Annotated in this window: 56 protein-coding genes, 1 tRNA gene and 1 pseudogene (1 of these 58 running past the window's edge); 30 read left to right on the forward strand and 28 right to left on the reverse strand. The window is 55.3% G+C overall.

Annotated features, from left to right (window positions below; genetic code table 11):
• Positions 1–45 precede the first annotated feature (45 nt).
• From Q0816_RS08255 to Q0816_RS08270, 4 genes are all read right to left on the reverse strand, one after another.
• A complete protein-coding gene (locus Q0816_RS08255) occupies positions 46–2664 on the reverse strand; it encodes a hypothetical protein (RefSeq protein ID WP_298849346.1) in 2619 nt (872 codons plus the stop codon).
• 218 nt (positions 2665–2882) lie between these two features.
• Positions 2883–3602: a hypothetical protein gene (locus Q0816_RS08260; RefSeq protein WP_298849347.1), complete on the reverse strand. Its 720-nt coding sequence runs from the start codon at positions 3600–3602 to the stop codon at positions 2883–2885.
• A gap of 74 nt (positions 3603–3676) precedes the next feature.
• Entirely contained in the window at positions 3677–3922 is a 246-nt protein-coding gene (locus tag Q0816_RS08265) for a hypothetical protein (RefSeq protein ID WP_298849348.1), read from the reverse strand.
• Positions 3923–4384: 462 nt separating this feature from the next.
• Positions 4385–4975, reverse strand: a complete 591-nt coding sequence (locus tag Q0816_RS08270; RefSeq protein ID WP_298849351.1) for a TetR/AcrR family transcriptional regulator — start codon at positions 4973–4975, stop codon at positions 4385–4387.
• Between the two features lie 118 nt (positions 4976–5093).
• Between Q0816_RS08270 and Q0816_RS08275 the strand changes: the two genes are divergently transcribed.
• Together Q0816_RS08275 and Q0816_RS08280 are read left to right on the forward strand one after the other, a co-directional pair.
• The gene (locus tag Q0816_RS08275; RefSeq protein ID WP_298849353.1) at positions 5094–6038 is read left to right on the forward strand and encodes a hypothetical protein; all 945 of its coding nucleotides are present in this window, start codon (positions 5094–5096) and stop codon (positions 6036–6038) included.
• A 30-nt stretch (positions 6039–6068) separates the two neighbouring features.
• Positions 6069–6515: an MBL fold metallo-hydrolase gene (locus Q0816_RS08280; RefSeq protein ID WP_298849898.1), complete on the forward strand. Its 447-nt coding sequence runs from the start codon at positions 6069–6071 to the stop codon at positions 6513–6515.
• 218 nt (positions 6516–6733) lie between these two features.
• Here the strand turns inward: Q0816_RS08280 and Q0816_RS08285 are convergent, their stop codons facing one another.
• The 3 genes from Q0816_RS08285 to Q0816_RS08295 form a co-directional block, all read right to left on the reverse strand.
• Complete coding sequence (locus Q0816_RS08285) at positions 6734–8470, reverse strand: adenylate/guanylate cyclase domain-containing protein (RefSeq protein ID WP_298849355.1); 1737 nt, start codon at positions 8468–8470, stop codon at positions 6734–6736.
• A gap of 371 nt (positions 8471–8841) precedes the next feature.
• Positions 8842–10422, reverse strand: coding sequence for a GMC family oxidoreductase (locus Q0816_RS08290; RefSeq protein ID WP_298849357.1), 1581 nt, complete (start codon positions 10420–10422; stop codon positions 8842–8844).
• A gap of 391 nt (positions 10423–10813) precedes the next feature.
• Positions 10814–11119 (reverse strand): YciI family protein, encoded by a 306-nt coding sequence (locus Q0816_RS08295; RefSeq protein ID WP_298849358.1) that lies wholly within the window; start codon positions 11117–11119, stop codon positions 10814–10816.
• On the opposite strand from Q0816_RS08295, the gene Q0816_RS08300 reads away from it, so the two are divergent.
• Positions 11057–12082 (forward strand): LysR family transcriptional regulator, encoded by a 1026-nt coding sequence (locus Q0816_RS08300; RefSeq protein WP_298849359.1) that lies wholly within the window; start codon positions 11057–11059, stop codon positions 12080–12082. The two genes, Q0816_RS08295 and Q0816_RS08300, sit on opposite strands and share 63 nt — an antisense overlap.
• A 140-nt stretch (positions 12083–12222) precedes the next feature.
• Here Q0816_RS08300 and Q0816_RS08305 read toward each other — a convergent pair whose 3' ends face one another.
• A complete protein-coding gene (locus Q0816_RS08305; RefSeq protein WP_298849360.1) occupies positions 12223–12558 on the reverse strand; it encodes an NIPSNAP family protein in 336 nt (111 codons plus the stop codon).
• Between the two features lie 11 nt (positions 12559–12569).
• Positions 12570–13223 carry a TAXI family TRAP transporter solute-binding subunit gene (locus Q0816_RS08310; protein WP_298849361.1) on the reverse strand — a complete coding sequence of 218 codons (654 nt, stop codon included), beginning with the start codon at positions 13221–13223 and terminating at the stop codon, positions 12570–12572.
• Positions 13224–13326: 103 nt separating this feature from the next.
• On the opposite strand from Q0816_RS08310, the gene Q0816_RS08315 reads away from it, so the two are divergent.
• Together Q0816_RS08315 and Q0816_RS08320 are read left to right on the forward strand one after the other, a co-directional pair.
• The gene (locus tag Q0816_RS08315; RefSeq protein ID WP_298849364.1) at positions 13327–14010 is read left to right on the forward strand and encodes an IclR family transcriptional regulator; all 684 of its coding nucleotides are present in this window, start codon (positions 13327–13329) and stop codon (positions 14008–14010) included.
• Positions 14011–14020: 10 nt separating this feature from the next.
• Positions 14021–14950, forward strand: coding sequence for an SMP-30/gluconolactonase/LRE family protein (locus Q0816_RS08320; protein ID WP_298849366.1), 930 nt, complete (start codon positions 14021–14023; stop codon positions 14948–14950).
• Between the two features lie 311 nt (positions 14951–15261).
• On the opposite strand, the gene Q0816_RS08325 is transcribed toward Q0816_RS08320, so the two are convergent.
• Both Q0816_RS08325 and Q0816_RS08330 read right to left on the reverse strand, forming a co-directional pair.
• Positions 15262–15337: transfer RNA gene (locus Q0816_RS08325), tRNA-Ala, on the reverse strand.
• A 145-nt stretch (positions 15338–15482) separates the two neighbouring features.
• The gene (locus Q0816_RS08330; RefSeq protein WP_298849369.1) at positions 15483–15809 is read right to left on the reverse strand and encodes a TIGR02300 family protein; all 327 of its coding nucleotides are present in this window, start codon (positions 15807–15809) and stop codon (positions 15483–15485) included.
• Positions 15810–15909: 100 nt separating this feature from the next.
• Between Q0816_RS08330 and Q0816_RS08335 the strand changes: the two genes are divergently transcribed.
• The 3 genes from Q0816_RS08335 to Q0816_RS08345 all read left to right on the forward strand — a co-directional run bounded on the left by Q0816_RS08335 (position 15910) and on the right by Q0816_RS08345 (position 18527).
• On the forward strand, positions 15910–16605 hold the full coding sequence (locus tag Q0816_RS08335; protein WP_298849371.1) for a M48 family metallopeptidase: 696 nt from the start codon (positions 15910–15912) through the stop codon (positions 16603–16605).
• Positions 16606–16635: 30 nt separating this feature from the next.
• Entirely contained in the window at positions 16636–17283 is a 648-nt protein-coding gene (locus tag Q0816_RS08340; protein ID WP_298849373.1) for a GntR family transcriptional regulator, read from the forward strand.
• 113 nt (positions 17284–17396) lie between these two features.
• On the forward strand, positions 17397–18527 hold the full coding sequence (locus Q0816_RS08345) for a lytic murein transglycosylase (protein ID WP_298849375.1): 1131 nt from the start codon (positions 17397–17399) through the stop codon (positions 18525–18527).
• A 3-nt stretch (positions 18528–18530) separates the two neighbouring features.
• On the opposite strand, the gene Q0816_RS08350 is transcribed toward Q0816_RS08345, so the two are convergent.
• Positions 18531–19493, reverse strand: coding sequence for an acetyl-CoA carboxylase carboxyltransferase subunit alpha (locus Q0816_RS08350; protein ID WP_298849377.1), 963 nt, complete (start codon positions 19491–19493; stop codon positions 18531–18533).
• A gap of 121 nt (positions 19494–19614) precedes the next feature.
• Here Q0816_RS08350 and Q0816_RS08355 point away from each other — a divergent pair, with 121 nt between their 5' ends.
• Positions 19615–20448 (forward strand): GyrI-like domain-containing protein, encoded by an 834-nt coding sequence (locus tag Q0816_RS08355; RefSeq protein ID WP_298849379.1) that lies wholly within the window; start codon positions 19615–19617, stop codon positions 20446–20448.
• A gap of 1 nt (position 20449) precedes the next feature.
• Here the strand turns inward: Q0816_RS08355 and Q0816_RS08360 are convergent, their stop codons facing one another.
• On the reverse strand, positions 20450–21046 hold the full coding sequence (locus Q0816_RS08360; RefSeq protein ID WP_298849381.1) for a LysE family translocator: 597 nt from the start codon (positions 21044–21046) through the stop codon (positions 20450–20452).
• Positions 21047–21119: 73 nt separating this feature from the next.
• Here Q0816_RS08360 and Q0816_RS08365 point away from each other — a divergent pair, with 73 nt between their 5' ends.
• Entirely contained in the window at positions 21120–21572 is a 453-nt protein-coding gene (locus tag Q0816_RS08365; RefSeq protein WP_298849383.1) for an Lrp/AsnC family transcriptional regulator, read from the forward strand.
• Between the two features lie 119 nt (positions 21573–21691).
• Positions 21692–22270 (forward strand): PA14 domain-containing protein, encoded by a 579-nt coding sequence (locus Q0816_RS08370; RefSeq protein WP_298849386.1) that lies wholly within the window; start codon positions 21692–21694, stop codon positions 22268–22270.
• A 46-nt stretch (positions 22271–22316) separates the two neighbouring features.
• Here Q0816_RS08370 and Q0816_RS08375 read toward each other — a convergent pair whose 3' ends face one another.
• Positions 22317–23279 (reverse strand): L-malyl-CoA/beta-methylmalyl-CoA lyase, encoded by a 963-nt coding sequence (locus tag Q0816_RS08375; protein ID WP_298849388.1) that lies wholly within the window; start codon positions 23277–23279, stop codon positions 22317–22319.
• Between the two features lie 294 nt (positions 23280–23573).
• Between Q0816_RS08375 and dgcN the strand changes: the two genes are divergently transcribed.
• The 3 genes from dgcN (at position 23574) to Q0816_RS08390 (ending at position 26487) form a co-directional block, all read left to right on the forward strand.
• Entirely contained in the window at positions 23574–24575 is a 1002-nt protein-coding gene (gene dgcN / locus Q0816_RS08380; RefSeq protein ID WP_298849390.1) for an N-acetyltransferase DgcN, read from the forward strand.
• Positions 24576–24649: 74 nt separating this feature from the next.
• Positions 24650–25615, forward strand: a complete 966-nt coding sequence (gene dgcA / locus Q0816_RS08385) for an N-acetyl-D-Glu racemase DgcA (RefSeq protein WP_298849392.1) — start codon at positions 24650–24652, stop codon at positions 25613–25615.
• Positions 25616–25626: 11 nt separating this feature from the next.
• Positions 25627–26487, forward strand: a complete 861-nt coding sequence (locus Q0816_RS08390; RefSeq protein ID WP_298849394.1) for a D-amino-acid transaminase — start codon at positions 25627–25629, stop codon at positions 26485–26487.
• 42 nt (positions 26488–26529) lie between these two features.
• Here the strand turns inward: Q0816_RS08390 and Q0816_RS08395 are convergent, their stop codons facing one another.
• The 3 genes from Q0816_RS08395 to Q0816_RS08405 all read right to left on the reverse strand — a co-directional run bounded on the left by Q0816_RS08395 (position 26530) and on the right by Q0816_RS08405 (position 27997).
• Positions 26530–26844: a DUF1244 domain-containing protein gene (locus tag Q0816_RS08395; RefSeq protein ID WP_298849396.1), complete on the reverse strand. Its 315-nt coding sequence runs from the start codon at positions 26842–26844 to the stop codon at positions 26530–26532.
• A gap of 89 nt (positions 26845–26933) precedes the next feature.
• Positions 26934–27173, reverse strand: coding sequence for a DUF6868 family protein (locus tag Q0816_RS08400; protein ID WP_298849398.1), 240 nt, complete (start codon positions 27171–27173; stop codon positions 26934–26936).
• Positions 27174–27259: 86 nt separating this feature from the next.
• Positions 27260–27997 carry an N-formylglutamate amidohydrolase gene (locus Q0816_RS08405; RefSeq protein WP_298849400.1) on the reverse strand — a complete coding sequence of 246 codons (738 nt, stop codon included), beginning with the start codon at positions 27995–27997 and terminating at the stop codon, positions 27260–27262.
• 142 nt (positions 27998–28139) lie between these two features.
• Between Q0816_RS08405 and pyk the strand changes: the two genes are divergently transcribed.
• Positions 28140–29585 (forward strand): pyruvate kinase, encoded by a 1446-nt coding sequence (gene pyk / locus Q0816_RS08410; RefSeq protein WP_298849402.1) that lies wholly within the window; start codon positions 28140–28142, stop codon positions 29583–29585.
• 30 nt (positions 29586–29615) lie between these two features.
• Here pyk and Q0816_RS26020 read toward each other — a convergent pair whose 3' ends face one another.
• Positions 29616–29879 (reverse strand): Lrp/AsnC ligand binding domain-containing protein, encoded by a 264-nt coding sequence (locus tag Q0816_RS26020; RefSeq protein ID WP_367180479.1) that lies wholly within the window; start codon positions 29877–29879, stop codon positions 29616–29618.
• Between the two features lie 48 nt (positions 29880–29927).
• Positions 29928–30074, reverse strand: a pseudogene (locus Q0816_RS26025) (Lrp/AsnC family transcriptional regulator); the annotation flags it as partial.
• Positions 30075–30258: 184 nt separating this feature from the next.
• On the opposite strand from Q0816_RS26025, the gene Q0816_RS08420 reads away from it, so the two are divergent.
• From Q0816_RS08420 to Q0816_RS08470, 11 genes are all read left to right on the forward strand, one after another.
• Complete coding sequence (locus Q0816_RS08420) at positions 30259–30696, forward strand: universal stress protein (protein WP_298849404.1); 438 nt, start codon at positions 30259–30261, stop codon at positions 30694–30696.
• A gap of 14 nt (positions 30697–30710) precedes the next feature.
• On the forward strand, positions 30711–32261 hold the full coding sequence (locus Q0816_RS08425; RefSeq protein WP_298849901.1) for a sodium:alanine symporter family protein: 1551 nt from the start codon (positions 30711–30713) through the stop codon (positions 32259–32261).
• Positions 32262–32445: 184 nt separating this feature from the next.
• Positions 32446–32646 (forward strand): 50S ribosomal protein L35, encoded by a 201-nt coding sequence (rpmI, locus tag Q0816_RS08430; protein ID WP_010443552.1) that lies wholly within the window; start codon positions 32446–32448, stop codon positions 32644–32646.
• Positions 32647–32660: 14 nt separating this feature from the next.
• The gene (gene rplT, locus Q0816_RS08435; protein WP_298849411.1) at positions 32661–33026 is read left to right on the forward strand and encodes a 50S ribosomal protein L20; all 366 of its coding nucleotides are present in this window, start codon (positions 32661–32663) and stop codon (positions 33024–33026) included.
• A gap of 516 nt (positions 33027–33542) precedes the next feature.
• On the forward strand, positions 33543–34568 hold the full coding sequence (locus Q0816_RS08440) for a LacI family DNA-binding transcriptional regulator (RefSeq protein ID WP_298849413.1): 1026 nt from the start codon (positions 33543–33545) through the stop codon (positions 34566–34568).
• Positions 34569–34663: 95 nt separating this feature from the next.
• On the forward strand, positions 34664–35977 hold the full coding sequence (locus tag Q0816_RS08445) for a sugar ABC transporter substrate-binding protein (RefSeq protein ID WP_298849415.1): 1314 nt from the start codon (positions 34664–34666) through the stop codon (positions 35975–35977).
• A 107-nt stretch (positions 35978–36084) separates the two neighbouring features.
• A complete protein-coding gene (locus Q0816_RS08450; protein WP_298849418.1) occupies positions 36085–36963 on the forward strand; it encodes a carbohydrate ABC transporter permease in 879 nt (292 codons plus the stop codon).
• Positions 36964–36976: 13 nt separating this feature from the next.
• A complete protein-coding gene (locus tag Q0816_RS08455) occupies positions 36977–37807 on the forward strand; it encodes a carbohydrate ABC transporter permease (protein ID WP_298849420.1) in 831 nt (276 codons plus the stop codon).
• A 12-nt stretch (positions 37808–37819) separates the two neighbouring features.
• Positions 37820–38824, forward strand: coding sequence for an ABC transporter ATP-binding protein (locus tag Q0816_RS08460; RefSeq protein WP_298849422.1), 1005 nt, complete (start codon positions 37820–37822; stop codon positions 38822–38824).
• A complete protein-coding gene (locus Q0816_RS08465; protein WP_298849424.1) occupies positions 38824–39594 on the forward strand; it encodes an L-iditol 2-dehydrogenase in 771 nt (256 codons plus the stop codon). Before Q0816_RS08460 ends, Q0816_RS08465 begins: the two co-directional genes overlap by 1 nt.
• Positions 39594–41084: a mannitol dehydrogenase family protein gene (locus tag Q0816_RS08470; RefSeq protein WP_298849426.1), complete on the forward strand. Its 1491-nt coding sequence runs from the start codon at positions 39594–39596 to the stop codon at positions 41082–41084. Before Q0816_RS08465 ends, Q0816_RS08470 begins: the two co-directional genes overlap by 1 nt.
• A gap of 482 nt (positions 41085–41566) precedes the next feature.
• On the opposite strand, the gene Q0816_RS08475 is transcribed toward Q0816_RS08470, so the two are convergent.
• Positions 41567–42856, reverse strand: a complete 1290-nt coding sequence (locus tag Q0816_RS08475) for an MFS transporter (protein WP_298849428.1) — start codon at positions 42854–42856, stop codon at positions 41567–41569.
• Positions 42857–43036: 180 nt separating this feature from the next.
• Positions 43037–44428, reverse strand: a complete 1392-nt coding sequence (locus tag Q0816_RS08480; RefSeq protein WP_298849903.1) for an aminotransferase class III-fold pyridoxal phosphate-dependent enzyme — start codon at positions 44426–44428, stop codon at positions 43037–43039.
• 220 nt (positions 44429–44648) lie between these two features.
• On the opposite strand from Q0816_RS08480, the gene Q0816_RS08485 reads away from it, so the two are divergent.
• Positions 44649–46277: an acyl-CoA synthetase gene (locus Q0816_RS08485; protein ID WP_298849430.1), complete on the forward strand. Its 1629-nt coding sequence runs from the start codon at positions 44649–44651 to the stop codon at positions 46275–46277.
• Here Q0816_RS08485 and Q0816_RS08490 read toward each other — a convergent pair.
• The 7 genes from Q0816_RS08490 to hmgA form a co-directional block, all read right to left on the reverse strand.
• Positions 46274–46609 (reverse strand): DOPA 4,5-dioxygenase family protein, encoded by a 336-nt coding sequence (locus Q0816_RS08490; protein WP_298849433.1) that lies wholly within the window; start codon positions 46607–46609, stop codon positions 46274–46276. The genes Q0816_RS08485 and Q0816_RS08490 overlap by 4 nt on opposite strands.
• Before the next feature lie 85 nt (positions 46610–46694).
• A complete protein-coding gene (gene maiA / locus Q0816_RS08495) occupies positions 46695–47333 on the reverse strand; it encodes a maleylacetoacetate isomerase (protein ID WP_298849435.1) in 639 nt (212 codons plus the stop codon).
• An 11-nt stretch (positions 47334–47344) separates the two neighbouring features.
• A complete protein-coding gene (locus tag Q0816_RS08500) occupies positions 47345–47542 on the reverse strand; it encodes a DUF2783 domain-containing protein (RefSeq protein WP_298849437.1) in 198 nt (65 codons plus the stop codon).
• Between the two features lie 5 nt (positions 47543–47547).
• On the reverse strand, positions 47548–49158 hold the full coding sequence (locus tag Q0816_RS08505) for an FAD-dependent oxidoreductase (protein WP_298849439.1): 1611 nt from the start codon (positions 49156–49158) through the stop codon (positions 47548–47550).
• 133 nt (positions 49159–49291) lie between these two features.
• Complete coding sequence (locus tag Q0816_RS08510) at positions 49292–50242, reverse strand: MBL fold metallo-hydrolase (protein ID WP_298849441.1); 951 nt, start codon at positions 50240–50242, stop codon at positions 49292–49294.
• 86 nt (positions 50243–50328) lie between these two features.
• Entirely contained in the window at positions 50329–51585 is a 1257-nt protein-coding gene (fahA, locus tag Q0816_RS08515; protein WP_298849443.1) for a fumarylacetoacetase, read from the reverse strand.
• 220 nt (positions 51586–51805) lie between these two features.
• A complete protein-coding gene (gene hmgA, locus Q0816_RS08520) occupies positions 51806–53161 on the reverse strand; it encodes a homogentisate 1,2-dioxygenase (protein WP_298849445.1) in 1356 nt (451 codons plus the stop codon).
• A gap of 57 nt (positions 53162–53218) precedes the next feature.
• Between hmgA and Q0816_RS08525 the strand changes: the two genes are divergently transcribed.
• The 3 genes from Q0816_RS08525 to ugpB form a co-directional block, all read left to right on the forward strand.
• A complete protein-coding gene (locus Q0816_RS08525; protein WP_298849447.1) occupies positions 53219–53671 on the forward strand; it encodes a MarR family winged helix-turn-helix transcriptional regulator in 453 nt (150 codons plus the stop codon).
• A gap of 60 nt (positions 53672–53731) precedes the next feature.
• Positions 53732–54982, forward strand: coding sequence for an adenylate/guanylate cyclase domain-containing protein (locus tag Q0816_RS08530; RefSeq protein ID WP_298849449.1), 1251 nt, complete (start codon positions 53732–53734; stop codon positions 54980–54982).
• 708 nt (positions 54983–55690) lie between these two features.
• Positions 55691–56387: the 5' portion of a sn-glycerol-3-phosphate ABC transporter substrate-binding protein UgpB gene (gene ugpB, locus Q0816_RS08535; protein WP_298849451.1), read on the forward strand. The gene runs 614 nt beyond the window's last position; the window shows 697 of its 1311 coding nt (coding positions 1–697); the start codon lies at positions 55691–55693; its stop codon lies beyond the right edge, outside the window.

Below are 56387 nucleotides of genomic sequence, written 5' to 3' on the forward strand. Positions count from 1 at the left end.
CAAACCAACGACGACGAATATGAAGACCAGACCCGCAGACTCTCGTTATGAATGAGGGAGCCTCGGGGGGCAGGTCATAAATTTTCCAGTAAAATGCCAACCTTGTTTGAACACGCAGTTCGAAAAAACAACGCTGTGCGTAATCTTATTTGAAAAAATTCCGCAGAAGAAGTCGCAGTCTTCAAACAGCATATACGAAGAAAGTCGTATCGAGTATCTACTTTGTGACCGTATCACCTGCCTCCTTACTCTAAGGCGTTGAAGAGGGGGCAGGCCCCAACCAGAGCCGTTGCGATAGGAAGGGACGACATCAATTCTTTCTAAAAACTGGCTAAAGCTGTGTTTGTCTGGATACTCGGGACACAATGGGCCGTTTGTCCAAGAGTTCACTTCTTCTGAGTTGAAGTTCCTTGACGGATAGGCGGTAACAGCAAGTGCGTCGATCATAGTAAGGGCACTGTTTTCGGCATTCTCTTGGTATAATTCCAAATCGCGCCAATTTGGTGTGCCTCCATCAATCCAATCGACGCGATGGACGGGGAATCCCTGCTCCCAAATTACAGTCAAAACATCCATTAGTTCCGTACACTTATTCTGAAAGTCACTGACCGCTTCAGTTATATTGTGTGATTTCTCTGAGATTATGAAGCGAACTTCGTCATATATAAACCTGCGGAGATCCGGACCAATCCTTTGCCCGGACGTTAACCGACACCACCGAGCCAAAAAATCAATCGGATCACTCGCATACGAATTGAGCCATTTGATTGTTGCGCGAACCAACGCTCGAGCCGCCAAGTACTCCGCAAAGCTCTTGTGGATGAATTCATATCCTGGTGCTTCGTCACTTGTTTGTTGTGTATAGATTTGTAGCGCTACATTTTTGAGGTCAGCGCTTGCCAGTCCCGAAAAAACTTTTTTCGTTTCAGGAGAGTAAACCGTATCTCTTAGTTTCACAAAAACAGCATCATCTCCTGTTCTGCCTCCGCCTCTCCATGCGGCCAAACCTAAACACTCCATGAGTGTGAAGAACAACTTTTCCTCGTTGACGCCTTTTTTTAGGGTATCACCCTTCTCTTCCACATCTCGTTCGTGAATACTCGAGAATATCTCTTGATAAACTCTATTTCTATTCTCCGCTGCTTCACGCCAACGGTCTCCCGCAAACCCGGCAACAAATAGCAAATATAGTAACAAGGGCTCTTTTGTTAATTCACTTAGCTCTTCGCCCAAGAAGCCTTCGGGTGGGCTTGCGCTGGCTTCAGAATTGAACCACTGCGCGCACCGTAGCCAAAGCTCTTCTCTTTGTTCAATTTCGCGAATATTATTTGGGTCTTCTAAAACTACTCCCGTATCTCCAATTCGCATGAAATCTCGTTCTGTTAGTCTGGAAATCGGTGCGGTGTTTAAAACATGTGCAGGGTTGATTGAAAGCTCAGATGCCGCCTCATCAGCCGCTTGCGGTCGGCCCAATATTATGGCCTTTACAAACGTGTTCTTGGAAGCAGCGTTTATTTGGGTCAGCCAGCTGCGTAAGTTGCCGACGAACTTTCTTGTAACATCCGTGCCGCCTTGATCCTGCCGTTTAATCTCGTCAAGGCCATCAAAAACGATGAGTAAAGGCTTTTGATCTTCTCTAAGTGTATCCACAGGGTTAAACGGCAACCCGCCTCCACCTCGTGAAATCTCGACTTGTTTATCCAAAATGGAAGGAATTTCTCCCGACACGTCTCTTCCTTGCAATGGAACAAAGAAAACATTGTATCGGCCTGCATAACTCGTTCGGTGTGCAAATACTTTTGCGGTGCTGGACTTACCGCTGCCTGGGGCACCGGTCACGATCCTAAGTTGGTCTTTCTTATCGTAATCTAGCAGCCACTGTCGCAAAGCGTCGTCTAGCCATTCAACCTTGATAGGCACAGGCTTTTTCCGCTTTCTTGAAACCAAATCCTCTTCCTCACCCTTCAAGCGAGAAAAACAACGTAGCCGAACATAGATGTCCGATAACGATGCTCCGTCGAGCGGTTGAGCGAAAACAGGTTCATCTGATACCGCTCTACGTAGTGCTTCTTTGTATGCCGACCATTCGTCTTCATGTTGCAAAAGACTGGATGCGTTTAGTTCCAGAGCGTCCACTAATGAAGTGTATTGTTGAGACGAATGGATCAAAACATATTTTAGTGCGTAATCAATCGATTCCCGCAATCGGTGCCGTAGAAAGTCATCTGGTTGAATGTGTTCAGGATCTACCGCCCGCGCCACCGTTGGTATTTGTTCACTCAAAGCGGCAAAAACCGATAGCTTTTGTGGAGATGATGCTGTCTCCTTGGTTAAGCCGAGCTTGTCAGTTCTTGAAACTTGGGCACTTTCTTCAAGCAGTTTCTTAATCAAGCCGCGAAACTCATTTTCGTCACTTGGGCGTCTAGTCAAATTTGCGTTCCGAAAGAAATCCGAAAGCCCGAGTACCACTGTATCGCACCAAAGTTTCCAAGCCAGCTGTTCAAGTGAAAAGTTTTTGCTGTGATACTTCTGAGTGATCTGAATAACCGACTTCGCGGCATTCAAATATTTTTGTTCGGCCAAGCTCCAAACTAGGTCCACAATGCTAGAGATGCTTTTGTCCAAGCTACCTTTAGGGGGCTGACTATCAAAAAGAATTCCCAATGTTACCTCATTAAGAAGCTGAAAAGATCTAAATTGTTGTGCAATGCTAGTTATGGTTTGAAGGTTATCTTTGGTCCTTAGTTACAACCATAGGGCAAGTCGAGCGTAGTGTCGGACCGATCTTCTTACTCGGTCATCTCTGCTGGTGCCGATGTTGTGGCGAAGGCTAGGATTGGCGCCGACACAGTGTTTCAGCCATTGAATTTGATTTTCGGGCTTTATGCAATGATTTGTGGGACAAATCTTGCATCCCCATAAAAACCGCAGGCTTGTAGAAACCGGTGCTTGTCTGCTTCTGCCGCGAGCGCCGTCTCCATAGCTTTTAGGCGAACTGACGCGTCGGAACTGGTTGCTGCAATCTCCATGCAATCGGTTCTAACAGCTTGATAAAATGCAAATGTTTCGCCGACTAGTGCTGTGGTATCTGCCTGTTCTGCTTCCGACAAAAGGCGATCTGTCAGTTTGTCAAAGAGGCGCTGGGCGTGCTTGGATGATATTCCGAGTAACGCCCCGATCCGCCCAAGGGGTGTGCCTTGCAGCGACATGCGGTGGACAACAACTAATCTAAACTCGTTGATGTATTCAACGTCGCCGCCCTCGGCGGTCGCCGGTTGATCTGCGATATCAGCTGCTACGTGGTTTGCACCCGGGTTCAATCCGGCACACCGAGCACCTGAGGTTGACCGCTTGGGGTGAACAGCAGCGTGGGGAAACGCATGGTCCAAACGAATTGGTCGATCTTCCCGGATGGCGGCTTCGATTTCTCTGTCTATGCCGTCCAACGCTTCCGGTGGCCGTTCGGGATACTGCCTGACGGAGCATTGTATTTGTTTTCGTACATGCTGCATACGCCGACCCTCAGTGAAACCGCCCTTCGGTGTTTTCCTGTGAGGGATTTGACCTAAGGTTGGGTCTCGATCTTGGCTTGTGTTATCCATGCCGTTTCTCTCCGTGGCCAAGGCGTGTCAGATGGGATTTCGACTTTGAGCCGCACTCAGAGTTGCACCCGGGTTCAAATGTCGATGTCCAAACGGGCGATGATCCAGCCTAAGGCGAAGAACCCCGGATAGAACAACAACCAACCCCCATATGTCAGGTAGTGGACCGATGATTTTTCATTCCGGTGGATAAGCGACAACATCGCGTTTTCATCGCCGTCGAGCGCTTCGCGGTATGTGCGCGGAATGATGATCTTGCTGTATGCGGCATGGCCGACCAGCAAATACGAAACTGTGGCAATCGCTATCAAAGCATTCATGGTTTTCTCCGAATTTCCTAGTGCTTGGATGGAACTTTGAACCCGGGTGCAAATCGGGCGCTTTCTCTGACAGGTTTGAGTCCGGCCAGAGCTTGTCAAAGAGCTCTTCGGTCATAACAACATAAGATACACGACCGCCGTGACGAAGAAATGTCGGGCCAGTATCTGCTTGTTTCATAAGACTGACCGCATTGTACTGCAGCGTTTCGATATCGAAACGCCGACGTTGGATTGGTGGAAAGTCAGTATGGTTCATGTGTTTTCCTTTCAAATGCGCACGTCATTGGCCACGGAGAATTCCGTGTTCGGTGCGGCTCGAAGGAAAACGATCAGGTCATGGTTTCACGTAGCATATCGAAGTCCCGCTGTCAGCAGAGGTGCAGAAACAGTTCAGTGCGGACCTTCGGTTGTATCTTCATCAATGGCTGCCTCGCGGACTCTCCTGCCCTTCGTGATGGCCGATTAAACGTCTGCTTTGTAGTGCTTTAGAAACATCGCGACGCAATCGTCCAATACGTCTTTCGGCGTGGGGTTCTCACCAAGGAAGAACTCTGGCCAGAAGAAAAAGTTTTTTACAAGCGCCAGAAGTTGATTGGTCGCAAAAACCGGATCAGCCTTTCGGATCACACCTGCGTCCATGGCTTCGCTGATCAGCCTCGTTATTGGGTAATCCTGTGTTGCTGTTTCAGTGAAGAATTGCCGGGATCGATCAAGGTCACGGATCAATTCTGAGATGACCATTCGGTTTAATCCGATGGCGGTCTCATCGGTGATCACCTCAATGTAGCGCCACAAGGCGTTCTTCAGTTGCTCGACGAAGTCGCGATCCGGGTCGTAGGGCACCGGCGCCATGCTCCAGTTCTGCTCGATCATGATCTGTGAGATCGCCTCAAACAGGGCCTCTTTACTCTCAAAATGATTGTAGAGCGTGCGACTCGATACATTCGCCTTTTTGGCGATCGAGGTGGTCTTTGCCCCCAAAAACCCCTGCTCTTTGAACTCATCGATAGCGGCATCGATAATATCTTTTCGTTTTTTTTCAGTGCGTTTCACGATTTTTGCCTCAAAAGTAAAAAGGCGTGTTTACAAACGCCATCCCCTCACCATAAGTAAACACAACGTTTTACTTTAGCAAGGCGCAAAGCTGCCTGACCCCGAAAGGACCAAGACTATGACAACCCAAAATTTCGACGCGGGCAAAAACGAAGTCACCTTCAAATCCTTTGGTGTGGATTTGGCAGGTGACCTTTACCTTCCCGAAAGTTTCGACAAAACCAAGACTTACAAGGCCATCGTTGGTGCCAGCCCATTCCCACAGGTCAAAGATCAGATCCCCGCGACCTACGGCCCAGAAATGGCCGCACGGGGCTTCATCTACCTCGGTTTCGACTACCTCGGCATGGGCTCGCCCCCTGCGCTGCCCGGAGAGTACAAGCAATCCCGCTACATGTTCCGGCTCATCGAAAACACTTGGGACGCCGTGTCTTACCTCGGCACTCTGCCGTTCGTTGACGAGATTTACGGTCTGGGCGTTTGCCAAGGCGGCTCGATCATCGCGTCCGCTGCCGTGACCGATCATCGGATCAAGAAAATCGCCATGGTGTCCGGCATGATGGCAGCCGATGGCTTCCAATGGAGCGACCGAGACGTGGTCAACCAGCAGATCGCAGCCTCGAACGCCTCGAAGCAGAAGATGTATGAAACAGGCGAACCGGATTACGTCGCTCCCTTTGGCCTCAATGATGAGCAATCCCGAGAGGACTTTGTCGGATCGGGCGTTAATCCGATGGCTGGTGAATCCTACGACTATTACGGTCGCGATGGTGCCAAAGGCCCGGTCGCGGTTCCGACCTACACCAATATGCATATCGGCGATCAGGGCATGCAGTCGCTGATTTCTATTGGGGAAGCCTATGCCGACAAGATCGTGCAGCCGTCCCTGACCATCTACAGCAGCACGGCCTTTACCGCGCCATGCTCCACCCAGTTTGTTGAGAAGCTGACGAACGACCACGAGGAACTTGCGTTTGACGAGTTCTCCCATGTGGACTTCTACTACAAGCCCGAGGCCGTGAAGGCATCAACCGATGCTGTTGCTAAGTTCTTCAATAGATGAAGTGACGAGGCAGAGGTCATACAATGGTCTCTGCCTCCTTGCCGACAAACGGAAGTTAGCCCGAGGTTCAGCAATGGCCGCTACGGGCTCTTAGTCGACCTCAGAGGCGGAGCAGCATCTTACGTCCACGGCGATCACTACGCAGTCACTCGCGGCCCAAATCGGAGCTATTTTGAGGTTGAAGGCGATGTTGAAATCGGACCTGGTCTTACAGTGCTGGCAGCCCCCGGACACGCACCTGGTCAGATCGCCATGATGGTTGATCTTCCATCGGGTGCATTCTTGCTGACGAGCGATGCAATCTCCCGGTCCGCGGAGATCGACGAGAAGTTTGCGGGGTCCTGGGATGAGCAGGCCGCGATTGCAAGCGCGGACCGACTCATGCGTCTGGCATCCCAGCGGGATGCCTTCGTGATTTATGGACATTGTCCAGAGCAATGGCCTGAACTGAAAAAAGCACCAGAATTCTATCGCTGATCACGGAAGGGGTTCCGCCTCAATTTCGAAGAGCACTCCTCCCCTGTCCGTCATCGAATGATTGGAACACGAGCGTTTGATTGCTTTTGGAGGATCGAGTTCGCTGTAGTTTCAATCTATGCCGCGTTGTTTTGATGCAGCAAGCGGCGTTTCTGGATTGTCTGGTGTTTGATCTCCTTTCATTGTCTGAGGATGGTTTCGGCCCTGGCCCCAATGGCTCATCCCGGCAGACCTGCCGTCCGCAAGGCTTCAACGACACGCGTGCGATCCTCACCACGCCGAAACGAATTTATTAGTTGTGTGCGGTCGAGGCGAAAGTCTGGGTATTCGCCAAGCAACGACTGTGCCTCTGTCTTTGCTTCCTCAACCTGATCGGATCCTACCAAGTTGAGTATCCGGTAAAGTCTTGTGATTGTCTGCCCGCCCTCGCTGCTTGCCAGGATCTTGAGTGCGTCGTCACTGCGATCGTGTAGGAAATAGGCAAGCGATAAGTAGTTTTTGAAGACATCAGGCGCATACTGATTTGTTGCAAATGCACGTTCAAGATGGACCAAGGCCTGTTCCGGCTCACCATTCCACAATCGCGCAAGGCCAAGTGCGATCATCATGTCGCTATGATATGGGTTTAACTCGTAGGCCCGTTCGGCATGGGCCACGCCTTTTGCGTAATCGCTTTCGAAATAGCGCAGGCGGCTCATAAGCCGGTGAATGTGAGCAGAACGCGGATAGCGGCGCATTAGATCGATCATTTCGTTGAGGGTGAACTCGAGTGCATCTGCTCGCGTTGACGGCCAGCCGCCGGCCAGTTCTATGGCATATGTCCAGCAAAGGCAGAGCTTGGGCCAAAGCCCCTTGGGATCTGATTGCAATACGTTCTCGAAGTGGCCTCTGGCGACTTCGTTGTCTTTGGGATTGACCCGGTGAAGGAGCTGAAGACCGCGCACAACCTGCTCATGAAGCGAGAGCTCGGAATCCGGTTTCTCGGCAATCGCCTTCGCCTGCTCCTCACCGACCGCATCGCTCATTGTGGATGCGACCAACGCGGTGATGTCATCCTGAAGCTCAAAGACATCATCAAGGCTGCGGTCGAGTGTGTCGGACCAAACCCGTTGACCATTGGAGACTTTCACAAGCTGCACACTTATGCGTGCCCTCTGAACCGCAACCTGTACCATGCCTTCTAGCGCGAATTCGGCTCCAAGCCGACGACCGGCTTCGAGAGCTCCGGAGTTTGCGATGGCCTGCTTCGCACTACTGGGATCTATGAGTTCGAACTCCTCAAAATGGGCAAGCGCCGAGCCCAGGGTTTCAGTCAGCCCTGAGGCCAGGCTTTCTGCGTCAATGCTGGCACCCTGGTGTCGAAACGGTGAAAGGAGAACGGTGGGAGGCTTCCAGGTCGAATTTGAATCGTTGCGTCGTGCTGCCATTTGCAGTTCATCGGGGAAAGAGCGTACACCGGATGTCAGGCGATACACACGCACCGGTTCAGCTATATTTTTTAGGTGCTTGGCACCAAGATCCTCAAACTGTGCCTCAACTTTTCCTTTCGATTGACGCCATGCATCCTCGGAAAGACAAATTCCACCCGGTTCCGCAAGTGCCTCCAGGCGGGCAGCGACGTTGATCCCTTCACCAAACAAGTCATCATCCTCGACAATTACGTCACCCAAGTTGATGCCTATGCGAAACACCAGCGGGCCTTCCATTTGGTCCTGCCATTCAATCGCGCATTGCACGGCTGAAACAACGCTCGGAAATTCAACGAGATATCCATCTCCCATCTTCTTGACGATGCTTCCGAGATAATTGGCGACGGTGGGTTGGATCAGCTTTCTCTCGCAATCTTTCAGATGAGCAAGCGTACCTGCTTCGTCTTCGCCCATCATGTTCGAAAAGCCAACGACGTCAGCGGCAAAAATGGCGGCAAGTCGCCGCTTCGGTTTGCTGTTTTCCATGAACCTCAGATTAACCCAGGGTTAAGCTCAAGGCTATGTCTCAGGCGACAAGCGGACGCCACAATCTCAGCACCGTTGAAGCGTAACTTCTAAGCCAGCAAATATTGCATCGCTTTGAAGGCATGCTCGGGGCTCAATACAGCTGTTTTCTTCAACTCGTGTAAGCGGAATGCTGCGGCCCTAAGCTGCCGTTGGCCAACGGGTCAAGATGCTGCGGTAGCAGCCCGCATTCCTGCCATTCGCCGCGTGTGCAAAAACGGCATATGGTCGAACTCGTAATCTGCGGACGAAGCTGCCGTGCACCTCAAACATTCAGACGTCTGCTTTTGGTCGTGAACGTCTCAAGTGGCTTCGTTGCGACTTAGTTTTCGTCAGCTCATTATGAGCGACGCACCCTTTTCGGCGACCATCATCGTGGGTGCGTTGGTGTTTCCGCTTGGCATTGTTGGGAATACGGATGCATCAACCACGCGTAGATTTTCGATTCCGCGCACCTTCAAGTCTGGGCCTACAACTGCAGTCTGATCGATGCCCATTCGGCAGGTTGAAGTTTGGTGCCAGGTGGTGCTGGCTTCAGCACGTGTTGCGGCGATGATGGCATCCCGATCTGATCCGGGTCCGGCAACCGCATCCCTAACGCTCTCGAAAACCGGATGCTCGGCTAATCGTTGGTTGAATCGGATGAACTCGACATGGGTGTCGACATCGAGTGGGTCTGAAAAATAGTTGGGATCGACCAAAGGGCGATCAAATGGGCTGGCCGACGCGAGCCGAACGCTACCTTTCGAGAGAGTCCTGCAAATGTAACCACCAAACCGAACACTGGGCGGCGTTCCCATCGCTCGATCCATATGGGTGTTCGAGACAAAACAGACAGACTGCGCGCTTGGATATTCGTCGCTGTCTCGCAACTTAACAAAGGCTCCGGCATCAACGCCTGTCGTGGCGAGCGGGCCCGTCCCCGTAGCCTCAAACTCGCGCAAACTCGCCGCCTCGTTTGGGATCGGAAAGCCAAATTTCTCTGGTTCGCGTAATGTGAACAATACTCGCGGCCCGCCGAAATGATCCAGCAAATTTTGGCCGACGCCCTCAAGATCGTTCAGGCATTGAATGCCATGCTCTTCCAGATGCTTCGCGGGACCGACGCCCGACAGCATCAACAATTGCGGTGTGCCAATTGTTCCCATCGAAAGAATGACTTCGCCCGCCGACACAACCGTGGCCTCGCGCCCTTTCGAGTAAGTCACGCCTGTGGCGCGATTGCTTTCAAACGTCACGCCTGTCAGCAAGGCCCCAGTGACAACCATTAGGTTGGGACGATCCGTGACCGGGTCCAAAAAACCATCGGCTGCGCTGATGCGCCGCCCGTTTTTAGTTGTGAACTGGTAGAAGAAACATCCTTCCTGCGTTTTGCCGTTGTAGTCTGGGTTGCGTGGAACACCGACATCTTCGTAGGCTTCAAAGCACATCTCTTGAAGCGGGTGCATATTGCGCGGCATCTCAATGGAAATGTCACCGTCTATGCCATGAAAGTCATCGTCGAAAATGCTGCTGGCCTCCGATCTTTTCATGAACGGCAGCACGTCGTCATAGGACCAACCTGTATTTCCGAGTTGAGCCCAATGGTCGTAGTCGCCGCGATTGCCGCGCACATACATACCCCAATTTATGCCGCTTGATCCGCCAAGACCCTTGCCTCGATTTAGCAAGATGCGCCTGTTGTCGAAATGTTCTTGGGGTTCTGAACGAAACGCCCAATCCAGCGGTGTGTCCCACTGATCCACGGACGCGCCATACGCTTCCAGGAGCGGACCTTTCATTTCTTGCCCAGCCTCAAGCAAGAGAACTCTGTTGGCCGGATCGGAGGAAAGTCTGTTGGCCAGAATGCACCCTGCGGTGCCCGCGCCACAAATCACAAAATCAAAGGCCACCATATGAATTCCGCCACGCATTCAAACAATCCCAGTTGAACGTAGCAAATCAACTACGACGTGGATAGAAGGCGGCACTACCGCGCACTACAACCCGTTGCCAACCCCTGTGCGCCAAACGGTCTCCTTGTAAAACCCGACATTTGTAAACGATGTGGCATCAGTCAAATTGGGCTCGATGCGGACAATCAGAACAATTCAGTGAACGGCTGCCTTGCGGGACGAAGCTGCCTGATGCTGGTGCAGCAAAAACCACCTTGGCCGCTCAACCGTGTTACCCAATTACACGCGGCGGCGCAGCTCGATTTCCCGAAACCGGACATTCAAAGTCGTGAAACAGGCTGAAATCCAACCCGGCCATTCGCTGCGCTTGCACCAATATCCGCTATAACCTTGCCCACATGCTGATGCCTCAGCTCGGATGGATCAAACGCGCCCCGTCAGCGTAGACCTGTTTCCATTTGATGATCGAATACGATTTCCGGAGACCCGTCGACCAAAATGGGTCTTCATACACCAGTTGATCGACTTCGTCCTCTGTGTCTCCTTCCACAATCCACAAACCGTCGCGTCCTTGATCTGCGGCGTCGGACAACGGGCCAGCAGCCTCGATCTTGTCCGCGTTCGTCTCTAAGAAATCTAGGTGCTTGGCCATATGCGTTTTGCGGATATCTGGATCGGCGTCTGGTGCGTCTTCGAACAGGATGATGAACTTCATTTGTTTTCTCTCCTCCAGTTTCGTGAGACCAAGATTGCCACAGTAAAACTGAAGATTGAGTCAGCAATATCGGCAAGTTACTCTGCAAGAATGCAGAGACACGATTGGAACGATCTCAAGTACCTCTTGGCGCTTCACCGTGAAGGTAAGTTGATCGAAGCAGGGCGGAAGGTTGGCGTTAGTGATACAACGGTAGCTCGTAGGATAAAGATGCTCGAAGAGGCACTGGCGACAACGCTGTTCTTACGCAGCGCAAATGGACGGTACGAACCAACTGACGCGGCGCTGCAGATTCTGTCACACGCCGAAAGCATCGAGGCAAGCCATGCTGCGATAAGCGCAATTTCCGGCGAAAGCACAAACCGGGTTTCGGGTTCCGTGCGCTTGAGCGCCGTACCCGTTATTGTGAACCGTTTTCTTGTTACTCAGCTTCCTCTTTTGACTCGTCTGCATCCAGACCTTAGCGTCGAGCTTGTTCCGAGTTCGGACAATCTGGACTTGTCCAAGCGTGAAGCCGATCTTTCTGTGCGCTTTGCACGTCCATCTGATGGGGGTATGCGCACCAAAGCCCAAAAGCTGGGCGAGGTGTCATTCGTTGCCTGCGCCGCAAAGAGTATCTCGCCCGAGCATTATGAATCATTGGGCTGGATCACCTATGACGAGGCACATTCTCGCCTGCCGCAGGCGCGTTGGCTTGAGAGTACGGCGAATTCTGAAGACCTGCGTGCCGGTTTGCGGGTAACGGATGTTGAGACGGCGCTGCAGGCCGTTGTGGCGGGCATTGGAAAGACGCTACTGCCAAGAGCAGTCGTTTTGTCCGATCCACGATTGCAAGCGATCGAGCCAGAAGATTGCGCCAAGTTTCCAAGCAGGGAGGTTTGGATGTTGTCGCATGTGAATCAGACATCAAGGGTGTCAATTACGGCAGTTAAAGAGTGGCTAATGAGTTTGAGCTGGCACTGACGCGCGCCCTAGTAGCGGCAATTCATACGAGGTAAAGCATCGCACAAAACGAACTTTCAGAATACCTTATCTGCGAGGTGTTCGGATGCCAGTTTCATGCGGCGTGATCTGCTATTTAACCGTCGAGTTTGATTGGTTGCTTATCCAAAATCTATAGCAGCCTTCGGGTCCCCCTCGAACACAGGGCGCATGAAATATCGGACGTGGCGCTTGATGCATCCAGTCTCACGCGCAAATCTGAAGACGGCCTGGCACTCTTCGTCTGTCTCGATTTTTTGCCGGTAGCTTTCGTATTCCGCTAAGCTTTGGAAAGAAAAGGATGCTGTCGCAAAGTCGCTAGGTCCCTCATGGGGCAAAAGGTACCCATGATGCTTTCCGCCAAAGCGATCAACAAGCGCGATCCAAGAACGGGCATATGCTTCGAACTCTGTAAGTTTTCCGGGCGTAATCTCATATTGAATAAAGCATGTAATCATTTTTACCCCAATTAAACAGCGTCCGGTCCTACCTCATGTAACAAAACAAAACGGGTTTCTTGAACCTGTTTGTTCATTGCGACGTGCAAACCGTTCAACGGTTCGGTCCGCATTCCGACGTAATCCCATGCGTCAAGCGAGGCCTGATGGGAGTGAAACCGCATCTCTAGCACGACAGCTACGTCGGGAATGTCAAAGAGAGTAGTTGTGACCTTGCCTGCGTTTCCTCCAGGGCGACCGGTCCCAACAGTTTTTCCTTCAAGGTCAGTGAAGTCAGTGATTCCGGTGTCTGAACGAGCAACGTACTGAGCCATTCCGACAGGCATCGCCAGAATGGCTTTCATATCTTTATAGCCGTCTCGCAGCGCCTCCGGATCGTCGGCGTATTTTCCTGTGCCACCCACGGCGTCGAGGTAATGCGGCGCGCCTACGCCCACCATGTCGATTTCACCTTGGGCGGCCTTCCTCATTCCTGAGACGGTGCCATTTTCAACAACAGTCATAGGAATCCCGGCTTCGCGAGCGATCCCCGACCAAACGACTCCCAGTTGATAGTCATCCGAAGTCGTCGAAACGCCACTGAATACGATGTCCTGCGAAAATGCAGCGGTTGCTGCCATCGCGAGTGCGCCGGATAGCGCCATGGAGCGGAAAGTTTTGAACATCTTCTCCTCCGTTAATGTTCTATTCTACAGAACGCTGTTGCGTTAGACAGAACGCTATGCTAAGAAGGGCTGAAAGTCAAAGAAAAGCTGGAGGGCACTTGCCTTGGCGGACACAAAGGGCGTTGAAGCCGTTGATCGTGCTTTGAAAATTTTGGATTGCTTTAGTGCTGATACGCAGGAAGTCAGTCTTGCCGAACTCTCGCGTCGCACTGAATTCTACAAGAGCACAATTCTTCGACTGGTCGCTTCATTGGAGCGATTCGGGTATCTTGTGCGCGGAGAGACGGGGAGATATCGCTTAGGTCCGGCCACCTGGAGGTTAGGGTCGTGCTACAGGCAAAGCTTCGATCTTGCAGAGGTTCTGCGACCTGAATTGAAGACTCTTTGCGAAGCCACGAATGAAACCGCTTCCTTCTACATCCTCGAAGGCCGCAGTCGAATTTGTCTATACCGGGTTGAGCCCGACAGAGCGATCCGGCACTCGATAGTTGAGGGTGAGAGTATGCCATTGGACCGCGGTGCCAGTGGCAGAATCTTGTTGGCGTTCTCCGATGGTGTAGATGATCCGGACTCCGACGTTAAAGAGAAAGGCTACACTGTCTCGCTTGGTGAACGGGATCCGGAAGTCGCAGCTGTATCGGTCCCACTTATTGCGAAATCAGGCCGTCTCGTCGGTGCCCTGTCCGTATCAGGACTGATCACCCGATTTGGCGAGGAGCGTCACGAGGCTTTGGTCACGGCACTGAAAGATAGTGAACAGCGCCTTTCGGATAAAATTTCAATTTAAAGGAACCGCTATGTCGCTCTATCCACCACCGGAAATCACCGACGCAAAAGTATGGACCAGTTTGCCGGATGAGTTCCGCGTCAAAGACACTTCGCCAGAGTGGGCCTCGGCCAACAAACCCGGACGACAGATTGACAGCTTTTTGGAAGGCCCGAGTTTTGACCGTGAGGGCAATCTCTGGGTTACGGATATCCCTTACGGCCGCATCTTTAAGATAGCGCCAAACGGCGAATGGACGCTCGTGACCCAACATGACGGTTGGCCAAACGGGCTCAAAATCCATAAAGATGGCCGCGTCTTTATCGCGGATTACAAGAATGGGATCATGTGCCTGGATCCTGAAACAGGCCGAGTTGAACCCGTCATTTGGCACCGGCATTCTGAGCATTTCCGAGGCTGCAACGATCTGGTCTTTGATGCTCAGGGGCGCCTGTACTTTACCGATCAAGGACAAAGTGGAATGCATATGCCCAATGGTCGCGTATTTCGGTATGACTTTGAGGCCGAGCGCCTCGATCTATTGATTGATACCGGTCAAAGCCCCAACGGCCTGGTTCTGAATGAGCACGAGGATGTTCTATACGTGGCTATGACACGTGGTAACAGCGTGTGGCGCTTGCCGTTGATGGCCGACGGTGGCGTTTCAAAGGTAGGCGTCTACTTGCAACTTTCAGGCGGCCTCTCCGGTCCAGACGGCATGGCCTTGGATCAGTCAGGTGGCCTTTGGGTAGCACACGCCGGAAATGGGTGTGTCTGGGGTTTTTCAAAAACCGGTGAGCCTCAATACCGCCTGAAAAGCTCCACCGGTATGACCACGACCAATTTAGCCTTTGGTGGTGAAAATAACTCCGAGGTTTTTATAACCGAGTCCGATACCGGCAATATTCTGAGGGTCCGCGTCGAAACACCAGGCAGGTTGATGTACTCGCACGCAGATTAGAGGTTGATGCGACAACGTTTGCTTTGTCCGATCTGAAAAACCAACAATTTTTCCTCTAGCTTGAAGCCCGCTGAAAATTTTCGGTTTGCGGACATTCGAGCCCTGTCGTTGAAGTTCGGCTTTGTCCGCTGCCCTGCCATCTGAGAAGCGCGTGGGAATGTCCGGTTTGCGCGGTTGGCGGCGTGCCGCGCTTGCATATGCGCGCGGCTTGATCGATTGCGGCTTCGGGCTCTGAGTTCCGCTTCGGCCCCAAAGGAAAATCTTGCTGCCAAAAAGGAAGAACTATGCGTGGCGGATCAATTGTTAGGTTTTGGTGGAGCCTAGGGGAGTCGAACCCCTGACCTCTTGCATGCCATGCAAGCGCTCTCCCAACTGAGCTAAGGCCCCATCACGGTACCGTCGGTACGGTGGACGGACGTTTATGAGACCGTGGCAATGAGTGCAAGTCCAAAAATGGAATTGGTACCAACTTTCAGTCCGGGTTGCCCGCTCAATGAATAAGGCGACCCTCAGGGGTCGCCTTATTGCTAAATCAGGTTTCGTCTTCCGAGGACATGTCAGTGATGTCGTCCAGAGAAACCTCATCACTGCTGTCGTCATCGTCGTCCAGCAGATCGTCGTCCAGTTCGACGTCGACGGTGTCGTCATCGTCCAGAACCGCATCTTCTCCGGATGCGTTTTCACGCGCCTTGACCGAAGCCGCATCTTCGGCATCCGCCGCGATCATGCGACTTTTGGATGTTTGAAGCTCCACGATCTCGCCAGTGTAGGGGCTGATGATCGGGTCCTTGTTCAGGTCGTAAAATCGCTTACCGGTTGTCGGGCAAACGCGCTTTACGCCCCATTCTTCCTTGGGCATGTCAAATCCCCTTGATATCAGGTGAGTCGTCTAAATGATTCAGCTCAACTGCCACAGGCAGTGGGCACTGTCAAAGTCTTTGCGCAAGAGAGGTCGAGATATGGGAGAGCACGCATTGCCAGGGACGCCGCCAGTGCCGCTGAGGTTGCGCAAATCGGCCCGGGCACGGCGCATCAGTTTGCGAATTTCCCAGTTGGACGGTCGGGTTACGCTGACCTATCCAATCGGAGTACCTGAATCCGAGGCATTGAGTTTCGCCCTTACCAAGGAAGAGTGGATTCGGCAGTATCTGCAGGATCGGCCGGACATTGCCGTGGTGCGGGTCGGACAGATGATCCCGATTGAAGGCATTGACCGGCGAATCGTACCTGCAACGGGTCGGAGGGTTCTGTTGCAGGCAGATGAAGTCGCAGTTCCCAAAGGGGCCGAAGCGCGCCGGTTGGCCCGGTTCCTCAAGGAGTTGGCGCGGGACCGGTTGATCGGTGCGTGTGATGACTATGCGGCAATGCTGGGGCGCTCGTATACCACGCTTAGCCTGCGCGATACGCGGTCACGCTGGGGGTCGTGTAGCTCGCATGGCGGGTTGATGTTCTCATGGCGTCTCATTCTGGCGCCACCAGAAGTGCTGCACTATGTGGCCGCGCACGAAGTGGCCCATCTTGCCGAGATGAACCACTCGCCCGCTTTCTGGGAGCAGGTCGAGAAGATCTTTGGCCCGTATCAGCAACCCCGCCGATGGTTGCGAGACAACGGGGCCGAGCTGCATCGATACAGGTTTGATGCAGAGCCGAGTTGACCTCACGCCGTTTTGTGATCACATAGTCGGATGTTGAGCGCACGCCCTTCCGAGACCCAAACCGCCACCCATGACCGGGTATACCGGGTTCTGAGGTCTCGAATCATGCACGGGGAGATGGCACCGGGTCAGGCCCTGACTTTGCGTGGCATCGGCAAGGAGTTCGGTGTTTCAATGACCCCGGCGCGTGAAGCGGTGCGCCGTCTGGCGGCCGAAGGAGCCTTGTTCCTGTCCACCTCGGGCCGGGTCTCGACCCCCGAGTTGACCAATGACCGGATCGAGGAACTGGCCGCATTGCGCGCGTTGCTGGAGGTTGAACTGGCCAGCCGGGCTTTGCCAAGGGCGCATATTGCCCTGATCGACAGGTTGCAGAGCATCAATATGACCGTTGCCGAAATGGTAACTAAACGGGATGCAGTTGGTTACATCCGGTCAAATCTGGAGTTTCACCGCACCCTATACCTGCGCGCGCAAGCGCCCGCAATGCTAGCCATTGCTGAAACCGTCTGGCTGCAACTGGGTCCGACAATGCGCGCGCTATACGGGCGTCTGAGACGCACCGAACCGCCACATTACCACAAGCTGATCATTGCCGCGCTCAAGGCCGGAGACGAGCCCGGCCTGCGGCTGGCAGTGCGCTCGGACGTGACACAGGGGCTGCGTTTGCTGGTTAGCTGAGCGGCTTCCTGCCGACATGCAGTTACCGGCTTTCCCGAGCATTGCTGTTCTGGCCTGCGCTGCCCGGCTGGGTTACTCTTGAGACAAATCACAAACAAGAGCAGACCCCAGTCATGATCAATCGCCGACACTTTTCCATTTGCCTTGGATCAACTTTATTGGCCGCCTGCACGGGCGGCAGCGCGCCGTCCAGTGCACCTGCATCCCGTATGCGGGCAGTTCCCAATGCAGGCTGGGATGCCTGGGTTACTGGGTTTAAAGGCAGGGCGGCATCGCAGGGAATTTCTCAGTCCACAATAGATCGCGCCTTTCAGGGGGCAGGCTACCTGCCCGATGTGATCGAACGCGACCGCAATCAGGTAGAATTCAAGCGCTCGCTCGAAGACTATCTGGCCATCGCTGCCTCGGACGAGAGGATCAGCACCGGCCAGAAGATGCTGCGGCAGTACAACGGCACGCTGTCACAGATCGAGGCGCAGTACGGCGTCGACAAAGAAGTTGTCGTGGCCGTATGGGGGCTGGAAAGTCGCTATGGCGCGCGTCGCGGCGATGTGCCCGTGGTGTCAGCGTTGTCGACTCTGGCCTATGATGGGCGCCGTGGCCAGTTCTTTGAAAGCCAGTTAATCGCTGCGATGAAGATCCTTCAGAATGGCGACACCACACCTGCCAATATGACCGGCAGCTGGGCCGGGGCGATGGGGCACACGCAATTCATTCCGACCTCTTATCTGGCCTATGCCGTGGATTTCACCGGCGACGGGCGGCGCGATATCTGGTCTGATGATCCGGTGGACTCGCTGGCCTCGACCGCCGCCTATTTGGCGCGCGCCGGTTGGGTGCGTGGACAACCCTGGGGCGGAGAGGCCGGGTCTGTCTCCGGTACACCCGTTGCTGTGCTGCAACCGCAGACACCGGGGCCGCGTATTGCCGTCTTCCGCAATTTTCAGGTCATCAAGCGCTATAACAATTCGGACAGTTACGCGATTGGTGTCGGTCATCTGGCAGACAGAATTGCGGGCGGCGCGCCGTTTCAGGCTTCGTTCGGGCCTGATGCAAATGGTCTGACATTGGACAACCGCAAGGAATTGCAACGTCAGCTAACCTCTGCAGGGTATGATACCAAGGGCGCGGATGGGGTTATCGGAAAAAATACTACGTCAGCCATCAGCGCGTACCAAAGCGCCAATGGGTTGCCAGTAACCGGTGAACCTTCGGTTGCACTGCTGCGCAAGTTGGGTGGCTGACGGTTACGCCGCCAGCCCTTTTGAGCCGATATCCAGAAATTTTTGTCGGCGGTCCTGAATCAGGGCCGCCGCATCTTTGCCGTCCAGTTCCGCCAACATGGCGGCAATCGCCGCACGTACTGCCTCAACGGTTGCCGGACGATCGCGATGTGCGCCGCCCTTGGGTTCTGGAATGATCCGGTCGCAAACGCCAAGCTTGTTCAAGTCCTGAGCGGTCAGACGCAGCGCCTCGGCCGCTTCGCGCATTTTCTCGGCATCTTTCCACAGGATTGAGGCACAGCCTTCCGGCGAGATCACCGAATAGACCGAATGTTCCAGCATCGCCACACGGTTCGCGGTTGCAAACGCCACGGCGCCGCCTGAGCCGCCTTCGCCGATGATGACCGAGACCAAAGGTACACCGATTTTCAGGCACATTTCGGTCGACCGGGCAATCGCCTCGGACTGACCGCGTTCCTCGGCACCTTTGCCGGGATAGGCGCCTGCTGTGTCGATCAGGGTGATCACAGGCAGGCCAAACCGCCCGGCCATCTCCATCAGGCGTACCGCTTTACGATAGCCTTCAGGGCGGGCCATGCCGAAATTCCGTTCGATCCGCGACTTCGTATCGCTGCCTTTTTCATGGCCGATCACCATAACAGGTTGATCGTTGAAACGTGCAAGACCGCCAATCACGGCCAGATCGTCGGCAAAATTGCGATCACCTGCCAGCGGAGTGAATTCGGTGAACAGAGCATCCACGTAATTGTTGCAATGCGGGCGTTCCGGGTGACGGGCAACCTGACACTTCCGCCATGGCGTCAGGTCGGCATATAGCTCATCCAGAAGCTTGGCGGCTTTGGCATCCAACGCGGCGGCCTCTTCGGCTACATCCATCTCTTCGTTGGTACGCGCCAGTGCACGCAGCTCTTCAGCTTTGCCTTCAATCTCGGCCAGCGGTTTTTCGAAATCCAGATACTGGGTCATGACGCCTCTCAACGCGGAAGTTCTCTGCTATATGGCCTGACGTTGCTCCGGATGCAACTCAGCAAGATTTGTGGTCTGAGGATGTGCAAACACGGTTGGGCAAAGAGTAGGAAGGACACCAATGGCTGCCAGCTACGAAGACCGCGTGTTGCGCGTTTTGACGTATATCCATGACAACCCTGCCGGGGATCTGTCATTGGATGCGCTGGCTGACGTGGCCGCCATGTCCCGGTTTCACTGGCACCGGGTGTTTCGCGCCTTGACTGGTGAAACCTGTGCCCAAGCGGTTCGGCGCATACGTCTGCACCGCGCGGCTACATGTCTGGTGCGGTCGGATCGGGCTATCCCCGATATTGCTCTGTCTGTCGGTTATCCCAATCCAATCTCTTTTTCGCGGGCCTTTTCCGAGGCCTATGGCAGCAGTCCCGCTGCCTTTCGCAAGGCAGGTCAGTTCCGGCCCGCCCATCCTGAATTCCAAACCGGAGGATATCCGATGCATCCCATTACAACCCGAACAGAACCCGCCCGCCGAGTCGTCGCCCTGCCGCATCAGGGTGCGTATTCAAAGATCGGAAAAAGCTTCGAAGCATTCGGAGCCTTGTGTGAGTCCCGTAAACTGTGGCCGCAAGTCGGGCCGGTTCTGGCTCTGTACTTCGACAGTCCGGATGACGTGCCCGAAGATCAGCTGCGCAGTTTTGCAGGCGCTGAATTCCGGGGCGGTGTCGCTCCTGAGGGCATGGAAGAGTTGTCTATTCCGGGTGGGAAGACTGCCGTGCTGACACATAAAGGGCCATATTCCGGGATCGAGGCTGCCTATCACAGTCTGTTCGGCAACTGGTTGCCCGAATCTGGCGAGGAGCCGGCAGATAAGCCTAGTTACGAGATCTACCTGAACGACCCGCGTGAAACGGCGCCCGAGGATTTGCTGACGGAAATCTGCCTGCCTCTGAAGTAACTCAGCCGGACCAAAGAACAGGATAAAGCGAAGCCACAAGTAGCACCGCCATTGTCCAGTTGAACACAACCAATCGGCGCGGGTTCGTCAGAATCCGCGCCATCTGCTGACCAAGAAAGGTCCATGTGCTGACCGAAGGCAGGTTTACTGCCCCGAAAACCAGCGCCACCAGGGCAATTGCGTACAGGGTCTGATTTGGCGTGTAGGCAGTAACGGCGGTCAGGGCCATGGCCCAGGCTTTGGGGTTCACCCATTGAAAGGCGGCGGCCTGCAAAAAGGTCATGGGGGTCCCTGTGGCTTCTGCGCTTTTGGCAGGCGCTGCATGCGCGATCTTCCATGCCAGATACAGCAGATAGACCACCGACACGACCTTAAGGACGGTATAGCTGACTGGATATCGGTCAAAGACCTGCACCAGCCCCGCACCGACAAGCAACACCATGAAGGTAAAACCAATGCCAATGCCCAACATATGCGGGATTGAACGACGAAAGCCGAAATTCGCGCCTGACGCCATCAACATCAGATTGTTCGGCCCCGGAGTAATGGACGTCACGAAGGCAAAGGTGATCAGGGCAAGCAGGATGTCGTATGTCATGTGGTGAAGTATCGTCCGGGCTTCAGCAAATGAAATTGCTTTTTCGTGCGCGTTTCCGGTATTTCTGCAATCTATGATGAAAGATGATCAAATAAACCGTCAGATATTGCGCGAGCTGACACGAGATGGACGGGTCAGCAACCTGGAGTTGGCCGAACGCATCGGCCTGTCGCCTTCTGCATGCTTGCGCCGTGTTCAAGATCTTGAGAAGGCCGGGGTGATTACAGGCTATCGTGCAGTTTTGGACCCCTTGGCGATGGGTGTCGGCTTTGTTGCCTATATCGGAGTTGGCTTGGGCGAGCATACAAAAGCTGCGCAAGAAGGGTTTGAACGCGCCCTGCAGCAAGCCCCCGAAGTGGTCGAATGCCACAATATCACGGGCACGATCGAATACCTGCTGCGCGTCGAGTGCGCCGACCTGCCAGCATACAAAACGTTCCATACCGAGGTGCTGGGAACGCTGCCGCATGTCACGTCAATCACGTCTTATGTGGTGATGGGCTCGCCCAAAGATTTACGGGCGTGACCTCTGAAATTGTGAAGCCTCACTCTCTTGCAGCGTGAAAAATCACGTTTTAGTGTCATATCGGAGACGTCGATCAGGGGTATCCCCGAGAAATCCGGCGCGCACACAGGGAGAAAACGATGAAATCCATTTATATCGGGGCAGCAGCTCTTGCTGTGGCGGTGATAGCCGGTGGGGCTCTTGCCGCTCCGCTAAAGCTGCAACCTGCCAATCCACAGCCTTCTCCAAAGGCGGGGTTGAATGTCAAATACTTTGGTACAGGCAATCAACACAAGAAGATCCGGGATCTGAGCCAGGCAAAAAGCATGCTGTCTCAGGCGAAGCCCGGAAATCCGCTGCGGGGGTTGGATTATAGGGACACCAGTAAGGGTGACGGTGTCATGACGTTTGACGGCGCTTACAATGTTGCCGCCGAGGTTACGGGGTATATGCGGTTCGACTCGCCAGGGATTTACGAGTTGGAAACGTGGTCGAATGACGGGATTGAGGCGTCGGTAGGCGGCCAACAGATTGGCCGCGTATCTGGTATTCAAGGCTGTGAAGCCAATCAGCGAACCGAAGTCGAAGTGCCCAAGGCTGGCTGGTATCCATTGAAGATCATCTATTTCCAAAAACTAGGAACCTCTTGCCTGATGATGAAGTCAGGAAAGAAGGGTGAACGCTTCACATGGACGCCCAATGAGGTCTTTGGTCGTTGATTTATCTACAAATAAGGGCGCTCGATGGTGCGCCCCTTTTTGTGACTTAACTGCCTGCGGCAATCAGTTCGGCTTGTGCCACAATGACTTCGGCTTGCTTGATTGAGGCGATATCGACCAAACGCCCTTTATAGACGGTCGCGCCTTCACCATTTGCCTTGGCCTGTTCCATCGCAGCTAGGATTTCACGGGCCTCTGACACGGCCTCATCCGACGGGGTAAAGACCTGATTGGCCAGTGCGATCTGCTTGGGATGGATCGCCCATTTGCCGACCATGCCCAATGTGGCGGAGCGTTTGGCCTGAGCGATGTACCCTTCGTCATCGCTGAAATCTCCGAAAGGCCCATCCACAGGCAGCACACCATGGGTGCGGCAGGCGGCAACGATGGCGGCCTGTGCCCAGTGCCACGGATCAGACCAATGTTTCTTGCCGTCGTGCAGCATGTAGTAGTTTTCCTGCGTACCCCCGATGCCCGTGGTCTGCATCCCCATCGAGGCCGCAAAATCTGCTGCTCCAAGGCTCATGGCCTGCAGGCGGGGGGAAGAGGCAGCGATTTCTTCCACATGCGCGATACCGGCAGAAGATTCGATGATGACTTCGAAACTGATTGGTTTGGCACGGCTCTTGGCGCGCTCAACGGCGGTGACCAACGCATCGACCGCATAGACATCCGCCGCGCAACCGACTTTGGGGATCATGATCTGATCCAGACGGTCGCCTGCCTGTTCCATGACATCAACAACATCGCGGTACCAGTAGGGAGTATCCAATCCGTTGATGCGAACGGACATGTACTTGTTACCCCAGTCCACAGTGTTCAATGCTTCGATGACGTTGGCGCGGGCCGCATCCTTGTCCGAAGGTGCAACCGAGTCCTCAAGATCAAGGTTGATCACATCCGCAGCGGATGCTGCCATTTTCGGGAACAGTTTGGTATTCGATCCTGGGCCAAACAGCTGACAGCGATTGGGACGCGCAGGGGCGGCGGGTTGGATGCGGAAGCTCATCTGGACCTCGTGTGCGAAAGGAAATTGCCATTTTCTTGTGTGATTGGGTATTAAATTACCAATCAATCCGCAAGCGTCTTTGTGCGTGTGCGGCAATGCAGTCGCAGCATTATCTGCGGCAGACCGGTTTGACGGTGATTAAAGATTAATCAGTTTAAAAACTTGAGAGAAAATTGCGAGAAAGTGGCAAACTACGCAAAAATTTCCCGTTCAATGCCGCGCAATCGAAGAATAACGCGAGACACTCGCTGACCTTCCTCTCTAGCCTGCGTCGGAATCAAAGGAGTGACCGCAATGATCGAGACACCGTACCTGCTGTTTTTGGGCGATGCGCCCGACCAATTGGCGGCCAAAGTGGCTGTGGGCATCAAGGATTGGCGCCCGGACAACGCCGTAGGCCAATACCGGATGGACGGCTGTAAAGCAGATCTGGGCCTGACGGACATGACCCTGACCGAGGCGAAAGCGGCAGGCGCCAAGACATTGGTGATCGGCGTGGCCAACCGAGGCGGCGTGATCAGCCAGGAATGGAAAAAAGTTCTGGTCATGGCACTGGAGGAAGGGTTTGACCTGGCCTCTGGCCTGCACAACCTGTTGCGCGATGAACCCGATCTGGTGGCCGTGGCCGAAGCAACCGGCCAAAAGCTGCACGATGTGCGTGTACCCGAAGTCGACTATCCGATTGCCAACGGGATCAAGCGCAAGGGCAAGCGTTGTCTGGCTGTAGGCACTGACTGCTCGGTCGGCAAGATGTACACGGCCATGGCGATGGATGCTGAAATGCGCAAGCGTGGCATGAAATCGACCTTCCGGGCGACCGGTCAGACAGGCATCCTGATCACCGGCGATGGCGTGCCGCTTGACGCGGTCATTGCTGACTTCATGGCCGGTTCGATCGAATGGCTGACGCCTGACAATGATGACGACCACTGGGACCTGATCGAAGGGCAGGGCTCGTTGTTCCACGTGTCCTATTCCGGTGTGACTATGGCGCTGATCCATGGCGGCCAGCCGGACGCCCTGATCCTGAGCCACGAACCAACCCGCGAGCACATGCGTGGTCTGCCGACTTACCAGCAGCCGTCTTTGGAAACTCTGCGCGACACCGCGCTGGCGCTGGCCAGGGTGGCGAACCCGGAGTGTCAGGTCGTAGGCGTATCGGTCAACACACAGCACATGTCCGAGGAGGACGCGACAGCCTATCTGACAAAGATCGAAGCCGACATGGGCCTGCCTGCGACCGACCCGTTCCGCTTTGGTTCGGGCAAGCTGGTGGACGCGCTGGCTGCGATGTGATCTGAGACACGTGCCGGTGGCGGGCTCATCCGCCTCCGGCAAGGATATTTGGGAAAAAATGAAGGAGCGTTTGCGTGCAGATAGAGGTCTCTCGTGATGTGTTTCGGCTGGCGCAGGTGTTTACCATCTCACGCGGGTCACGAACCGAAGCGAAGGTATTGACGGTTCGGGTGTCGGACGGAACCCATCAGGGCTGGGGCGAATGTGTTCCCTATGCGCGCTATGACGAAACCCTCGAGTCGGTTGAGGCCGAGATTGCCGGACTGCCTGCGGAGCTCACCCGTCAGTCACTGATGGATCTGTTGCCTGCTGGTGCGGCCCGGAACGCCGTGGATTGCGCCCTATGGGATCTGGAATGCAAACGTACTGGCAAACGCGCCTGGGATCTGGCTGGTCTGCCGGTGCCGGGCCCGGAGATCACCGCTTACACCCTGTCGCTGGACACGCCCGAAGCGATGCAGGCGCAGGCGGCCGAAAACGCGTATCGCCCGCTTCTGAAAATCAAGCTGGGGACTCCTGATGACATGCCCCGGCTTGAGGCTGTGCGCGCTGGTGCGCCGAATTCAAAGATTATTGTAGATGCGAACGAAGGCTGGTCGGCCGCAGTTTACGCCGATCTTGCCCCGCATCTGGTGCGCCTGGGCGTGGCGCTGGTTGAACAGCCATTGCCAGCCGGAAACGACGATGCACTGATTGGAATGGACCGTCCGGTTCCCGTCTGCGCTGACGAATCCTGCCATGACCGTACCAGCCTGCCCAAGCTGAAGGGCAAGTACGATGTCATCAACATCAAGCTCGATAAGACCGGTGGCCTAACCGAGGCGCTGGAACTGCGCAGGGCGGCGATTGCCGAAGGCTACGACATCATGGTCGGTTGCATGGTGGGCAGCTCGCTTGCCATGGCACCTGCGACCTTACTGGCGCAGGGTGCGCTGGTAACGGACCTTGACGGCCCGCTTCTGTTGGCCGAAGACCGCGACACCCCGCTGAATTTTGACGATGCCGGAGTGCACCCGCCCCAAGCGGCGCTCTGGGGCTGAGGAGACAACACATGACCCGAACCGTTTACGTAAATGGCGAATACCTGCCCGAGACCGAGGCCAAGGTGTCCATCTTTGACCGTGGCTTCCTGTTTGCAGACGCGGTTTACGAAGTCACCAGCGTTTTGGATGGCAAGCTGATCGATTTCGAAGGTCACGCGGTGCGCCTGAAGCGGTCTCTGGACGAGCTGGAAATGGCCGAGCCCTGCAACAAGGACGAATTGCTGGAGATTCACCGCAAGCTGGTTGAGCTGAACGGCATCGAAGAAGGTCTGGTCTATCTGCAGGTCTCGCGCGGTAGCGATGGTGATCGGGACTTCGTTTTCCCACCGGCAGATACCCAGCCCAGTCTTGTTCTGTTCACTCAGAACAAGCCAGGATTGGCCGACAGCCCGGCCGCGCAGAAGGGTGCCAAGATCATCTCGATCGATGATATTCGCTGGGGACGCCGCGACATCAAAACCGTACAATTGCTTTACCCGTCGATGGGCAAGATGATGGCCAAGAAAGCAGGCTGCGACGATGCGTGGCTGGTTGAGGACGGTTATGTGACCGAGGGCACCAGCAACAACGCCTATTTCGTCAAGAACGGTAAGATCGTCACCCGCCCGCTGTCCAATGACATCCTGCACGGGATCACCCGCAAGGCCGTGCTGCGCATGGCGGCCGAAGCTCAGATGGAGATCGAAGAGCGTCTGTTTACCATTGACGAAGCCAAAAAGGCGGATGAGGCGTTCACAACCTCGGCCAGTGCCTTTGTCATGCCGGTGGTTGAGATCGACGGGGTCGCGCTGGGCGATGGTACGCCAGGGCCAATTGCCAAACGCCTTCGCGAAATCTATTTGGACGAAAGCCGTAAGGCAGCGATCTAAAGAAAAGGCCCGCCGACTTGGCGGGCTATTTCCGTTTTGGGCTCAGCCCTTTTTCGTTACATTCTCTTCGAAGGCGACTTTGAAAGCTGCCTGTTTCTCGGGGTTGGCCTCGGTCTGATAGTTTGATTTCCACTCGTCCATCGTCATGCCGTAGAAGATCTCGCGGGCTTGGTCTTTGCCCATCTCGATACCCTTTTCATGGGCTGCTTCCTGATACCAGCGCGACAGGCAGTTGCGGCAGAACCCGGCGAGGTTCATCATGTCGATGTTCTGAACATCGGTGCGGTCTTCCATCAGGTGCTGTTGCAACCGGCGAAATGCGGCGGCCTGAAGTTCGATTTCGGTTTGCTTGTCCATGAGGTGGCTCCGGGTGGATTTGTATGCTGTGACTGACCTAACAACCCCGCAGCCCTGTTACAACAATCAGGCTTGCGACCAGACCCCAATCACATCAGTTTCAAAGCCAGCCATGGCACGATGCAAAAGATCAGCGTCAGAATCTTGTAGTTGGCAAGATATCTGAAATAGGCTCGTTTCACATCGGGACGCTCCATCTGAAACATCCTGCTGTGAATGCCCGCGATCCAATCCTGCAAGAGCAGGACCATCAGGGTGGTGAACAGAAGAACCGCGATATTGAGCGCAGCCATCCAGCCAAAAAACGTCGTCAGAAATTCATGTGTCACGATGATCCCCTTTCTTGCAGAATATGGGGATCAGAGGAGGCGCTCACAATGGCGTGAGCTGTGGAAAGCCACTGTCGAACTTGCGGTTAAAGGTCGCTGTTCCCCAATGCATCCCACAGGACAAGGGCCAGGCGTTCGGCCCATTCTTTTTGCCCCGCATGGTTGGCAATCAGATCATTGCGCAGTTCGATCAGGGCGTTGGGACGCCCGAACGCGGTGCAGTGCTTGTCAATCGCATCACCCGGCAACACGCCGGTATAGGGTTCGTTGACTCCAACGCACAGATCATCCTCGGCCTGAAGCCTGTCGACCAGAGGCCGCGCGAACCGCTCGTCCGGGGTGTGCAATACGCCAATATGCCAGGGGCGCGGGTCACGTCCGCGCAACTGGCGGGTGAAGGAATGCATGGAAACGATCACAGCGTGCGGCAACGCGGCCATCTGAGCCAGCGCCTCGTGATAGGGGCGGTAACACATGTTCAGGCGACGCTCGCGTTCAGCTGCGTCCGCATGGCGGTTGCCGGGAATGATCGAGCCGTCATAAAGCTTCATCAACAATGTTGGGTCGTCTTCACCGCGGTTGGGATCGATCACCAAACGCGAGAAATTTGCGGCAATTACTGGCGCGTTCAGGATCTCGCCCAAATGTTTTGACACCTCATAGGCACCGACATCATAGGCGATGTGGCGCTCCATGTCTTCGCGCGGCAGGCCAAGGTCGCCGTCGCTCACTTGTGGGGGGACAGTATTGGTTGCGTGGTCGCATGTAATCAGCCAGCGCGACGGGCGATCCGCACCGTGGACGAAAAACGGGGTGTATGTCATGAGCCTGTCATCTAGTTTGCCGCAGGTGTAGGGCAGTTGCTTTGAAAAGGGAATTGCGCAATAAGCGTCGAAACAATGTTTGCGGTAACATTTTGCGGCAGCCGATCCGTATAAACAGAGAAGACGTGAGGAGAAGAAACCAATGCGACGCCTGAGAAATGTGAAAATCGTGGCGACGCTGGGGCCAGCGTCCAATGACTATGACACCATTCGTGCACTGCACGAGGCCGGCGCGGATGTCTTTCGTCTGAACATGAGCCATGGCAGCCATGATGAGATCCGCGAACGGCACAAGATCATTCGGCAGGTCGAAAAGGATCTGGACAGCCCGATCGCCATTCTGGCTGACCTTCAAGGCCCCAAACTGCGTGTTGGTGTCTTTGCCAGCGAAGCAGAGGAACTGGAAGAAGGGGCGGATTTCCGTCTCGACCTTGACCCCACTGCCGGTGACATCAACCGTGTGTGCTTGCCGCATCCCGAGATTTTTGCAGCCCTTGAGCCGGGCGCGCGCCTGCTGGTGAATGACGGCAAAATCCGCCTGACCGTCAAGGATTGCGGTCAGGATTTCGCAAATTGCACGGTTGAGGTGGGTGGCACGATCTCAAACCGCAAGGGTGTGAACGTTCCTGATGTGGTGCTGCCGCTGGCGGCTTTGTCCGTAAAGGATCGTGACGATCTGGAGTTTGTCTGCCAGCTTGGTGTCGACTGGCTGGCGCTAAGCTTCGTGCAGCGCGCCAAGGACGTGTTCGAAGCCCGCGCGCTGGCCGATGGCCGGGCCGCGATCCTGTCCAAGATCGAAAAGCCCGCTGCGGTCGAGGCGTTCGACGACATCCTTGATGCCTCGGACGGGATCATGGTGGCGCGTGGCGATCTGGGTGTGGAACTGCCGGTGTCGGCCGTGCCTCCGATCCAGAAACGCCTGGTCCGTAAATGCCGTAGCGCCGCCAAGCCGGTCATTGTCGCCACACAGATGCTGGAAAGTATGATCGAAAGCCCGATGCCGACCCGCGCCGAAGTATCGGATGTGGCTACTGCGATCTACGAAGGAACGGATGCCATCATGCTCAGCGCGGAATCGGCGGCTGGCTCTTATCCGATCGAGGCGGTTCAGACCATGAACAAGGTCGCCATCGAGGTCGAGGCGGACCCGACCTATACCCAGATCATTGCGGCATCCCGGACGGCGAAGGGCAGCACTGTGGCCGACGGTATCGTCGCCGCCGCTCGCGAGATTGCCGAAAAGACTGACATCAAGGCGATCTGCTGTTTCACCCAGAGCGGCACAACAGCCTCGCTGACCGCGCGGGAACGTCCCGGAGTGCCAATCATCGCTATGACCTCGCAACGTGGCACGGCGCGCAGGCTCTGCCTGAGCTGGGGGTGCAATTGCGTGATGACGCCGGAATTGCAGCGGTTCAAGGGCGCTGTCGTAAATGCGGCGCGCGCGGCACGAGCCGGCGGTTTTGCCTCCGAAGCGGATCAGATTGTTGTCACCGCCGGTGTACCCTTCAACGTTCCGGGCTCCACCAACATTCTGCGGGTAGCCCCCTGTGACGAACGCCTGATTTACAGCACCGATCCCGAGTAGCCGCAACTGATCCGAGTTTCCGGATTTCCGCTAGCCAACAGGCTCTTTCACGGCCTCCATGACTGTGAAGGAACTGGTTTGGTGAATTCCGGGCAGCTTATTGATTTTTTCGCCCAGTATCATGCGAAAATGCGCGATATCACGTGTTCTGACAGTCAGAAGGTAGTCGAAAGACCCTGCAATCATCAGGCAGCTTTCAATTTCCGGCACGTTGCGCACCGCCTCATTGAATTTTTCCAACGAGTGTTCCGCGGTTGCAGACAGCGACACCTGCACCACGGTCAGCAGGGCCAACCCCATCCTCTCTTTGTCGACAATGGCGCTGTAGCCTTTGATATAGCCGTTCTTTTCTAGCCGCTTAACACGCTCGGAACAGGGCGTATTGGTCAGGTTTACGCGCGCAGCAAGCTCAACTATCGAGAGCCGTCCATTGGCTTCAAGCTCGTAAAGGATGCGTTGATCAATATTGTCTAATTCTCTGCTAATCAGTCATATTCCCTGTATTTTTAGCGTAAAACGACAAATTCCACTAAGTATAGTCCAAAAACATCCCCATTTCCTAGTGAATTTTCCTAATACTTACTGCAGAGCGGTCTTATTTAGAAGTTCCAAGTTCCGGCCGCTCTGCTGGGGGCGTGGGCCCCGGCCTCAACAACAAAAACGGAGGAACGAGATGACAACAAAGATTGTCATAGGACTTGACGGGACAGAGACCGGTGAGCGCGCGATTGCCTTTGCCAAAGACCTGGCAAAGCTGATCGGAACGTGTGAGTTGGTGGTCGCTTACGTGATCGAATGGTCCCCTTACACATTCCAGACACCGGAAGAAAACGCTCAGCGCCACAAGCGCCGTGAAGAAGAGGTTGAACTGGCAACGTCGCGAATCGTGACGCCCGCTGTTGACGCCCTCAAATCGGCTGGTTTCGACGCGCAGGGCATCGTGCGTCATGGCGATGTGGCGGAAACCCTGAATGCCATTACCGTCGAACAAGGCGGCTCTCAGATCGTTGTGGGCCGGTCTTCGGCGGACGGGATCAAGAAGCGCCTGTTTGGCAGTTCAACCCAAAACCTTGTCATGCATGCCGACGTTCCGGTCACGGTCGTGAACTGAGGGGAGAGATGATGATGAATATTCAGTACAAACTGGGTCTGGCTGCGCTCGCCGCACTCTTCACAACTCCTGCCGCCGCTCAGGACGCGGTGGGGCTGGACGACAAGATCAATCAGGCGTTTGCCGACTTTACCGGGCCGTTCGTCAGCTTTATCTTCGCTCCGTTTCCGGGAACCGGGTTCCCTTGGATCGTGGGTTGGCTGGTGGTCGCGGCCACAGTGTTCACACTTTACTTTGCCTTTGTGCAGTTGCGGTTCTTCAGCCACGCGATCAGTCTGGTCAAGGGCGACTATTCTGATCCCAACGATGCGGGTGAAGTCAGTCACTTTCAGGCGCTGGCAACGGCGTTGTCAGGGACTGTTGGACTTGGGAACATCGCAGGCGTTGCGGTGGCCGTCGGGATCGGCGGGCCGGGTGCCACATTCTGGATGATCGTCGCGGGCCTTTTGGGCATGGCGTCGAAATTCACTGAATGTACGCTGGGTGTGAAATACCGAAATGAATACGATGACGGCACCGTGTCGGGTGGCCCGATGTATTACATGTCCAAAGGATTCGACGAACTGGGTCTGCCGGGCGGCAAAATTCTGGCCGTTCTGTTCTCGATCTTCTGTATCCTTGGCGCGCTGGGCGGGGGCAATATGTTCCAGGCCAATCAGGCGCACCAACAGATCGCGGGCATTACCGGAGACTATCCCGGTTGGATCACGGGCCTGGTCTTTGCAGTCATCGTTTTCGCGGTGATCGTGGGCGGCTTGAAATCCATCGCGCGGGTGACCGAAAAGGTCGTTCCCTTCATGGGTGTCATGTATGTGGCTGCTGCACTGGTGATCATCCTCATGAATGCGGATCAGATCGGTTGGGCCTTCGGGCAGATCTTTGCTGGGGCATTTACTGGTCTCGGTGTCGCTGGTGGCATGGTTGGTGCACTGATCCAGGGCTTCCGGCGTGCGGCGTTCTCGAACGAAGCAGGCGTTGGTTCTGCGGCGATTGCGCACTCGGCAGTACGAACCAAAGAGCCGATTACCGAAGGCTTCGTTTCGCTGCTTGAACCGTTCATCGATACGGTCGTGATCTGTACCATGACTGCATTGGTGATCATCATCACCCAGCAGCTGATCGTTGATCCTGAAACCGGCAAATACATGTTGAACGAAGCAGGTAATGCGATTGCCACTGTCGATGGCAACTCAGGCGTCAGCCTGACCTCGGCGGCATTTGGCAGCGCCTTTAGCTGGTTCCCATATGTGCTGGCGATTGCGGTGATCTTGTTTGCCTTCTCGACCATGATCAGCTGGTCTTACTATGGCCTCAAAGCCTGGACCTACCTGTTCGGCGAAGGTCACACCAAGGAGCTGGTGTTCAAGGTCATCTTCTGCATCTTCGTGGTCATCGGTGCCGCGGCCAATCTTGGCCCGGTCATCGACTTCTCGGATGCGGCGATCTTTGCGATGGCGGTTGTGAACGTCTTTGCGCTCTACTTCCTGATGAAAGTGGTGCGTCAGGAACTGGCGTCCTATTCCGAACGTTTGAAAAGCGGTGAAATCCGCAAATTCGAACACTAAATCCAATCACCGGGGCGGCAACCGTCGCCCCGGTGCCTGACCAGCCCTGTGAAAAGCACAGATTCTGGTCGAATCCCCCTTGCCAGTATTACGGAACTTGCGTAAACGGCGCTTCTGATCGCGTGACCGGCCGAGATGGCATGCCGAGTCGCGTCTGAAACCGAACCCGAAAAAGGAGACGGAAATGCCTAAGATGAAGACAAAGTCGAGCGCCAAGAAGCGCTTTAAGGTGACTGCGACCGGTAAGGTCCTTGCTGGCCAGGCCGGCAAGCGTCACGGCATGATCAAGCGGACCAAGAAATTCATCCGCGATGCCCGTGGCAACACCACCCTGTCCGCCCCCGACGCCAAAATCGTCAAGGGCTATATGCCCTACGACCGATAAGAGGAGATTAAGACATGTCCCGCGTTAAAGGTGGAACCGTAACTCACGCCCGTCACAAGAAGGTCATCAAGGCCGCCAAAGGTTACTATGGCCGCCGCAAGAGCACCTTCAAGGTTGCCCGTCAGGCCGTCGACAAGGCGAACCAGTATGCAACCCGCGACCGCAAGAACCGCAAGCGCAACTTCCGCGCGCTGTGGATCCAGCGTATCAACGCTGCTGTTCGTTCGCATGACGAAGCACTGACATATTCCCGCTTCATCAACGGCCTGAACCTGGCTGGTATTGAAGTAGACCGCAAAGTTTTGGCTGATCTGGCCGTGCACGAACCGGAAGCGTTCGGCGCGATCGTCGCCCAAGCTCAGGCTGCTCTGGCTGCCTGATCCTCTTAAAAGAGACAGTGAATGAAGGGCCGTCCCACATGGGGCGGCCTTTTTCGTTTGGTAGCCAAAAGAATGTCGGTTCCAAGCCGATCGTTACGATTGCCGCAGATTACACAAATGGCAGCAACGCGCGGCCAAGAGCTGGCTTTGGCCGGTCGACAGATGTTGAGTTCAACACCAAGTATTTGACGTTTGCGTCATTGCCGCTCTTTAGGTTTTGACACGCCGGATTTCCGCCGGGCCGCTACGTTCTGAGAAGGTGTTTGTAATTGTCTCACGTATGCATGCGATATCTATCGCGCGGGGGTTTTGCCCCGGATGAGGCCTGAGAGAAGCTGCACAATTTAGACACATAGACAACAATCGCTGGCAGACTTTTTGTTCGGGTTATGCGCCGGACCTTTCAGGCAACTATTATTACACCCAACGAAAAGTTGCTTTTTTGCGCGCGGCAAGAAAGTATACTCCCATGGAAATTTTAGATTTCTGAAAAGAACTGCGACGAGGCGACCCACAATGACAGGCGGCAAAATTCGAAATATGGAGGAATTTGCGAGGGTTAGCGGCATCTCGCGCCCGACAGTGTCGAAGTATTTCAATGACCCCGGTAGTGTCAGGTCTAGCACGCGCGCTCGGATCGAGGCTGCATTGGAGCAGCATGATTATCGCCCCAATATTTACGCGATGAACCAGAACCGGAAGCTGACAAAGAATGTCGGGGTCGTCGTTCCGCTATTGTCGGACCCCTATTTTGCCGAGATAGCGCGGAACCTTGAACAAAGGTGTATCGCCGCCGGGTATCGCCCGACATTGTTCAGCTCACACGGGGATCCTGCGTTTGAGGTCGAGGTTCTGGAAACCCTGCGATCTCTTAAGCCTGCTGGTGTTCTGCTGGCCCCTTTGGGCCGCGCTTCGGATCGACAAGCACTTGAAAAGTTCTGCAGTGATGTCCCTACCTTGATCTTCGACAGCAGCGTTGATGAGATCGGTCTTGCCTTTGTAGGTTCGGACAATTTCCAGTTCACGGCCCATATCACCGACTATTTGTGCAGAACAGGTGAGCCGCCTTGCTTTTTCGAGATGAAGACACCTGCAAACCCCAATGCGCACCGTCGTCGTCAAAGCTATCTGAATGCGATGCAGGAATTCGGCCATACGCCACACGTCATTTCAATTGACGGTGAAGGCTGGGGGTTCGAAGAAATTGGCCGCCTGGGTGGGCACGAAGCACTGCAGAAAGGGAGCTTTTCAACCAATACTATCTTGTGCAGCAACGACCGTCTGGCGATTGGGTTGCTGACTGCCTGTTACGAAAAGAACATCCGCGTGGGGCGTGGCGACGATTGTGCGATTCGCGTCGCAGGACAGGACGGGCACCCACATTCACGCTATACCTGCCCACCGCTTACGACAATTTCACACAACTATGATGCGGTGTCCCAGACAGCAGCCGAAGCACTGTTTACCGCGATCGAGGGTCAGGTATCACCTTGGAAAAGCACGCGTTTGGAGGGGAAGCTGATCTTACGTGACTCCGCGTAGATCTGGCATAATTTTACGCGCGTAAAATTTATATTGACGCCGCGTCGCCTAAACGACTAGCCTTGGGCATAACATCCAACTAGGGAGGAAACCGGATGTCATTGAAGAGCACACTCTGTGCTGCAACTGCGCTTTCGCTGATTACAGCAACAGGTGCATTCGCAGCCGACCCTTCCGCAACGATCACAGTCGCGACAGTCAACAATGGCGACATGATTCGTATGCAGGGCTATACCGACAAATTTACCGAAGATACCGGGATCGCAGTCGAATGGGTAACACTTGAAGAAAACGTGCTGCGTCAGCGCGTCACGACCGACATCACCACCAAAGGTGGTGCGTTCGATATTATGACAATTGGCATGTACGAAACCCCGATCTGGGGTGCCAATGGCTGGCTGGTTCCGCTGGACGATCTGTCCGAAGATTACGATGTTGGCGACATATTGCCCGCGATGGCAGGTGGTCTTTCCCACGAAGGCACGCTGTATGCGGCGCCGTTTTATGGCGAAAGCTCCATGATCATGTATCGCACGGACCTGATGGAGGCCGCAGGCCTTGAGATGCCCGAGGCGCCAACATGGGAGTTCATTGCTGAAGCTGCCGCTGCAATGACGGACCGCGACGCGGACATCAACGGCATTTGCCTGCGTGGTAAGGCTGGTTGGGGCGAAGGTGGCGCGTTCATCACCGCGATGTCCAACTCGTTCGGCGCACGTTGGTTCGACATGGACTGGAACGCGCAGTTCGACACAGAGCCATGGGCCAACACACTTAACTTCTACAAGAACATGATGGATGCCTCCGGTCCCACCGGATACGCGACCAATGGGTTCAACGAAAACCTGTCGCTGTTCAATCAGGGCAAGTGTGGCATGTGGATCGACGCGACTGTTGCGGCATCGTTCGTAACCGGTGACGATTCCACAGTTGCTGACAGCGTTGGCTTTGCACTGGCACCCGACACAGGTCTGGGCAAGCGGTCCAACTGGCTGTGGGCATGGGCGTTGGCAATTCCGGCCGGTACCCAGCAGCAGGCAGAAGCCAAGCAGTTCATCGAGTGGGCAACCTCAAAGGGTTACATCGAACTGGTCGCCGAGAACGAAGGCTGGGCAAATGTCCCTCCGGGTGCACGGAAATCTCTGTATGAAAACCCAGATTATCAGGCTGTTCCATTCGCTCAGATGACACTGGATTCAATCCTGTCGGCTGATCCGGCGAATTCCACGGTCGAGCCAAGCCCGTATGTCGGCATTCAGTTCGCCGCGATCCCGGAATTTGCAGGTATTGCAACCGAGGTAAGCCAGGAATTCTCGGCTGCGTACGCAGGCCAGCAGTCCATCGAAGAAGCGCTTGAGAAAGCTCAGGCGATCACAAACGACGCAATGGAAGCCGCCGGCTACCGCTAACGTCCCCATATCAGGGGGCACATGCGCTGCCCCCTGATCCACGACATTCAGAATCACCTTTGTTACGATCCAGTTCGGTACACCCGTCCACAGGAGAGGACTATCCAATGGCCACGAAAGCCTCCAGATCAGCCGCCCGCTTTATGATAGCACCCGCAGTGGTCCTGCTATTGGGCTGGATGCTGGTCCCCCTGATTATGACCCTGTGGTTCTCGTTCACGAAATACTTGCCCTTGCGCGGCGACAGCATTGACCGTGGACTCGATTGGGTCGGGTTTGCGAACTATGGCCGGTTCTTGTCGTCCAGTTCATTCTGGCCTTCTGTGCAAACAACGCTTGTGATGGTGGGCGGTGTCCTGCTGATCACGCTCGTGCTTGGCATACTTTTAGCGATCCTTCTAGATCAACCGATGTGGGGTCAAGGTGTTGTCCGGATCCTTGTAATTGCGCCGTTTTTCGTAATGCCTACCGTGTCTGCATTGGTATGGAAAAACATGCTGATGGACCCGGTGAATGGTATCTTCGCCCATCTCTGGCGATTCTTTGGGGCCGAACCGGTTGCCTGGCTGCAAGACGCATCGCTTAGCTCGATCATCATGATTGTGTCTTGGCAGTGGCTACCATTTGCCACCCTCATTCTGCTGACGGCCATCCAGTCGCTTGATAGTGAACAGCTGGAAGCTGCCGAGATGGATGGCGCACCCGTGCTGAAACGGTTCTGGCATATCGTGCTGCCCCATCTGGCCCGTGCCATCACCATCGTCGTCCTGATCCAGACGATCTTTCTGTTATCGATTTTCGCCGAGATCTTTGTGACCACCGGTGGTGCCTTCGGAACGCGAACCCTGACCTACCTGATCTTCCAGCGCGTAATCGACAGTCAGAACATCGGGCTCGGGTCTGCCGGCGGTGTTTACGCCATCATCCTTGCCAACATCGTCGCCATCTTTCTGATGCGCATCGTTGGCAAAAACCTGGACGCCTGAAGGGGTTGATCAAATGTCACGCACCGTCACAACACAACGCAAGATGATCACCACTGCTGCTGCTTGGACAATCGGGCTGGTGATCTTTTTCCCCATCTACTGGACGATCCTGACGAGCTTTAAGACCGAGGCGCAGGCGATCAACGATCCACCTTTGTTCTTTGCCTTCGACTGGACGCTGGAGAACTATGCACTCGTGCAGGAGCGCTCTGACTATATGAAGTTCCTGTGGAATTCCGTGATCATTGCCGGGGGCTCCACAATTCTTGGTATTCTCGTGGCGATCCCGGCGGCCTGGTCCATGGCCTTCGTACCATCCAGAAGAACCAAAGACATTCTACTTTGGATGCTCTCGACCAAAATGCTGCCTGCGGTGGGTGTGCTTTATCCGATCTCGCTGATTTTCGTCGAGTTCAACCTTCTCGACACCCGCGGCGGTCTGGTGGTTGTGCTAATGCTCATCAACCTGCCGATCATTGTCTGGATGTTGTACACTTACTTCAAGGAGATCCCCGGCGAGATATTAGAAGCCGCGCGCATGGATGGCGCCACGCTGAAAGAGGAAATCCTCTATGTGCTGACGCCCATGGCGATCCCGGGAATTGCGTCAACCATTCTTCTCAACTTCATTCTCGCATGGAACGAGGCGTTCTGGACGCTCAACCTGACGGCTGCCAATGCGGCCCCGCTGACCGCATTCATTGCCAGCTATTCCAGCCCCGAAGGCCTGTTTTTCGCAAAACTCAGTGCGGCCTCAACTATGGCCATCACTCCGATCCTCATCCTTGGCTGGTTCAGCCAGAAACAACTGGTCCGTGGCCTGACATTTGGCGCGGTGAAATAGGGAACCTGAACTATGGGACAGATACAACTTAAACAAGTGACCAAGAGCTTTGGTGACGTGCAAGTCATACCGCCGCTGGACCTGACCATTCAGGACGGAGAGTTCACCGTTTTTGTCGGCCCCTCGGGCTGCGGGAAATCCACCCTTCTGCGTCTGATTGCAGGCCTTGAGGACATAACGACAGGCCATATTGAGATCGACGGTCAGGATGCAACAGATGTGGTGCCCGCCAAACGTGGTCTTGCCATGGTGTTCCAGTCCTACGCGCTCTACCCGCATATGTCGGTGCGCAAGAACATCGCCTTTCCGTTGCGAATGGCCAAGCTGGATCAGGCCGAGATCACCAAGCGGGTCGAACGGGCCGCTTCGGTCCTGAACCTGACCGACTATCTGGATCGTCGACCGGGACAACTGTCAGGTGGCCAACGCCAGCGGGTCGCCATTGGTCGTGCCATTGTCCGTGACCCTGCAGCTTTTCTGTTTGACGAACCTCTGTCGAACCTCGACGCTGCATTGCGCGTTGGTATGCGCCTTGAGATCAGCGAACTGCACAAACGCTTAGAGACAACGATGGTCTATGTGACCCACGATCAGGTCGAAGCCATGACCATGGCCGACAAGATCGTTGTGTTGCAAGCCGGTGTGATCGAACAGGTCGGCACCCCGCTGGAGCTTTATCATACCCCACAAAACACATTTGTGGCGGGTTTTATCGGTTCGCCGAAGATGAACCTGATGACCGGGGAAGAGGCGGCCAAACATAACGCTCATACCATTGGTGTCCGTCCCGAACACATCGATGTCGTCGAAAGTGGTGGTCAATGGCAGGGGACGGTGGGCGTGGCTGAACATCTCGGTTCGGACACGTTTTTTCACATCCACAATACCGGGTTGGCCGAGACGATGACGGTACGTGCAATCGGTGACGTTAACCTGAAGCATGGCGATACGATCCACATGACCCCGAGGGTTAGCGAGATCCATCGGTTTGGTGCTGATGGGCTGCGGATTGAGTAATGCAACTGGCTGGAAAATCAGCACTGATCACCGGTGCGGCACGCGGTATCGGGCTGGCTTTTGCCAAAGCCTATGTGGCCGAAGGTGCGCGGGTCGCGATTGCCGATATTGATCTGGATCGCGCCAAATCCGCCGCCGCAGAAATTGGTCAAGCGGCTGTAGCAATACAGATGGACGTGACCAGCCAGGCCAGCATTGATGCGGGGGTCGCGGCCACCGTCGATGCACTCGGTCAAATTGATATCCTGATCAACAACGCCGCGCTGTTTTCCGCTGCGCCAATTGATGAGATCACACGCGAAGATTACGCCCGTGTTTTTGACGTCAACGTGAGCGGTGCACTTTTTACCCTGCAGGCAGTTTCCAGGCACATGGTGGAGCGTGGCATCAGAGGGTGTATCATAAACATGGCCAGCCAAGCAGGGCGGCGTGGCGAAAGCCTTGTCGCGGTGTATTGCGCAAGCAAGGCGGCTGTCATTTCGTTGACGCAATCAGCCGGCCTGAACCTGATCCAGTACGGCATTAACGTAAACGCAATCGCACCCGGTGTTGTGGACGGCGAACACTGGGACGGCGTCGATGCCTTCTTTGCCAAATATGAGGGCAAAGCCCCCGGCCAAAAGAAAAAAGAGGCGGGCGCGGCCGTGCCCTACGGTCGTATGGGCCGGGCCGAGGACCTGACTGGAATGGCCGTGTTTCTTGCAAGCAATGACGCCTCGTACGTTGTGGCCCAGACTTACAACGTCGATGGCGGAAACTGGATGAGCTGATGATGCATCAAACTGATGGCACACCTGCGGTGAAAATTTCCAGTGAGACTCTTGTGGATTTGCCCATTGGGGTGTCGGTCCCCTCTTACGACCGTTCAAAGTTGAGCCCCGGAATTGTTCACATTGGTTTGGGAAACTTCCACCGTGCGCATCAAGCGTGGTATCTGCATCGCCTTATGCAGCAGGGCCTGGCCTATGATTGGGCCATCATCGGCGCCGGAGTGCGCCCTGGTGACGCGATAATGCGTGAGCGTCTGTTGCAGCAGGATTGCCTAACGACACTGGTTGAGCTTGACCCCAACAGCACCTCGATTGAAGTCATTGGACCTATGATTGATTTCGTCGAAGTCCATCCCGAAAACGCGCCTCTGATTGCCGCGATGTCAGATCCACGCATCCGTATCGTGTCTTTGACCGTCACCGAAGGCGGCTATTATCAGTCTGAGTCAGGGCGGCTTGAGGTCGATCACCCTGACATCGCGCATGACATTGCTAATCCTGACCGCCCCATAACGGCGTTTGGCGCCATGATTGCCGCCTATCGCGCCAGACGAGATGCCGGGCATCTTCCTTTCACCGCTCAATGCTGCGACAACCTTCAGAATAACGGCGAGGTGTTGCGGCAAACCATTATTGATCTGGCTCGATTGACGGACCCAAATCTTGCGCGATGGATCAATGAAACTGCACGTTTCCCCAACGCGATGGTGGATTGCATTGTTCCCGCAACGGGTGAAGCCGAGCTGTCCTCCGTCCGGGAGTTGGGCATATTGGACATGGCTCCGGTTACCCATGAAAACTACCGTGAATGGGTCGTCGAAGATCAGTTCTGTGCGGGTCGACCGCCCTGGGAGCAGGCCGGTGTAACGATAACGGAAAATGTGCACACGTATGAAAGCATGAAAATTCGCATCCTGAATGCCGGGCATCAGGTGTTAGCCAATGCGGGCGAAATTCTGGGTCTTGCAACGATCACCGATTGCATGGCCGATCCGTTGATCCGGGCATTCTTCCACAAGGTGCAGACCGAGGAAATTCTGCCATATGTGGAACCTATCGATGGGATCGCTCCGTCGGACTACCTCGCCCTGGTTGAAAAGAGGTTCGCAAACCCAAAGATCCGTGACACCACACGGCGCGTGGCCTTTGATGGGTCGTCAAGGCATCCAGGTTTCGTGCTGCCGGTCCTTCGCGATGCGCTCGCCTCCGGAGGGCCGATTGAAGGTCTGGCCCTTGTCGAGGCGTTATGGGCGCGCATGAGCGCGGGTATACGCGAAGACGGTACTGTTATTGATCCAAATGACCCGCATTGGGATCTTCTGAATGACACTGCCAATCGCGCAAAATCGCACCCTCTGGCTTGGCTGGAGATGCGTCAAACTTATGGCGATCAGGCGCGTCAAAAGCGTTTTGCCGACGCGTTTTCTCGTTGGCTGAGTCTTATTTGGAGCGAAGGAACCTGTGCTGCTTTAAGAGCTTACGCTGGATAAACGACGCGTATACGCGTTTTGGATGCAAGCGACCCGCCTTTGACTTGAGACATATCCGGCAATGTTAAATTCGTTCCAGCATTCCTGTGGAGAGTACAGGCCGCAGAATTTTGCTATCTCGCTGAACATGTCCGTGAAGGCGCGCGCCGATCCTGCGCAAATGGACCTTGAGCCTAAAGAGGGCCAATACAATTGAGTTCAGGTCTGGGGTTTATGGAGGTGGGAACAGAAACAGCACACGACATCTCGCCCTTGATCACCATGGTGCGATCATGGCGTCGGCGCTCAGCCCGGAGATGAATGTCCGCGCTCCCCATAGACCAAATGGCGCGATCACTGCCCAAGCTCAGGCTGCCTGATCCTTTTACAAAAGACAGAGAATGAAGGGTCGTCCCGTTCGGGGCGGTCTTTTTTTGTGCTGGTTTAGAGAATGTCGGTTCCGATTCTTCAGAGACCGTCGCTGCGCGGCGCATGTATGTCGGTTATTTAGCGGATGCAGCTAGTCGTTTACCCAACACCAAGCTCAGCGCCATCGCTATGAGAAGAAAAGCGGCGGCGACAATCCACGCGACCGGCGTAGAGTAAATATCGGCGACTGCTCCTGTGAAAATCAGACCCAGTGCTGCCCCCATCTGCTGGATCAGCGATCTTAGAGACAGCATTGTGGACCGCTGGCGGTCTTGTACGCAGCTATGCAGAATGCTGCTGGCGGGCGTTTCACTTGCACCAAGGATTACAGAGTACAAAATGAATATGACCGCAAAACCGATGATGCTGCCTTGTAGTGCCAATGCTATCTGTACACCCGTAAGGCATGCGAAAATCGCTGCAAGCGTAGCGGCCTGCTGGCGTTTGAAAATCCGACTTAGACTTGGCGATAGCGACGCGCCGAAGGCGATAGAGAAGAAATAGCTCGCCGTGAGTAGACCAATGACAGTGTTGGCGTACCCGTCGGCTAACATTGGCTTGGCGTGGGTCGGCCAGATTACTTCAACAGGATTGGTCGTCATAAGGACGAGTGCGAGCGCTGCCAAAAGTATCGAAAGTGTACGATGCCTCAAAGCTAGGAGGCCAGCGTCTTTGATCACCGATGGGACTTGTAAAAATCCCTGTTTAAGTGCGTTTGTGTTGAGTGGAGACGATGTTTCGACAATGGCAAACAGGGTGTAAATAAACACCCCAAGCATCACACAAAAGCTTGCTGCGTAGGACACGTCATAGATGCTAAACCCAAGTCTCTCTGCCACCGAACCAAAAATGTCCGGCAACAAACCTCCAATAACGGCCCCAATGGCCAGGCCCATAGCGTTGGCCCATTGAGCTTTGGCGAGAGCGGGTTGAATGTCCACATTTGGCGCGGCCACTTTGAATTTTTCAACAAACCATGCATCAAGCGTGCCCGACCGAAGTGCGCGCCCAAATCCGATGAATGCAAAAGAAAGAGCCAAGACAAAAAAATCGTTCGAGGAGAGGAAAAGCGCCAGAGATATCAAGCTGGCGATCACTGCTGCCAGAAAGACCGGCTTGCGTCCAATGTTGTCGGCCAATCCGCCAAACGGCAGCTCCATCGACATTGTGGTCAGCGAGTAGACCCCAAAGAGAAGGGAAATCTCAAAGAGGTCCATTCCTCGGTCGGTGAGTGCCAGCGCAACCACCGCCACTGTGAGGCCCATGGCAAAGCGATCAAGAAACTGCTGTATCTGAAACACCCAAACATGCCGTCGCGCCTCATCTGTCAGTGAATTAAAAGAAAATTCTATTTCGTTCGTCATACTCGCAGCTTCGGTGCTGCCGCGGACAAACACAATACCTTGGCGACTCTAGTGCAATCGTGTGTGCGTCAAGGCAGTCATTCGAACAAGAGCAGTGAAGGTAGGGAAAGTCCGCATTTTGGCCAACCAGAAAAAAACCGGCGCAGTTCGCGCCGGTTTTTATTTCGCGGTTAAAGCAGTTTACCCAAACACACGGCCCAGCGCGCCGTCGACCGCATCGGTGATCTGGTCAATGTCATCCGCCGTTGCAATCAACGCAGGCGAGAAGCACAGCGTGTTGTTGCGGCTTGGGATCGAGCGGTTGGTGACGCCGATGATCACGCCCTGCGCCATACAGTCAGCGACAACCGCCTGTGCCAGTTTCTCGTCCACAGGCTCTTTGCTGCCACGATCTGCGACCAGTTCAGCACCAAGGAACAGGCCTTTGCCGCGTACATCGCCGATGACCTTGTGCTTTTCCATAAGCGCCTGAAGGTTATTCGTCATGTGGTCGCCCATGGCCGCGCAATTGCCCAGCAGGTTTTCATCTTCGATGATGCGCATGTTTTCGATCGCAGCAGCCGGACCGGCAGTGCAACCGCCAAAAGTCGAGATGTCGCGGAAGTAGCCCATTGGGTCTGCGGCGTCTTCTTTGAACATGTCAAAGACTTCCTCGGTCGTGACCATGCAGGCAATCGCCGCATAGCCAGAGGCAACACCTTTGGCCATGGTCACGAAGTCCGGCTTGATGCCGTATTGCTGATACCCGAACCACGTTCCGGTCCGACCCACGCCGCAGACGACCTCGTCGATATGCAGCAGCACGTCATATTTCTTGCAGATCTCCTGCACGCGCTGCCAGTAGCCCTCGGGTGCTTCGATCACACCGCCACCTGCGGTCACCGGCTCAAGGCACAGGGCGCCAACGGTGTCGGGGCCTTCGCGCAGGATGACCTCTTCGATCTGGTCTGCGGCCCATTCGCCAAAGTTCTCTTCGGGCGCGCCGTCCAGCTCGTGCTTGCGGTATTCCATGCAGTGGGGCACGCGCACGAAATCAGGTGCGAAGGGGCCGTATTGCGCAGTACGCTCGTCCTGACCACCTGCCGACATCGTCGCCAGCGTCGAGCCGTGATAGTCGCGGTCGCGATATAGGATCTTGGTCTTCTTTCCGCCGTACTTCTTGTGCGCGATCTGGCGTACCATTTTGAACGCCTTCTCGTTCGCCTCGGATCCAGAGTTGGTGTAATACACGCGGCTCATGCCGGGCATCTTGTCGATCAGCTTCTCAGCGAAGATCGCGCCGGGGATCGAGCCGGCCGAGTTGGCGAAATAGCACAGCTTCATCAGCTGGTCATAGACGGCCTTACAGATCGATTCGCGGCCATAGCCGACGTTGACTGTCCAGACACCGCCGGAAACCGCATCCAGATGCTCTTTGCCTTTTTGGTCCCAGACGCGCATGCCTTTGCCTTCGACAATGATGCGGGGGTCATTGGTTTCAAAGGGTTTATGCTGGATCAGGTGGTGCCAGATATGGGCCCGGTCGGCCTCGACCACGCGGGAAAGATCGTTTTCGTTGAACGTGCCGTCCATGACAAGTCCTTTCAGTGAGATGCGGTGCACGGGATAGGGAATGGTATGCCCCAGCATGTGTTTAAGATGCTTCAGATCACCGCGAAAGCCCAGATGTAGATAGGGCCAGATCGTATCATCCCGTATTGCCAGTCAAACGTTTTGTCGTATTTTTACGGGTTTGTCAGAAGGGTAAGTTTGTGCTCAATTCGCCCAAACTGCGATTTGGGAGGATCAGCGGATGGCTGCGATAAATATTTACGAGCGTCATTTGGACAGATGCAAGGCGAACTACACGCCTTTGTCGCCTCTTTCGTTTATCGAGCGTACAGCGCAGGTCTACCCGGATTACCCATCGGTGGTGTATGGCAAACGCCGATACACATGGGCTGAAACCTATGCCCGGTGCCGCCGTCTGGCAGGCGCACTCAGCGCGCGTGGTATTGGAAAGGGTGATACCGTTTCAATTATCGCAGCAAACATTCCGGAGATGTACGAGGCGCATTTTGGTGTGCCGATGTCGGGCGCAGTACTGAATGCAATCAACACACGCCTGGATGCGCCGATTGTAGCCTTCATCCTGAATCACGCCGAGGCGAAGGTGTTGCTGGTCGATCCTGAATTTTCGGACGTTGTGAAAGAGGCGCTGAAACAGGTCGAACACGATGTTCTGATCATCGACATTGAGGATCCCGGCTTTGATGGCGGCGAAAAACTGGGCAGCCTGACATATGATGCTCTGATTTCGGAGGGAGACCCCGAATTTGACTGGTTGCTGCCAGAAGACGAATGGGACGCGATCACGCTGAATTATACGTCCGGCACGACGGGCAATCCCAAGGGTGTGGTTTACCATCATCGTGGCGCAACACTGAACGCGCAATCGGATTTGCTGGATTGGGATATGCCCAAACATTCGATTTATCTGTGGACCCTACCGATGTTTCATTGCAACGGCTGGTGTTTCCCTTGGGCAATGGCGGCCAATGCTGGTGTGTCTGTCTGTCTGCGCGCTGTCCGCGCCGAGCCGATCTATGCGGCATTCCGGGATGAGAAAGTCACCCATTTCTGCGGGGCGCCTATAGTGTTGAACATGCTGGCCCACGCGCCGGATGACCTGAAAGACTTTGACCACCAGATCAAGGTGATGACTGCGGGCGCTCCACCGCCTGCTGCCGTTATCCAAGCGATGGAGGCTATGGGCGTCGAAGTCACCCATGTCTATGGTCTGACCGAGACGTACGGGCCGTCGGTCGTCTGTGCTTGGAAAGACGAATGGAATGAAAGAGGGCCCGAAGATCGCGCTGCCCTGAAAGTACGACAGGGGGTGCGATATACGGCCCTGTCTGGCCTTATGGTGGCCGATCCCGAAACGATGGAACCTGTGCCGGCGGATGGTGAAACCATGGGCGAGATATTCATGCAAGGTAACGTCGTGATGAAAGGGTACCTCAAGAACCCCGATGCCACAGATGGAGCTTTCAAGGGCGGCTGGTTCGCATCCGGCGATCTGGGCGTCATGCACCCTGACGGTTATATCGCGTTGAAGGACCGCTCCAAGGACATCATCATCTCAGGCGGCGAGAATATTTCTTCCGTCGAGGTCGAAGGTATTCTCTACAAACACCCCGCGGTCATGGAGGCAGCCGTGGTTGCGCGGCCAGATGAAAAATGGGGCGAAACCCCCTGCGCCTTTGTCGAGCTGAAGCCCGATGCAACTGCGACCGAGGCGGAGGTGATTGCTTTCTGTCGGGACAACATTGCTCATTTCAAAGCGCCCAAGACCGTGGTGTTTGGTGCCCTGCCGAAAACCTCAACCGGCAAGGTGCAGAAATTCGTTCTGCGGGATCAGGCGCGGGCGTTGGGTTAAAGCTTGTCGAAAATCGACAGGTCCAGATCCAGCATCTCACCCATCCAGATCGCGCGGTCACGGTGATCAGCCAGATGATCGCCCGTTTCCGGGTGGGTAAAGACCGTTAAGCCCTGCCGGTTTATCATCAGCCACGGAATGACCTGTTCGAAGGCATCAGCGGCGAAGCCCAGCTGACAGCTCCAGCGTGGGTGGGGGCCGACGTTGCGGGCATGCATACGTCCCATCTGAACAGGGAACAGCCGGGCTACCTCGTCACAGACCTGTTGCGCCGTGTCCTGCGTGTCGGCATCGAAATAAATATGGGCGTGATAGCCTGTGATATCGGGCATGGAGACCTCTTTGCTTTTGTTAAACAAAGTTAAGACCGATCAGACCAGACGCCTAGGCGCATCGGCACACAGGGTCTGTGCAGTGTTATTGGGGTGCAAGCGCGTCAGGATGCGCCGCGACAAAAGCTGGGTGTTCGGCGCAGGCCTTTTCGACGCCCAGAAGGCGGGGCATGTCCGTCAGATCAACTTGCCACCTGCGGGCATTGTAGATCTGCGGGATCAGGCAGATATCGGCGAGACCGGGCTGTGAACCAACACAATAGGGGTCCTGTGTAAACTCGCCCAACATGGTCTCGAATGCCCGCATTCCCGGCCGGATGAAGTGCCGCATCCAATCGCCGGGCATATCAGCTGCGTCTTTGCCGAGGGACGTCGCATGACGCGCCACCGAAAGGTTGCAGACCGGGTGAATGTCCACTGCAATCGCGTAGGCCAGTGCCTGCACACGCGCGCGCTCTGCCGCATCAACGGGCAGAAGGTTCAGTTGGCGCGTGCTGTCCAGATAATCGAGGATGGCCAGAGATTGCGTCAGCCGCAGCCCGTCAATATCCAGAACCGGCACGAACCCTTGCGGGTTTCGCGCGATGTGTTTGGCGCCTTTTTGTGCACCTTCCACCAGATCGACAACAACCGCGCGATAGTCGATCCCGGCCAGACTGAGGGCGATCCGCACCCGATAGCTGGCCGAAGACCGCCAATAGTCATAGAGGACGACGTCGCCCACTCCGGAACCAGTCAATTGTCGGCCAAAGCGGCAGCGCGAATGGCGTCAGACAACACCACACTGTCGCCGACGTGATTGGCCAGCACCAGAACCAGCCGGGCGTTCAGCGCGTCGCTGTCGGCTTTTTCAAGCCCTTCATGCGCCGCCAACAGCTCTGCATAGAAGTCGTCAACCTTGTCGATGTTCGGAGATAGGATCAGGTCAGACATTGCGCTTACTCCTTACCACAGGCTCTGCGGATCGCATGCCGGAAACTGTTTTCTTCATAGCTATCCCGTCGCGCCGCCACGTGCTGATCCGGGCGGATCAGATAAACCGCGCTGGTTGCGTCGCCCAGATAGCGACGTTTGAGTGCCAGTGTCAGGTCGTCTTTGACTGACAGTGCCAGCCGCGTGACTTCAACCCCATCCTCTTCCAGCGTGTCGGGGGCATCCGCGTCGATGGTCAGCAGGGTGAATTTGCCTGCCAGCTTGGGCAGCAGGAACTCATCGCCCAGCGGTGCGTCCGGGCAGGCCGAACCGGGGCGCGTCTCGGCCGGGCCGTCCAACGCATCGGCAGAGTTCAGTGAAGAGCCGTCATAGGTGCAAGGTTGGCTCAGACGCCCTGAATTCACCAGCGGGCGGGCGAATTCGTATTGTTCGCTCAAGTCCAGGACCGCATCCCGCAGAACCCGCGACATCTCAGATTTCGGCGTGATGAAATCGGTCGAGCGGCTGGATTTCTGGATGTTCTCGTCCGCCCCCTGCACACGTTCCGTGTTGTAACTGTCCAGCAGGCTTTCCGGAGCCTTGCCATCCAGCACCAGTTTCAGTTTCCAGCACAGGTTGTCGGTGTCTTGCAGACCGGAATTCGCCCCGCGCGCACCAAAGGGGCTGACCTGATGTGCGCTGTCCCCCGCAAACAGAACACGGCCCTTGCAGAAGCTTTCCATGCGGCGACACTGGAAGGTGTAGATCGAGACCCACTCCAGCTGAAACTCTACGTCGTCGCCCAGCATCGCCTTGAGGCGGGGGATCACATTCTCGGGGCGCTTTTCGCGTTCCTTGTCGATGTCCCAACCAAGTTGCAAGTCGATGCGCCAGACATTGTCGGGCTGTTTGTGCAACAACGCGGATTGCCCGCGATTGAATGGCGGATCGAACCAGAACCAGCGTTCCGAGGGGAAATCCGCATCCATGATCACATCCGCAATCAGGAAGTTGTCTTCGAATACACGCCCTTCGAAGTCGATGCCCAGCATCCGCCGGGTGGGTGACGTGGCACCATCACAGGCAATTAGCCATTCCGCCTCAACCGTATAGGGGCCTTCGGGGGTTTCGACTTCCAGCCGAACGTGGTCTTGATGCGTACCGATTGCGTCGACCTTGTTGCGCCCGCGGATCTCGATCGGAGCACCTTCTGCCTGCAATTCGCGAACTCGTTGAACGAAGTAATCTTCAAAGTGGTATTGCTGCAGGTTGATGAAGGCCGGGTTGGCATAGCCCTCATCCGGTTGCAGGTTAAAGTCATAGACCTGGCGATCATCGAAAAAGACCTTGCCGCGATCCCACAACACGCCTTTGTCAACCAATCTATGCCCGCATCCCAACCGGTCCGCAATTTCCAAAGTGCGTTGAGAAAAACAGATGGCGCGACTGCCAAAGCTGACCTTGTCGTTCTCGTCCAGAACCACAACTTCGACCCCGTGTTGGGCCAGATCGATGGCAGCGGCCAGACCAACCGGACCGGCCCCGATTACGATGACCTTGCGCCTGACGGGCGTCGGGCTGTCCTGATCCGGGCTGCGTTCATAGCCGTAAAGCGGCGTTTCAAAGATCTTGTTCATGGGCTCCCCCCAAGCAGATGCACCAACGTGCTGCATATCCTGTCCCCCCGCGGCAGGCGCCGGAGGCCTTGGCTTATGGTTTCATTGAATCCCACCGCGCAACACGATCTGGATCAAATCGGGCCGTTTTCCGTCACCCTTGCAGAGCTTCCCACATTTCAAGGTCGCGCTGGGCGGTCCAGATGCGGGGCGTGTCGATGCCTCGGGCTTCGTCATAGGCGCGGGCTACGTTGAACGGCAGGCAGTGTTCGTAGATCGCGTAATCGGCGAATTTCGGATCGCATTCTGCGCGCACTGCATCCCATGCGTCTTTCAGACTGCCGCCACGTGCCGCAACTTTGGCCGCCGGGCGATAGGTGCTTTCGACGAAATCGCGAGTATTTTCGATCGCGGCATTCACCATGTCTTTGCCGACCAGCGCATCCCCACGACCCGGTGCGATGGCGTCGACATCAAACCATTTGATCTCGTCCAGCGTGTCTCCCCAGTCGCTGAAATGCCCGTCGCCGCAATAGCAGGCCGAGTGATATTCGACGATATCACCAGTGAACATCACGTTCTGATCAGGCACATGGATAACAATATCGCCTGCCGTATGCGCGCGGCCCAGATGCATCAGGTCGATCCGGCGGTTACCCAGATAAACGGTCATTGTATCGCTGAACGTGGTGGTGGGCCAGGTCAGACCGGGGATGCTCTCGTGCCCTTCGAACAGGCGCGGGAAACGTTGGAATTCGCTGTCCCGATCCTCTTGCCCGCGTTCCACCACCATGGCACGCGCCATGTCCGACATCAGGATCTGCTGAGCGCCAAACGCGCTGGCACCCAGAACGCGAACGGCGTGGTAATGGGTCAGGGCAACATGTGTGATCGGCTTGTCGGTGACCGAGCGCACGCATTCGATCACCTTGTTCGCCAAACGCGGAGTCGCCTGTGCTTCGACGATCATCACACTGTCATCACCGATGATGACGCCCGAGTTCGGGTCGCCCTCGGCGGTAAAGGCATAGAGCCCTTCGCCCACTTCGGTGAACGAGATTTTCTTTTCCGACATGTCCCCCTGGGACGCGAATGCTTTGGCCATGTGATTTTGTCCTTTTGCGGTTGCGCTGAAGGCAGGAGTTGGATGCCTCCGGCGGGAATATTTGGGAAAAGATGAAGATCAGTGTGTCATCGTTCAAACGGGGAATCGAGAGCGGGCAATACAGCACCTTCACAATCACCGAAGCCGATTGTGAAGCCGTCGCCTTTGGCCGCGCCGGTCAGGGTCAGGGTGTCGCCGTCCTCGATGAAGTTGCGGGTCTCGCCGGTATCCAGTGTCAGCGGTTCCTTGCCGCCCCAGCTGAGTTCCAGCAGCGAGCCGCGTTCGGGTTTGGTCGGGCCGGAAATCGTGCCCGAGCCCAGCAGGTCGCCGGCGTTCATTGGGCAGCCCGAGGTTGTGTGATGCGCCAGTTGTTGGGCGGCAGAATAGTACATCTGATTGTAATTCGTCCGGGCGATGGTGGTTGCATCTTTGCCCTCAGGAGCCATCGTCACGGCCAGATCGATATCATAGAGCATCGGTCCGCAATCTTTCAGATGATCCAGCAACTCGAACTCACGGGCGGGTGTGTCACATCGGAACGGCTCCAGCGCGGCCTTGGTTACGATCCATGGGCTGATCGAGGTCGCTGTGGCCTTGGCTTGGAATGGACCCAGCGGCTGGTATTCCCAGGCTTGAATGTCTCGCGCGGACCAGTCGTTCAGCAGGACGTAACCGAAGATGTTGTCATCCGCTTCTTGCACGGTGATCGGACCATCAGACGGGGTTCCGACAATCGCGCCCATCTCAAGCTCGATATCAAAGCGACGGCTCGGCAGGAAGGCGGGCAGGTCTTGATCGGGGGATTTTAGCTGGCCCCAAGGGCGACGGATTTCAGTACCTGAAACAACAACCGACGACGCGCGCCCGTTGTAACCAATCGGGATGTGCAACCAGTTCGGCGGCAACGCGTTTTCCGGGCCACGGAACATGGTGCCGACGTTGACGGCATGATTCCGACCCGCATAGAAATCGGTGTATTCGCTGACCGCGAAGGGCAGGTGCATTTCGGCATCGTCTTGTTTGACAAGCAGTGATTCGACCTTGTCCTTTTCCTCAGAATCTTCCGACAGCAAGCCGATCAACCGCTCACGCAGGGCAGTCCAGACGGCAGGGCCTTCCTCCATCAGAGGGTTCCAGAACGGCATGTCGAACAGCGGCTCATCGCCGAGGTCGATCAGGCCTTCGGCCTCAGCGGCGGTGACATCGAGGATCATGTCGCCAATTGCCACACCGCAGCGGGGCTCGTCACCCTCGGTTGAGAACACGCCGTAAGGCAGGTTGTTCAATGGGAACGGATGCGCCGCGTCATTGGCTGTCTGCACCCAGGATGTCATCAAAGGCATATTTTGCCCCTATTTTGTTGGATTTTTGCGAGGTTCGGTAGGATCTTAACCCCAGAACGATGGTTGCAACAGCACGAAGCTGTCGCGGTTACGGCAAGTCGCCTGCCAAGGCCGCACCTTTGCCCGGCGATTGCGGAGTCGCATGAACTCCGCAATCCGTTGAGTTCCGGTGCGTTCATCACCAACAGGACGGTTGCACATGGGTAAACCAATCCAAGGCTCATTTCTTGCCTGGAGTCCCGTCGAACTTCTTCTCAAGCGATGTCCAGCAATCGATATAGTCGTCCTGAAGCGGCGCCTCATTTGCGGCAAACGGGGTCAGGTGCTGGGGGAAACGGGTTTCGAACATAAACGACATCGTCTGGTCCAGCTTGTCCGGTCCCAGATTGGCGTTTGACGCTTTTTCAAAAGCTTCTTTATCGGGCCCGTGCGGGATCATCATGTTGTGCAAGCTTGTGCCGCCCGGAACGAAACCCTGAGGTTTCGCATCGTACTGACCGTAGATGTTACCCATCAGCTCGGACATGATGTTCTTGTGGTACCAGGGTGGGCGGAAGGTGTCTTCCATCACCATCCAGCGTTCGCGGAACAGGACAAAGTCGATATTGGCCGTACCTGGTTGACCTGAAGGGGCCGTCAGAACGGTAAAGATCGACGGATCGGGGTGGTCAAAAAGGATTGCACCGACGGGGCAGTAATTGCGCAGGTCATATTTGTACGGTGCGTAGTTGCCGTGCCAAGCGACCACATCCAGCGGGCTGTGGCCGATTTTGGTGGTGTGGAACTGACCGCACCACTTGATCGTTACGGTCGAGGGCACCTCGCGGTCTTCGAATGCAGCCACGGGCGCCTTGAAGTCGCGCGGGTTGGCCATGCAGTTTGCACCAATCGGGCCACGACCCGGCAGTTCAAACTTCTGCCCGTAATTCTCGCAGACAAAGCCACGCGCAGGGCCTTCTAATACTTCGACGCGGTACAGCAAGCCGCGTGGAATGATTGCGATTTCCTTGGGTTCCAGATCGATGACGCCCAGTTCTGTGGCGAAACGCAGACGCCCTTCCTGCGGTACAACCAGCAATTCGGAATCTGCTGAGAAAAAGTAGTCATCGACCATCGAGTCCGTGACCAGATAGATGTGGCAGGCCATGCCCACCTGCGTGTTTACATCACCGGCCGTCGTCATGGTCCGCATCCCGGTCATCCAGTTCAGACCTTCATCAGAATGCGGTACGGGATCCCAGCGATATTGACCCAGGCTGATCACATCCGGATCGATGCAGGGAGCCGATTTCCAATACGGCAAGTCAATCTTTTCGTAACGATGTGAGTGCTTTACGGACGGGCGGATGCGATAGCACCAGGTGCGTTCGGGCGGGTTGGCGGTAAAGGCCGTACCGCTGAGTTGCTCACCATATAGCCCGTAGTTGCACCTTTGCGGGCTGTTCATCCCTTGCGGCAGTGCATCGGGCAAAGCCTCGGATTCGAAATCGTTGCCAAAGCCGGGCATGTAACCGGCATGGGTACCAACTGGTGTTGCAGCTTGCGTCAAAGAATGCGGATCTGTCGGACGATTCATAGCAGGTTCCTCCGTTTGCTGCTTGTCGGTTAATAGTTGATTTTGTAACTAACAAGCATGACAAACGACGAATCCGAAAAAAATGATGACTTTTTCCTGCAGGATTTTCTGCCATTCCTGCTGAACCAGGCGGCCGAACGGGCCTCGCTTGAATTTCAGGGGGTCTACAAAGGCCGCTACGGTATGCTCAGAACCGAATGGCGGGTATTGTTCCATTTGGGCTTGTTTGGCGAAATGACTGCCAAGGAAATCGGTGAACGGGCCAGAATGCACAAAACCAAGATCAGCCGGGCTGTAAGCAAACTGGAACAGCGCCGCTATCTGAAGCGCACCCGGGACGAGGCGGACCGGCGGGCGGAATGGTTGGCGCTGACACCGGCGGGGCAAACGGTGTATCGTGACCTGCGCAAAGTGGCTGCAAGTTACGATGCCAAGCTGTCGGGGCTGTTCAGCGCGCAAGAGGCTGCGCTGCTGCGACACATGCTGCAGCGACTGGCCGGGCTGGATTAAGCACTGGTAATCGGTCGACGCCGCCCCCAGATGTGTCCCATGCTTGATACGGATTTTAGTATGACGTCATTTGAACCTGTTTCACCCTCGACCAATGCCTTGGTCGACTGGCTGGTCACCAAGGGGCTTGAAGGTGCCGGGCAGGAGGAGTTGCTGGAAGGCTTTTGTACCAGACTCGTGGCTTTGGGCGTCCCGTTGATGCGCTTTCACGCGGCGCAATCGACCCTGCACCCGGTCTACGGCGGAACCGGCTATAGCTGGTATAACGGGGCTGGTGGAGAATCCGAAAAATTCGAAAACACGGACGCGCCCAGCGAGATATGGCAGCAAAGCCCACTCTATGCCCTGCTGCACGAAGATCTGGATGAAATCCGGGTCAAATTGGTGGAGCAGAATGAGCCAAGTCGCTTTCCTTTGCTGAATGATCTGCGCGAAAACGGAGCTACCGATTATTACGCCACCGGGCTTTCTTACGAGGGCTCTCAGAAAGTGCGTCCCAATGGAGAGAAAAAGGTCAGTGATGGCGTTCTGATGTCCTTGACCAGTGATGCGCCCACCGGTTTTGAAGACAGTGACCTGAGCCGGATCAAAAGCGTGTTGCCGCATCTGGGACTGGCGCTCAAATCCGCCAAGAACCAGACCCTGACCGAAGATCTGATGCGTGTTTACCTGGGCCGTGACGCAGGTCGTCGCGTTTTGTCCGGTGAAATCCGGCGCGGGTCACTGCAACAGATCGATGCGGTGATCTGGAATTTCGACCTTGAAGGGTTCACCAACCTGTCAGAAGACCTGCCGGGGCACGAGATCATCGACATGCTGAACGATTATCTGGCCGTAGCCGTAAGTGTCGTGCATGACAGGGGCGGGAACATTCTGAAATTCATGGGCGACGGGCTGATGGCGATGTTCGACGTCGGTGAAATAGACGAGGACGCCCGCGCCGCGCTCGGCGCCGTACCCCTTCTCCAAGCCCGCATGGATGACTTGAACACCAAACGTCAGGCCGAAGGCTTGCCGGTTGCGAACTTCACATTGGCGCTTCACTCGGGTGAGATTCTCTATGGCAATATCGGGTCCAAGACGCGGCTGGACTTCACGGTGATCGGTCCGGCCGTCAACCAGGCCGCCCGCATTGCCGGAATGCACCGGTCGCTGGGTCAGAGAATCCTGATCTCGGACGATGTCGCCCGCGCTGCGTCGCCCTGCGCGCAAGAGCTCGTCTCGGTCGGTCGCTACATGCTGCGCGGTGTGCACGAACCGAAAGAGTTATTCACGGTATACAGTCCGGGCGGGCCATCAGTAACTGAATGAAACTGATTCTATTCCGAAATTGAAAGACTTGGCGGAACGTCCTGGTTCCGCCGGACGTCAGCGATGGGATTGTCCGGATGGTCGACCTTAGTGCGGATTTCGACCAATGACCGGTGTGAGCCCTGAGCCGCCATTGAGCACACTTTAGTCATTTGCAAGCGCGGCACGTCGCGAATCGCGTAAACCGGACATTCCCAGGCGCATTGCAGATGGCGGTGGTTCGGACAAAGCGAGCTTTCGCTTCCTATCAACCATCGTCCGCTTTGGGCGCCATTATAGTATTGCGAACGGCAGCTAGGGCGAGAATCTGTTCTGTAGACGCTCGTGCATAGCCAATGGTTATACTCTCAATTCGCAGAAAACTGATATCAACTGTTCTGTTTACGCGCCCATGAGAAGACCGCATCTCGCAATATTCCAATCGCTATTGTACCACTGTGTCGAACACAGAGTGCTTTGTGACGGGCAAGCAATTTTAAGGTTCCCTGTGTTTACCAAAAACCTCCGCGATCCAAGCTGAACTGATCGGTCGTCGCCAAGTGTACCGTTGGACAAAGCGAAAATGTTGGAATGTGATGCTTCATAGGGCTGGGGAGTCCTTTCTTGATAAATTCTCGAAGGGGTGTATCGTTTTGATATCGAACAATATGCATGGGAACTAAGTCCCAGCACAAATACTACGCACCGCTGCGGTGCCAGGGAGGAACAATGCAAAATTCATTTCTCGGAGCTCTCGCCATTACCACAATGCTGTCGCCAGTTGCGGCCATTGCACAGACCGAAGTGCAATTCTGGCACGCATTTACTGGCCGCTTGGGCGAGCTGGTCGCGGCACAGGTTGAAGAGTTCAATGCAAGCCAAAACGACTATATCGTAGTGCAAAGCCACAAGGGCAACTACTCCGAAACGCTCAACTCTGGAATCGCTGCATTCCGCGCCGGCGAGCAACCCCATATCCTCATGGTATTTGAAGTCGGAACAGCTACGATGATGTCCGCAAAAGGGGCGACCAAGCCTGTTTACGAGGTGATGGCTGATAGCGGCGCCACGTTTGATCCAAACGCCTACATCGGATCTGTCAAGGGGTACTATACGACCACCGACGGTGAAATGCTGTCGCTGCCGTTTAACTCGTCCACGCCGGTATTGTGGGTGAACCGGGATGCTTTTGAAGCCGCGGGTGTTGATCCTGACACGGATCTGTCGACGTGGCAGAAAGTGGGTGAAACGCTAGAGGCCCTCAAGGCTGGTGGGTCTCAATGCCCCTTAGTGACCGCATGGCAAAGCTGGATTCACCTTGAAAACTTCTCGGCTTATCATGACGTGCCATTCGCCAGTCAGGACAACGGCTTTGCCGGACTTGATACAGAACTGATGTTGAACGGTGAAGCTCAGGTCGCACATC

Source organism: uncultured Ruegeria sp., assembly GCF_947497005.1.
In the GTDB taxonomy this organism is placed as follows: domain Bacteria; phylum Pseudomonadota; class Alphaproteobacteria; order Rhodobacterales; family Rhodobacteraceae; genus Ruegeria.

Excerpts from the sequence above, each read along its gene's own strand:
- Q0816_RS08260 (WP_298849347.1), bottom strand. The coding sequence starts at position 3,602 with ATGGATAACACAAGCCAAGATCGAGACCCAACCTTAGGTCAAATCCCT.
- Q0816_RS08265 (WP_298849348.1), bottom strand. The coding sequence starts at position 3,922 with ATGAATGCTTTGATAGCGATTGCCACAGTTTCGTATTTGCTGGTCGGC.
- Q0816_RS08275 (WP_298849353.1), top strand. The coding sequence starts at position 5,094 with ATGACAACCCAAAATTTCGACGCGGGCAAAAACGAAGTCACCTTCAAA.
- Q0816_RS08285 (WP_298849355.1), bottom strand. The coding sequence starts at position 8,470 with ATGGAAAACAGCAAACCGAAGCGGCGACTTGCCGCCATTTTTGCCGCT.
- Q0816_RS08290 (WP_298849357.1), bottom strand. The coding sequence starts at position 10,422 with ATGCGTGGCGGAATTCATATGGTGGCCTTTGATTTTGTGATTTGTGGC.
- Q0816_RS08300 (WP_298849359.1), top strand. The coding sequence starts at position 11,057 with ATGCGTTTTGCGGATATCTGGATCGGCGTCTGGTGCGTCTTCGAACAG.
- Q0816_RS08295 (WP_298849358.1), bottom strand. The coding sequence starts at position 11,119 with ATGAAGTTCATCATCCTGTTCGAAGACGCACCAGACGCCGATCCAGAT.
- Q0816_RS08305 (WP_298849360.1), bottom strand. The coding sequence starts at position 12,558 with ATGATTACATGCTTTATTCAATATGAGATTACGCCCGGAAAACTTACA.
- Q0816_RS08310 (WP_298849361.1), bottom strand. The coding sequence starts at position 13,223 with ATGTTCAAAACTTTCCGCTCCATGGCGCTATCCGGCGCACTCGCGATG.
- Q0816_RS08320 (WP_298849366.1), top strand. The coding sequence starts at position 14,021 with ATGTCGCTCTATCCACCACCGGAAATCACCGACGCAAAAGTATGGACC.
- Q0816_RS08330 (WP_298849369.1), bottom strand. The coding sequence starts at position 15,809 with ATGCCCAAGGAAGAATGGGGCGTAAAGCGCGTTTGCCCGACAACCGGT.
- Q0816_RS08335 (WP_298849371.1), top strand. The coding sequence starts at position 15,910 with ATGGGAGAGCACGCATTGCCAGGGACGCCGCCAGTGCCGCTGAGGTTG.
- Q0816_RS08340 (WP_298849373.1), top strand. The coding sequence starts at position 16,636 with ATGTTGAGCGCACGCCCTTCCGAGACCCAAACCGCCACCCATGACCGG.
- Q0816_RS08345 (WP_298849375.1), top strand. The coding sequence starts at position 17,397 with ATGATCAATCGCCGACACTTTTCCATTTGCCTTGGATCAACTTTATTG.
- Q0816_RS08350 (WP_298849377.1), bottom strand. The coding sequence starts at position 19,493 with ATGACCCAGTATCTGGATTTCGAAAAACCGCTGGCCGAGATTGAAGGC.
- Q0816_RS08355 (WP_298849379.1), top strand. The coding sequence starts at position 19,615 with ATGGCTGCCAGCTACGAAGACCGCGTGTTGCGCGTTTTGACGTATATC.
- Q0816_RS08360 (WP_298849381.1), bottom strand. The coding sequence starts at position 21,046 with ATGACATACGACATCCTGCTTGCCCTGATCACCTTTGCCTTCGTGACG.
- Q0816_RS08365 (WP_298849383.1), top strand. The coding sequence starts at position 21,120 with ATGATGAAAGATGATCAAATAAACCGTCAGATATTGCGCGAGCTGACA.
- Q0816_RS08370 (WP_298849386.1), top strand. The coding sequence starts at position 21,692 with ATGAAATCCATTTATATCGGGGCAGCAGCTCTTGCTGTGGCGGTGATA.
- Q0816_RS08375 (WP_298849388.1), bottom strand. The coding sequence starts at position 23,279 with ATGAGCTTCCGCATCCAACCCGCCGCCCCTGCGCGTCCCAATCGCTGT.
- dgcN (WP_298849390.1), top strand. The coding sequence starts at position 23,574 with ATGATCGAGACACCGTACCTGCTGTTTTTGGGCGATGCGCCCGACCAA.
- Q0816_RS08390 (WP_298849394.1), top strand. The coding sequence starts at position 25,627 with ATGACCCGAACCGTTTACGTAAATGGCGAATACCTGCCCGAGACCGAG.
- Q0816_RS08395 (WP_298849396.1), bottom strand. The coding sequence starts at position 26,844 with ATGGACAAGCAAACCGAAATCGAACTTCAGGCCGCCGCATTTCGCCGG.
- Q0816_RS08405 (WP_298849400.1), bottom strand. The coding sequence starts at position 27,997 with ATGACATACACCCCGTTTTTCGTCCACGGTGCGGATCGCCCGTCGCGC.
- pyk (WP_298849402.1), top strand. The coding sequence starts at position 28,140 with ATGCGACGCCTGAGAAATGTGAAAATCGTGGCGACGCTGGGGCCAGCG.
- Q0816_RS08420 (WP_298849404.1), top strand. The coding sequence starts at position 30,259 with ATGACAACAAAGATTGTCATAGGACTTGACGGGACAGAGACCGGTGAG.
- Q0816_RS08425 (WP_298849901.1), top strand. The coding sequence starts at position 30,711 with ATGAATATTCAGTACAAACTGGGTCTGGCTGCGCTCGCCGCACTCTTC.
- rpmI (WP_010443552.1), top strand. The coding sequence starts at position 32,446 with ATGCCTAAGATGAAGACAAAGTCGAGCGCCAAGAAGCGCTTTAAGGTG.
- rplT (WP_298849411.1), top strand. The coding sequence starts at position 32,661 with ATGTCCCGCGTTAAAGGTGGAACCGTAACTCACGCCCGTCACAAGAAG.
- Q0816_RS08440 (WP_298849413.1), top strand. The coding sequence starts at position 33,543 with ATGACAGGCGGCAAAATTCGAAATATGGAGGAATTTGCGAGGGTTAGC.
- Q0816_RS08445 (WP_298849415.1), top strand. The coding sequence starts at position 34,664 with ATGTCATTGAAGAGCACACTCTGTGCTGCAACTGCGCTTTCGCTGATT.
- Q0816_RS08450 (WP_298849418.1), top strand. The coding sequence starts at position 36,085 with ATGGCCACGAAAGCCTCCAGATCAGCCGCCCGCTTTATGATAGCACCC.
- Q0816_RS08455 (WP_298849420.1), top strand. The coding sequence starts at position 36,977 with ATGTCACGCACCGTCACAACACAACGCAAGATGATCACCACTGCTGCT.
- Q0816_RS08460 (WP_298849422.1), top strand. The coding sequence starts at position 37,820 with ATGGGACAGATACAACTTAAACAAGTGACCAAGAGCTTTGGTGACGTG.
- Q0816_RS08465 (WP_298849424.1), top strand. The coding sequence starts at position 38,824 with ATGCAACTGGCTGGAAAATCAGCACTGATCACCGGTGCGGCACGCGGT.
- Q0816_RS08470 (WP_298849426.1), top strand. The coding sequence starts at position 39,594 with ATGATGCATCAAACTGATGGCACACCTGCGGTGAAAATTTCCAGTGAG.
- Q0816_RS08475 (WP_298849428.1), bottom strand. The coding sequence starts at position 42,856 with ATGACGAACGAAATAGAATTTTCTTTTAATTCACTGACAGATGAGGCG.
- Q0816_RS08480 (WP_298849903.1), bottom strand. The coding sequence starts at position 44,428 with ATGGACGGCACGTTCAACGAAAACGATCTTTCCCGCGTGGTCGAGGCC.
- Q0816_RS08485 (WP_298849430.1), top strand. The coding sequence starts at position 44,649 with ATGGCTGCGATAAATATTTACGAGCGTCATTTGGACAGATGCAAGGCG.
- Q0816_RS08490 (WP_298849433.1), bottom strand. The coding sequence starts at position 46,609 with ATGCCCGATATCACAGGCTATCACGCCCATATTTATTTCGATGCCGAC.
- Q0816_RS08500 (WP_298849437.1), bottom strand. The coding sequence starts at position 47,542 with ATGTCTGACCTGATCCTATCTCCGAACATCGACAAGGTTGACGACTTC.
- Q0816_RS08505 (WP_298849439.1), bottom strand. The coding sequence starts at position 49,158 with ATGAACAAGATCTTTGAAACGCCGCTTTACGGCTATGAACGCAGCCCG.
- Q0816_RS08510 (WP_298849441.1), bottom strand. The coding sequence starts at position 50,242 with ATGGCCAAAGCATTCGCGTCCCAGGGGGACATGTCGGAAAAGAAAATC.
- fahA (WP_298849443.1), bottom strand. The coding sequence starts at position 51,585 with ATGCCTTTGATGACATCCTGGGTGCAGACAGCCAATGACGCGGCGCAT.
- hmgA (WP_298849445.1), bottom strand. The coding sequence starts at position 53,161 with ATGAATCGTCCGACAGATCCGCATTCTTTGACGCAAGCTGCAACACCA.
- Q0816_RS08525 (WP_298849447.1), top strand. The coding sequence starts at position 53,219 with ATGACAAACGACGAATCCGAAAAAAATGATGACTTTTTCCTGCAGGAT.
- Q0816_RS08530 (WP_298849449.1), top strand. The coding sequence starts at position 53,732 with ATGACGTCATTTGAACCTGTTTCACCCTCGACCAATGCCTTGGTCGAC.